The 57,671-nt window shown below is 73.4% G+C and carries 50 protein-coding genes and 1 riboswitch (2 of these 51 cut by a window edge); of the genes, 32 read left to right on the top strand and 18 right to left on the bottom strand.

Going from position 1 to position 57,671, the window contains the following annotated elements; genetic code table 11:
• On the bottom strand, positions 1-30 hold the start of the coding sequence (gene thiO / locus H299_RS0124430) for a glycine oxidase ThiO (protein WP_027750545.1). 1,140 nt of this gene lie to the left of the window's left edge; 30 of the gene's 1,170 nt are visible here — the first part of the coding sequence; it begins with the start codon at positions 28-30; its stop codon lies off the left edge, out of view.
• A riboswitch (TPP riboswitch) is annotated at positions 26-138 on the bottom strand. Its footprint overlaps the gene before it by 5 nt.
• Positions 139-215: 77 nt before the next feature.
• Between thiO and H299_RS36055 the strand changes: the two genes are divergently transcribed.
• The 6 genes from H299_RS36055 (at position 216) to H299_RS36050 (ending at position 5,147) form a co-directional block, all read left to right on the top strand.
• Positions 216-512, top strand: coding sequence for an avidin-fold protein (locus tag H299_RS36055; protein WP_051262805.1), 297 nt, complete (start codon positions 216-218; stop codon positions 510-512).
• Between the two features lie 129 nt (positions 513-641).
• The gene (locus H299_RS0124420) at positions 642-1,847 is read left to right on the top strand and encodes an oxidoreductase (protein WP_051262804.1); all 1,206 of its coding nucleotides are present in this window, start codon (positions 642-644) and stop codon (positions 1,845-1,847) included.
• Positions 1,848-1,880: 33 nt separating this feature from the next.
• Complete coding sequence (locus tag H299_RS0124415) at positions 1,881-2,246, top strand: Rv2175c family DNA-binding protein (RefSeq protein WP_027750543.1); 366 nt, start codon at positions 1,881-1,883, stop codon at positions 2,244-2,246.
• A 139-nt stretch (positions 2,247-2,385) separates the two neighbouring features.
• On the top strand, positions 2,386-3,078 hold the full coding sequence (gene thiE / locus H299_RS0124410) for a thiamine phosphate synthase (RefSeq protein WP_027750542.1): 693 nt from the start codon (positions 2,386-2,388) through the stop codon (positions 3,076-3,078).
• Positions 3,079-3,166: 88 nt separating this feature from the next.
• The gene (gene metF / locus H299_RS0124405) at positions 3,167-4,090 is read left to right on the top strand and encodes a methylenetetrahydrofolate reductase [NAD(P)H] (RefSeq protein ID WP_027750541.1); all 924 of its coding nucleotides are present in this window, start codon (positions 3,167-3,169) and stop codon (positions 4,088-4,090) included.
• A gap of 31 nt (positions 4,091-4,121) precedes the next feature.
• Entirely contained in the window at positions 4,122-5,147 is a 1,026-nt protein-coding gene (locus H299_RS36050; RefSeq protein WP_051262803.1) for a hypothetical protein, read from the top strand.
• Between the two features lie 18 nt (positions 5,148-5,165).
• Here H299_RS36050 and H299_RS0124395 read toward each other — a convergent pair whose 3' ends face one another.
• Entirely contained in the window at positions 5,166-6,602 is a 1,437-nt protein-coding gene (locus H299_RS0124395) for a phytoene desaturase family protein (RefSeq protein ID WP_037760485.1), read from the bottom strand.
• Positions 6,603-6,648: 46 nt separating this feature from the next.
• On the bottom strand, positions 6,649-7,263 hold the full coding sequence (locus H299_RS0124390; RefSeq protein WP_027750539.1) for a TetR/AcrR family transcriptional regulator: 615 nt from the start codon (positions 7,261-7,263) through the stop codon (positions 6,649-6,651).
• Positions 7,264-7,492: 229 nt separating this feature from the next.
• Between H299_RS0124390 and H299_RS36045 the strand changes: the two genes are divergently transcribed.
• The 3 genes from H299_RS36045 to H299_RS0124375 all read left to right on the top strand — a co-directional run bounded on the left by H299_RS36045 (position 7,493) and on the right by H299_RS0124375 (position 9,576).
• Positions 7,493-8,020, top strand: coding sequence for an SAV_6107 family HEPN domain-containing protein (locus H299_RS36045; RefSeq protein WP_051262802.1), 528 nt, complete (start codon positions 7,493-7,495; stop codon positions 8,018-8,020).
• Between the two features lie 142 nt (positions 8,021-8,162).
• Positions 8,163-8,912: a methyltransferase gene (locus H299_RS0124380; RefSeq protein ID WP_027750538.1), complete on the top strand. Its 750-nt coding sequence runs from the start codon at positions 8,163-8,165 to the stop codon at positions 8,910-8,912.
• Between the two features lie 232 nt (positions 8,913-9,144).
• Positions 9,145-9,576 carry a DUF3040 domain-containing protein gene (locus H299_RS0124375; protein ID WP_027750537.1) on the top strand — a complete coding sequence of 144 codons (432 nt, stop codon included), beginning with the start codon at positions 9,145-9,147 and terminating at the stop codon, positions 9,574-9,576.
• A gap of 217 nt (positions 9,577-9,793) precedes the next feature.
• Here H299_RS0124375 and H299_RS0124370 read toward each other — a convergent pair whose 3' ends face one another.
• Genes H299_RS0124370 through H299_RS0124355 form a run of 4 tightly spaced genes read right to left on the bottom strand, consistent with a single transcriptional unit; the run spans position 9,794 to position 15,209 of the window.
• Positions 9,794-12,184: a transglutaminase TgpA family protein gene (locus tag H299_RS0124370; protein ID WP_027750536.1), complete on the bottom strand. Its 2,391-nt coding sequence runs from the start codon at positions 12,182-12,184 to the stop codon at positions 9,794-9,796.
• Positions 12,181-13,536: a DUF58 domain-containing protein gene (locus H299_RS0124365; RefSeq protein WP_027750535.1), complete on the bottom strand. Its 1,356-nt coding sequence runs from the start codon at positions 13,534-13,536 to the stop codon at positions 12,181-12,183. Before H299_RS0124365 ends, H299_RS0124370 begins: the two co-directional genes overlap by 4 nt.
• Positions 13,536-14,645, bottom strand: coding sequence for an AAA family ATPase (locus tag H299_RS36040; protein WP_037760722.1), 1,110 nt, complete (start codon positions 14,643-14,645; stop codon positions 13,536-13,538). Before H299_RS36040 ends, H299_RS0124365 begins: the two co-directional genes overlap by 1 nt.
• Before the next feature lie 33 nt (positions 14,646-14,678).
• Positions 14,679-15,209, bottom strand: a complete 531-nt coding sequence (locus tag H299_RS0124355) for a beta-class carbonic anhydrase (RefSeq protein ID WP_027750534.1) — start codon at positions 15,207-15,209, stop codon at positions 14,679-14,681.
• 405 nt (positions 15,210-15,614) lie between these two features.
• Here H299_RS0124355 and rsmH point away from each other — a divergent pair, with 405 nt between their 5' ends.
• From rsmH to H299_RS0124275, 16 genes are all read left to right on the top strand, one after another.
• Positions 15,615-16,574, top strand: a complete 960-nt coding sequence (rsmH, locus tag H299_RS0124350) for a 16S rRNA (cytosine(1402)-N(4))-methyltransferase RsmH (protein ID WP_027750533.1) — start codon at positions 15,615-15,617, stop codon at positions 16,572-16,574.
• Positions 16,571-17,122, top strand: a complete 552-nt coding sequence (gene ftsL / locus H299_RS36035) for a cell division protein FtsL (RefSeq protein ID WP_037760482.1) — start codon at positions 16,571-16,573, stop codon at positions 17,120-17,122. The genes rsmH and ftsL overlap by 4 nt, the downstream gene beginning before the upstream one ends.
• Positions 17,119-19,182, top strand: a complete 2,064-nt coding sequence (locus tag H299_RS36030; protein WP_078513008.1) for a peptidoglycan D,D-transpeptidase FtsI family protein — start codon at positions 17,119-17,121, stop codon at positions 19,180-19,182. Before ftsL ends, H299_RS36030 begins: the two co-directional genes overlap by 4 nt.
• Entirely contained in the window at positions 19,166-20,935 is a 1,770-nt protein-coding gene (locus H299_RS0124335; RefSeq protein ID WP_027750532.1) for a UDP-N-acetylmuramoyl-L-alanyl-D-glutamate--2,6-diaminopimelate ligase, read from the top strand. Before H299_RS36030 ends, H299_RS0124335 begins: the two co-directional genes overlap by 17 nt.
• On the top strand, positions 20,932-22,335 hold the full coding sequence (locus tag H299_RS0124330; RefSeq protein WP_027750531.1) for a UDP-N-acetylmuramoyl-tripeptide--D-alanyl-D-alanine ligase: 1,404 nt from the start codon (positions 20,932-20,934) through the stop codon (positions 22,333-22,335). Before H299_RS0124335 ends, H299_RS0124330 begins: the two co-directional genes overlap by 4 nt.
• Positions 22,332-23,396, top strand: coding sequence for a phospho-N-acetylmuramoyl-pentapeptide-transferase (gene mraY / locus H299_RS0124325; RefSeq protein ID WP_027750530.1), 1,065 nt, complete (start codon positions 22,332-22,334; stop codon positions 23,394-23,396). The genes H299_RS0124330 and mraY overlap by 4 nt, the downstream gene beginning before the upstream one ends.
• Entirely contained in the window at positions 23,393-24,841 is a 1,449-nt protein-coding gene (gene murD, locus H299_RS0124320) for a UDP-N-acetylmuramoyl-L-alanine--D-glutamate ligase (protein ID WP_027750529.1), read from the top strand. The genes mraY and murD overlap by 4 nt, the downstream gene beginning before the upstream one ends.
• 586 nt (positions 24,842-25,427) lie before the next feature.
• The gene (gene ftsW / locus H299_RS36025) at positions 25,428-27,062 is read left to right on the top strand and encodes a putative lipid II flippase FtsW (RefSeq protein ID WP_486587407.1); all 1,635 of its coding nucleotides are present in this window, start codon (positions 25,428-25,430) and stop codon (positions 27,060-27,062) included.
• 6 nt (positions 27,063-27,068) lie between these two features.
• Positions 27,069-28,163, top strand: coding sequence for an undecaprenyldiphospho-muramoylpentapeptide beta-N-acetylglucosaminyltransferase (murG, locus tag H299_RS0124310; protein ID WP_027750528.1), 1,095 nt, complete (start codon positions 27,069-27,071; stop codon positions 28,161-28,163).
• 156 nt (positions 28,164-28,319) lie between these two features.
• Positions 28,320-29,024 (top strand): cell division protein FtsQ/DivIB, encoded by a 705-nt coding sequence (locus H299_RS0124305; RefSeq protein WP_486587406.1) that lies wholly within the window; start codon positions 28,320-28,322, stop codon positions 29,022-29,024.
• 239 nt (positions 29,025-29,263) lie between these two features.
• Positions 29,264-30,490: a cell division protein FtsZ gene (gene ftsZ, locus H299_RS0124300; protein WP_027750526.1), complete on the top strand. Its 1,227-nt coding sequence runs from the start codon at positions 29,264-29,266 to the stop codon at positions 30,488-30,490.
• A 12-nt stretch (positions 30,491-30,502) separates the two neighbouring features.
• Positions 30,503-31,312, top strand: a complete 810-nt coding sequence (pgeF, locus tag H299_RS36020; RefSeq protein WP_051262800.1) for a peptidoglycan editing factor PgeF — start codon at positions 30,503-30,505, stop codon at positions 31,310-31,312.
• Entirely contained in the window at positions 31,309-32,028 is a 720-nt protein-coding gene (locus tag H299_RS0124290) for a YggS family pyridoxal phosphate-dependent enzyme (protein ID WP_027750525.1), read from the top strand. Before pgeF ends, H299_RS0124290 begins: the two co-directional genes overlap by 4 nt.
• A gap of 157 nt (positions 32,029-32,185) precedes the next feature.
• Entirely contained in the window at positions 32,186-32,824 is a 639-nt protein-coding gene (locus tag H299_RS0124285) for a cell division protein SepF (RefSeq protein ID WP_027750524.1), read from the top strand.
• A 60-nt stretch (positions 32,825-32,884) separates the two neighbouring features.
• The gene (locus H299_RS0124280; RefSeq protein WP_027750523.1) at positions 32,885-33,169 is read left to right on the top strand and encodes a YggT family protein; all 285 of its coding nucleotides are present in this window, start codon (positions 32,885-32,887) and stop codon (positions 33,167-33,169) included.
• Between the two features lie 52 nt (positions 33,170-33,221).
• On the top strand, positions 33,222-34,472 hold the full coding sequence (locus H299_RS0124275; protein WP_027750522.1) for a DivIVA domain-containing protein: 1,251 nt from the start codon (positions 33,222-33,224) through the stop codon (positions 34,470-34,472).
• Positions 34,473-34,779: 307 nt separating this feature from the next.
• On the opposite strand, the gene ileS is transcribed toward H299_RS0124275, so the two are convergent.
• On the bottom strand, positions 34,780-37,917 hold the full coding sequence (ileS, locus tag H299_RS0124270) for an isoleucine--tRNA ligase (protein ID WP_027750521.1): 3,138 nt from the start codon (positions 37,915-37,917) through the stop codon (positions 34,780-34,782).
• Positions 37,918-38,461: 544 nt separating this feature from the next.
• Between ileS and H299_RS0124265 the strand changes: the two genes are divergently transcribed.
• A complete protein-coding gene (locus tag H299_RS0124265; protein WP_027750520.1) occupies positions 38,462-39,304 on the top strand; it encodes a TraR/DksA family transcriptional regulator in 843 nt (280 codons plus the stop codon).
• A 34-nt stretch (positions 39,305-39,338) separates the two neighbouring features.
• Positions 39,339-39,986, top strand: a complete 648-nt coding sequence (gene lspA / locus H299_RS0124260; RefSeq protein ID WP_027750519.1) for a signal peptidase II — start codon at positions 39,339-39,341, stop codon at positions 39,984-39,986.
• Positions 39,987-40,025: 39 nt separating this feature from the next.
• Here lspA and H299_RS0124255 read toward each other — a convergent pair whose 3' ends face one another.
• Entirely contained in the window at positions 40,026-41,255 is a 1,230-nt protein-coding gene (locus H299_RS0124255; protein ID WP_027750518.1) for a peptidase M6, read from the bottom strand.
• A 252-nt stretch (positions 41,256-41,507) separates the two neighbouring features.
• On the opposite strand from H299_RS0124255, the gene H299_RS0124250 reads away from it, so the two are divergent.
• Together H299_RS0124250 and H299_RS0124245 are read left to right on the top strand one after the other, a co-directional pair.
• Entirely contained in the window at positions 41,508-42,449 is a 942-nt protein-coding gene (locus H299_RS0124250; RefSeq protein ID WP_027750517.1) for an RluA family pseudouridine synthase, read from the top strand.
• A 2-nt stretch (positions 42,450-42,451) separates the two neighbouring features.
• Positions 42,452-44,047, top strand: coding sequence for a Na+/H+ antiporter (locus H299_RS0124245; RefSeq protein ID WP_027750516.1), 1,596 nt, complete (start codon positions 42,452-42,454; stop codon positions 44,045-44,047).
• Positions 44,048-44,085: 38 nt separating this feature from the next.
• Here the strand turns inward: H299_RS0124245 and H299_RS0124240 are convergent, their stop codons facing one another.
• On the bottom strand, positions 44,086-45,198 hold the full coding sequence (locus H299_RS0124240) for a mechanosensitive ion channel domain-containing protein (protein WP_027750515.1): 1,113 nt from the start codon (positions 45,196-45,198) through the stop codon (positions 44,086-44,088).
• Positions 45,199-45,341: 143 nt separating this feature from the next.
• On the opposite strand from H299_RS0124240, the gene H299_RS0124235 reads away from it, so the two are divergent.
• Positions 45,342-45,914, top strand: a complete 573-nt coding sequence (locus H299_RS0124235; protein ID WP_027750514.1) for a dienelactone hydrolase family protein — start codon at positions 45,342-45,344, stop codon at positions 45,912-45,914.
• A 79-nt stretch (positions 45,915-45,993) separates the two neighbouring features.
• Here the strand turns inward: H299_RS0124235 and H299_RS0124230 are convergent, their stop codons facing one another.
• From H299_RS0124230 to H299_RS0124205, 6 genes are all read right to left on the bottom strand, one after another.
• Complete coding sequence (locus H299_RS0124230; RefSeq protein ID WP_027750513.1) at positions 45,994-47,631, bottom strand: serine/threonine-protein kinase; 1,638 nt, start codon at positions 47,629-47,631, stop codon at positions 45,994-45,996.
• Between the two features lie 183 nt (positions 47,632-47,814).
• The gene (locus tag H299_RS0124225) at positions 47,815-48,714 is read right to left on the bottom strand and encodes a DsbA family protein (protein ID WP_027750512.1); all 900 of its coding nucleotides are present in this window, start codon (positions 48,712-48,714) and stop codon (positions 47,815-47,817) included.
• Between the two features lie 151 nt (positions 48,715-48,865).
• Entirely contained in the window at positions 48,866-49,540 is a 675-nt protein-coding gene (locus H299_RS0124220) for a hypothetical protein (protein ID WP_027750511.1), read from the bottom strand.
• A gap of 219 nt (positions 49,541-49,759) precedes the next feature.
• On the bottom strand, positions 49,760-50,569 hold the full coding sequence (locus H299_RS36015) for an ABC transporter permease (protein WP_051262893.1): 810 nt from the start codon (positions 50,567-50,569) through the stop codon (positions 49,760-49,762).
• 244 nt (positions 50,570-50,813) lie between these two features.
• Positions 50,814-51,839: an ABC transporter ATP-binding protein gene (locus H299_RS0124210; protein ID WP_486587405.1), complete on the bottom strand. Its 1,026-nt coding sequence runs from the start codon at positions 51,837-51,839 to the stop codon at positions 50,814-50,816.
• A 125-nt stretch (positions 51,840-51,964) separates the two neighbouring features.
• Positions 51,965-53,251 carry an NYN domain-containing protein gene (locus tag H299_RS0124205; protein ID WP_027750509.1) on the bottom strand — a complete coding sequence of 429 codons (1,287 nt, stop codon included), beginning with the start codon at positions 53,249-53,251 and terminating at the stop codon, positions 51,965-51,967.
• A gap of 196 nt (positions 53,252-53,447) precedes the next feature.
• Here H299_RS0124205 and H299_RS40015 point away from each other — a divergent pair, with 196 nt between their 5' ends.
• The gene (locus tag H299_RS40015; RefSeq protein ID WP_199782499.1) at positions 53,448-53,621 is read left to right on the top strand and encodes a hypothetical protein; all 174 of its coding nucleotides are present in this window, start codon (positions 53,448-53,450) and stop codon (positions 53,619-53,621) included.
• 137 nt (positions 53,622-53,758) lie between these two features.
• On the top strand, positions 53,759-54,697 hold the full coding sequence (locus H299_RS0124195) for an SAM-dependent methyltransferase (RefSeq protein WP_027750508.1): 939 nt from the start codon (positions 53,759-53,761) through the stop codon (positions 54,695-54,697).
• A gap of 10 nt (positions 54,698-54,707) precedes the next feature.
• Here the strand turns inward: H299_RS0124195 and H299_RS0124190 are convergent, their stop codons facing one another.
• Both H299_RS0124190 and dnaE read right to left on the bottom strand, forming a co-directional pair.
• Positions 54,708-55,463: a class I SAM-dependent methyltransferase gene (locus H299_RS0124190; RefSeq protein WP_027750507.1), complete on the bottom strand. Its 756-nt coding sequence runs from the start codon at positions 55,461-55,463 to the stop codon at positions 54,708-54,710.
• Positions 55,464-55,573: 110 nt separating this feature from the next.
• Positions 55,574-57,671, bottom strand: partial view of a DNA polymerase III subunit alpha gene (gene dnaE, locus H299_RS0124185; RefSeq protein WP_027750506.1) — the 3' portion only. It continues 1,445 nt past the right edge of the window; the window shows 2,098 of its 3,543 coding nt (coding positions 1,446-3,543); the start codon falls outside the window, past its right edge; the stop codon is at positions 55,574-55,576.

Below are 57,671 nucleotides of genomic sequence, written 5' to 3'. Positions count from 1 at the left end.
CACGTCCGTTCGGGGATGCGCGCCGCGCATGGGAAAGCAGTCCTCCCTTCGCCGGTATGACCCGGATCAGGTTCGTACGGTCGGAGGCCGTCAGCCTCCCTCTCAGCCCGGTACGTCCGGGCTCCCGCGTATGTCGTACGCTCGCCACCCTACTGCGCCCCTCCGGGCGCCGGGCAAGGAGCCGGTGCACTCCGCCGTCCGTACGGTCCCGGGGCGTGCGCCGAAGCCTCCGCACCCCCGGGAGCCCGACCGTGCACCCCTCGCTCGACGGCCAGGTGTGGGCCGCGTACGAGGGCGGTGACGTCGCGCGCGGCCAGCTGGTCGGGACGCGCACGGGCGACCGGCTCGACTTCCGCTACGTCCCATTGCGCTCGGACGGGACCACCGCCTCCGGGCACTGCGTCAGCCGCGTCACGGCGCTGCCCGACGGCCGGCTGCGGCTGGAGGAGGGCTGGCAGTGGGAGTCGCAGCCGGGCAGCGGCACCAGCGCGGTGGAGCAGGTGCCGGGCTGACGGCCGGGCGGCTCCATGCCCGGCCCTGGTGGGGCCGGCCCGCGCGCGCCTGGTCGTTAGAGTGACGGGGTGACTGACAGCCCTGAGCGGAATCCGGCACCCGAACACGTCGTCATCGTCGGAGCCGGGATGGCCGGGGTGCAGACCGCCGTCCAACTGCGCGAGCAGGGCTGGGCGGGCGCCGTCACGCTGATCGGCGCCGAACCGCACCGGCCGTACGACCGGCCGCCGCTGTCCAAGGCGGTGCTGCTCGGCAAGGTCGAGGGCTCGGAGTTCGACATCGACTACGACGACCTGGCCATCGGGCTGGAGCTGGGCCGCGTGGTCACCGGGCTGCGGCCCTCGGCGCACCGGCTGGACCTCGCCGCCGGCGGCACCCTCGCCTACGACCGGCTGGTCCTGGCGACCGGCGCCGAGCCCGTCGTGCCGCCCGGCTGGGAAGCGGGCATCGCGGCGGGTCCCGGCCCCGGGGTCCACCTGCTGCGCACGCTCGACGACGCCGCCCGGCTGCGCCCCGTGCTGCTGGGGCGCGGCTCCGTCGTGGTCGTCGGCGCGGGCTGGATCGGCGCCGAGTTCGCGACGGCCGCGCGCGAGGCGGGCTGCGAGGTGACGGTCGTGGAGGCCGCCGGACTGCCGCTGGCGGGCGTACTGCCGCCGGAGGTCACCGAGCACATGCGCGACTGGTACGCCGAGGGCGGGGTCCGGCTGCGCGTCGGCATCCCGGTGACCGCCGTCGCGGCGGACGGCGTGCTGCTCGCGGACGGCGAGCGGCTCGCCGCCGACGCGGTCGTCGTCGGCGTCGGGGCGCGGCCCGCGACCGGCTGGCTGGCCGGATCGGGCGTCGCGCTGTGCCCGGACGGCTCGGTCCGGGCGGACGCGGGGCTGCGCACCTCGCAGGCGCACGTGTACGCCGTCGGCGACTGCGCCTCCTTCCCCTCCGCCCGCTACGGCAGGCGGCTGCTGGTGCACCACTGGGACAACGCGCTCCAGGGCCCCCGGGTGGTCGCCGCGAATTTGGTGGCCGAGTGCCGCGCGGGGCGGGCCGAGGAGAGCGTGGAGTACGACCCCGTGCCGTACTTCTGGTCCGAGCAGTTCGGCCGCTTCGTGCAGTACGTCGGGCAGCACTCGGAGGGGGACGAGCTGGTGCGGCGCGGCGATCCGGGCGGTGCGGCCTGGTCGGTGTGCTGGCTGCGGGACGGCGCGCTGACCGCGCTGCTGGCTGTCGGGCGCCCGCGCGACCTGGCGCAGGGGCGCAAGCTCGTAGCGCAGGGCACGCGGCTGGACCCGGTGCTCGTCTCGGACCCGGCGCTCGCACTGAAGAAGGCACTGCGGTAGTGACTGTCAGTGCGAGGTGGCAGTCTTGTGCATGTGACCGAGATTGACGCAAAGACCGATGCTCTCGTCCCCGCCTGGCTCACCCTTCCCGACGTCGCGGAGCAGCTCGACGTCCCCGTGACCCGTATCCGGCAGCTGGTCAAGGAGGGCCAGCTGATCGCGGTGCGGCGGGGGGAGAACCGCGTACTCCAGGTGCCCGCCGACTTCGTCGGCGACGGCAGAGTGGTGAAGGGCCTGGTGGGCACCATCACGCTCCTCAAGGACGACGGCTTCAGCGACGAGGAGATGCTGGAGTGGCTGTTCACACCCGATGACAGCCTGCCCGGGACTCCGGCGCAGGCGCTGCGCGAGAACCGCGGGACAGAGGTGAAGCGCCGCGCCCAGGCTCTCGCGGTCTGAGCGGGCCGCGCGGCCCGGCCGGCGCCCCTGAACGACGGACCGGACCGCACCGGTCCGCACCGCACAACGACACGACACCACACCACACCGGTGCATGGGCCGCGCCAGGCCCATGCACCCCTTCTCGGGGGAACGCGCCATGTCCCGTACCGCCCATCCGCCCCTGCCCGGCACCGCCCGCGAGCGGCTGGCGGCCTCCCGGCTGTACCTGTGCACCGACGCCCGCAGGGAGCGGGGCGACCTGCCCGAGTTCCTCGACGCGGTGCTCGGCTCGGGGGTCGACATCGTGCAGCTGCGCGACAAGGGCATGGAGGCGGCGGAGGAGCTGGACCACCTGGCCGTGTTCGCGGCGGCCTGCCGTCGGCACGGCGCGCTGCTCGCGGTCAACGACCGGGCGGACGTGGCGCACGCCGTCGGCGCCGACGTGCTGCACCTGGGCCAGGGCGACCTGCCCGTCCCGGCCGCCCGCGCCATCCTGGGCGGCGGCCCCGAGGACGTGCTCGTCGGCCGGTCGACGCACGCGGAGCACGAGGTGGCGGCGGCCCTGGCCGAGCCGGGCGTGGACTACTTCTGCACCGGCCCGTGCTGGCCGACCCCCACCAAGCCCGGCCGCGCCGCCCCCGGCCTGCCGCTCGTGCGGCACACGGCCGCGCTCTCCCCGGCCCGCCCCTGGTTCGCGATCGGCGGCATCGACGCCGGGAACCTGGACGAGGTGCTGGACGCCGGAGCCCGGCGTGTCGTCGTCGTCCGCGCACTCACCGAGGCCGCCGACCCGGCCGGGGCCGCCGCCGACCTGGCCCGTCGGCTGCGCGAGCGTCCACTCAGCCGCTGAGGGACACCAGGCGGCCGAGGAGCGGACAGAAGGGGCATAGCGTACGGCGCTGGCGAGGCGGTCTTGTGCGGGCGGCTAACCTGCACTCATGGCCCTTGGTACCTCTTCCACCAGGACAGCTCGCACTCCGGCGGTTCGTGATCTGCTCGCCTCAGGCACCCGCTCGTACTCCTTCGAGTTCTTCGCGCCGAAGACGGAGAAGGGCGAGCGGACGCTCTGGGACGCCCTGCGGCGCATCGAGGCGGTCGCGCCGACCTTCGTCTCCGTGACGTACGGCGCGGGCGGTTCCTCCCGGGAGGGCACGGTCACCTCCACCGAGCGGATCGCCACCGAGACCACGCTCACCCCCGTCGCGCACCTGACGGCGGTCAACCACTCGCGTGCGGAGCTGCGCAACGTCATCGGCCAGTACGCGGGCGCGGGCATCCGCAACGTCCTGGCGGTGCGCGGCGACCCGCCCGGCGACCCGATGGGCGAGTGGGTGCGCCACCCGGAGGGCCTGGGGTACGCGGCGGAGCTGGTGGAGCTGATCAAGGAGTCCGGGGACTTCTGCGTCGGCGTGGCCGCCTTCCCCGAGATGCACCCGCGCTCGACGGACTGGGACACCGACGTGCGCCACTTCGTGGACAAGTGCCGCGCAGGGGCGGACTACGCGATCACGCAGATGTTCTTCAACGCCGAGGACTATCTGCGGCTGCGCGACAGCGTCTCCGCGGCGGGCTGCGAGACGCCCATCATCCCGGAGATCATGCCGGTCACCAACTGGCGGCAGATCGAGCGTTTCGCCAAACTGAGCAACGCCACCTTCCCGCCGGGCCTCGCCGAACGCATCCTCGCGGTCAAAGACGACCCGGCCGCTGTACGCTCAATCGGGATCGAGTACGCCACGGAGCTGTGCGCGAGGCTGATGGCCGAGGACATCCCCGGACTCCACTTCATTACGCTCAACCACTCCACGGCGACACTGGAGATCTACGAGAATCTGGGACTGCACGGGCAGTCCCCGAGCTGACAGAGCTGCACGGGCGGGAAGAGGGGCGTACATGGGCTGGGCGGTCCTCTATATCGCGTTCGGAGTGGTCGCGCTGTGGCTGCTGGGCGAGGTCCTGCTGCAGTACAAGGCGCGGCTGCGCTGGCGGCTGCTGGCCTTCGGCGGCTTCTCCACAGTGGTCGTCGGAGTGGCGGTGCTCTCCTCGATCGCCGTGATCGCCCTGGGCGCGATGGCCTTCGCGGTCGGCCAGACCTTCGTCACCCTCTCCTACCGCCGCGGCTTCTCCACCGGCTGGGCGCTCGGCGGTAAGCCCGGCTCCAGCCGCCGCAGGCGGGCGGGCGGCCCGGACGGGCAGGAGGCGGCGGACGTGGAGCCGGTGCTCCAGGTCTCCGGCCTGGAGACGTACGAGCCGCAGCCGCTGCCCGATGACACCGGCGGGTACGGCGTGTACGACCGCGGCGGTCAGCAGGAGCCGCAGCAGTCCGCCCAGATCCCCGGCCAGGCCCCCGACCAGGAGCCGCCGCTCCCGGGCCAGGCGCCCGGGTACGGCGGCTGGGACGAGCAGCACCGGTACGCCGCGGCGGAGACCGAGACCTACCCCGCCTACGACGGCGGGCAGTACGACGGCGCCGGCTACGACTCCGCCCAGTACGCCACCGCCGCCTTCGACGCGGTCAGCGGCGCGGGGACACCGCCACCGCCGCCCTCGTACGCGCCCGAGCAGCCCGGGTACGCCCCGGGCCAGTACGCCGCCCCGCAGCAGTCCTACGGCGGCGACGCGTACCAGCCGGACCCGTACCAGCCCGATCCCTACGCCGACGCCCCCTACCCGCAGCCGCCGTACGCGGGAAGCCCGCTCGGCGCACAGAGCCCGCAGAGCGCCTACCCGGAGACGCCGCCCGGCGGCGTGTGGATGCCGCAGCAGCGCGACGCGGGCACGCCGCCGCCGCCCGAGCAGCCGTACCCGTACCAGGAGGGCGCGCAGGGGCAGAGCCCGGACGGCGTGCCCTACGGCGCCGGTTACGACGCCTACGACCCCTCGGGCAACGGCTACTACGACGAGCCGCGAGGCTACTGAGCGGGCGGCGCCGGGCCGTCAGCTCGAACCGCGCCAGTCCGCGCCGCCCACGATCAGTCCGGCCACCAGCGCCCCCGACATCCCGGCGTGCGCGAGCCCGCCGCCGGGGTGTGCCCAGCCGCCCACCCGGTACAGGCCCTCGACCGGCGTCCGGTTGGGCGCTTGCAGGTACGTGCCCCCCGCACCCGCCAGCGCGGGCGGGGGCACCAGCCCGCCGGGGGCCGCGGTCTCGGCCTCGTTGTCCGCAGGGGTGCGCGGCACCCGCCACAGCACCCGCGCGCCGAGACCCAGACCGGCGGCGTCGACGGTGGCCAGCAGCTCGTCCGCCAGCCGTTCCGGGTCGCCCGCCCCGGCGGCGCCGGGCAGTACGGCCGACAGCACCGCCGTCTCGTGCGCGCCGTCGGGGCGCAGCGCCGGGTCGTCCGGGCGCAGCACCGTGACCGTGCGGTCCGTGCCGTGCACGACGGTGCGGTGCGCGGTGTCCTGGGGGCGCGCGCCGCGCAGCGCGAGCAGCACGGTGAAGCGCGCGCCGGCCCCGGTGTCCCCGGCGGCGGCAGCGGCCTCCTGCCCGGCGCCCGCACCGGGCACCACCGGGCCGCCACCCCAGACGACCGTGTCGGCCTCCACCGTCCCCCCGTCCCCGGCCAGTTCCACCCCGGCCGCCCGGCCGTCCCGCACCAGCACGCGCGCGGCCGGAGAGGTGAAGCGGAACTCCACCCGGCGCGCCAGGCACCGCTCGTACACCGCCGTCGCCAGCTCCCGCATGCCGCCTTGGACGTACCAGGTGCCGAAGGTCTGCTCCAGGTAGGGCAGTACCGCCGCGCTCGCCGGTGCCCGCCCGGGCAGCAGGCCGTACGCGAGCGCGCCGCTCTCCAGCAGGGCCGTCAGCCGCGCGTCGCGCAGTTCGGCGGCGCCGGCCTCGGCGAGCAGCGGGGCGCGGCGGCGCAGGAGTCCGCGTCTGCGCGGCGCCGGGTAGGGGTCGCGCTCCAGGGCCTCCCGGGCGGGCCCGAAGTCGAGCGGCTCCTCCAGCAGCGGGCGGCGGGTCGCCTCCCAGACCGTGCGGGCACGGGCCAGCAGTTCGTTCCAGCGGGCGCCCGCGCCCGCGCCGAGCGCCGCGTCCAGCGCCGCCGTGACTCCGGCGCGGGAGGCGTTCGGGAGGGTGACGGTGGTGCCGTCCGCGAAGTGGTGGCGCGCGGCCGGGTCGACCTGGGTCAGCCCGACGCACTCCTCCAGCGGCTCGCGGCCGGTCTTGACGAACAGGTCCCGGTAGACGGCGGGCAGCCGCAGCAGTCCGGGGCCGGTGTCGAAGGCGAAGCCGTCGCGCTCCCAGCGCCGTACGGCGCCGCCGTAGGTGCCGGTGCGCTCGAGGACGGTCACCTGGTTCCCGGCGACCGCCAGCCGTGCCGCCGCCGCCATGGCGCCCAGGCCGGCGCCGATCACCGCAATCCGTGCCATGACCAGGGACTCTAACCGCCGCGCGCCGGCCCGCCGCCCGGAGGGCCTACGCGACCGGGCCGCCCACCCGTCCCTGCACCAGCATGCTCAGCGCGCCGTGCACCTCGTCCAGCGAACGCTCCGGCTGGAAGGACTGCCAGTCCAGCGCGGACACCAGGACCATCCCCACCAGCGCGGCGGCGGTCAGCTGCACGTCGACCTCCTCGCTCAGCTCCTCCTTGGCCACCGCGTCGCGCAGCACGGTCTCGACCACGGCGATCACCTGCTGCCGCAGCACCGTCAGGGTGGGCCGCCAGGCGCGGTTGGTGCGCCACAGCTCGGCCACGTAGAGCTGGGTGAAGGCCGGGTAGCGGTCGATGAAGTGGAGCCCGGCGCGGATCATCGAGTCCAGCGCCTCCACCCGGCTGCCGCCTCTCTCGAGCGTGGCGTCGGCGGCCCGCTGGAGGTCGGTGGTGAGCAGCGAGACGCCGTGGCGCAGGAGTTCCTCGAAGAGTTCGGTCTTGCTTTTGAAGTTGTAGTAGACCGTGCCCTTGGCGACGCCCGCACGGTCGGCGATCTCGTCCACGGTGGTGGAGGAGAAGCCCTGCTCGGCGATGAGCGTGACCGCCGCCTCGTAGAGCTTCTGCCGGGTTGCCCTGCGACGCGTGCTGCTCGTGTCCATGGCGCAGATTCTCACAGACCGGGACGGGGCCGACGAACGGGCGGCGGGCGTGGGCGGCTTCCTGCGGGGCGGCCAGCCGCTCCACCGCGCCCCGCCCCGTGCCGATGGCTTCCGCAGCTCCCTGGAGGCGTGCGTCTGCGCAGGTCACAGCGATTGTCAGTGGCATGCGCAACGATATGTCCATACGGCCGAATCATCGGAACCGTCAGACGACTGCAGGAGGTTCGCCATGCACGGGCCCCCGAACGATGTCCACCCCGTCCTCCGCCGCGCCTCGGCGCCGCCCGCCGCGCTCGACCTGCTCGCCCAGGCGCAGCACGGGCTCGACGAGGCGATGGCCATGGAGACGGCCAACGAGCGCTACGCCACGGCGCACCTCGCCGCGCTGCGCACCGCGGCGGCGGTCCTCGCCGTCCGCGTCCGCCCCGAGGAGCCGAGCCCCCGCCGCCGAGGCGGCCCGCCCAGGCGGAGAGTCCGCCCGGGAGCGATACGCAGCGCCTGGGAGGTGCTGCCCGAGGTCGCACCCGAACTGACCGAGTGGAGCGCCCTGTTCGCCTCCGGCGCCGCGCGCCGGGCGCGCGCCGAGGCGGGTATCCCCGCCGCGGCCTGCTGGCGGGACGCCGACGACCTCGTCCGGGACGCCGGGGTCTTCCTGCGGCTCGTCGAGCGGATGCTGGTGTCCCAGCCCGCGCTGCCGCAGCCGCGGGTGGCCCCGGCGGACGAGGAGGGCTGGCGCGCGCGTTCGCGTGCGGGGTGACGCGCGGCGGCGGGTGGCGCGGCTCGGCAGGGAGTGCCGGACGGGGGGCCGCCCCCCCCGGGGCACGGCGCCCGCCGCCCGCCGCCCGGCCTGCGGTTACGCTGGGACTCGCCCGCACCACAGTTGCCGAGGAGCCACCGCCATGTCCCGCCCCAGCGCTTCCCTCCGTACCGCCGTGGTCTGGGAGGTGCTGAAGGACGCGCTCGACCAGCGGGTCAAGAGCACCGGCCGGGACGTCCTGGACGTCCTGGACACCGGCGGCGGCACCGGCAACTTCGCGGTGCCGGTCGCCCGCCTCGGCCACCGCGTCACTGTGGTCGACCCCAGCCCCGACGCGCTGTTCGCGCTGGAGCGCCGGGCGGCGGAGGCCGGGGTCGCCGAGCGGGTGCGCGGCGTGCAGGGGGACGTGCACGGGCTGTTCGACGTCGCCGAGCGCGCCGGCTCCGACGCGGTGCTGTGCCACGGGGTCCTGGAGTACGTGGACGATCCGGCGGAGGGGCTGCGGAACGCCGTGGCCGCGCTCCGCCCGTCCGGCGGGACGCTCAGCCTGCTCGCCGCCGGGCTGGGCGGCGCCGTGCTGGCCCGCGCCCTGGCGGGCCACTTCAGCGAGGCGCGGCAGGCACTCACCGCTCCGGCCGGCAGCTGGGGCGACGGCGACCCGGTGCCGCGCCGCTTCACCGCCGAGCAGCTGACCGGTCTGGTCACCGCCACCGGGCTGGAGGTGGCCTCCGTGCACGGCGTGCGGATCTTCGCGGATCTGGTGCCGGGGGCGACGGAGGAGTCGGAGGCCGACGCACAGGAGGCGCTGGGCCGACTGGAGGCCGCGGCCTCGGGGCTGCCCGCCTTCCACGCGGTGGCCGGCCAGCTGCACGTGCTGGCCGAGGTGCGGTAGAGCACAGCCCGCCCGATTGGCTGCTACTCGCCGTATGATCGAGGCACACCGTCCGGCATGACGGAAAGGCGGTGAGGGAATGCACGGAATGCACCGACCATCACCACTGCCCGGCATGCGGGCGTAAGTGCGAGGAATTGGCGTAGAGGGCGGGTTTCACGGGGGCGATTCCCTGCCTATCCTTGAAGGGTCGCATCCGGTCGCCCCCGCGACCGACGAGTAGGAGGACTCCGTGCCGCTCTCTGAGCACGAGCAGCGCATGCTCGAGCAGATGGAGCGAGCGCTGTACGCCGAAGATCCCAAGTTCGCGACAGCGCTCGAGGGAAGCGAGCTGCGCAAGTACACCCGCAAGCGGGTGTACCAGGCGGTCGCGGGCTTTCTGGTGGGCATCGCGCTCCTCATGGCCGGTATGGTCGCCCAGCAGATCTGGGTCAGTGTCGTTGGTTTCCTCGTCATGCTCGGCTGTGCCGTGCTCGCGGTGACCGGCTGGCGCAAGGCCCCCAAGCCGGGGGAGGAGCAGCAGGCCGCAGGCGATCCGGGCTCCGCGCCACCGGGCGGGGCCGGGGGCAGCGGTACGCGGCAGCGCCGCCAGCCACGGCAGCGCCGTTCCGTGATGAACCGCATCGAGGAGCGCTGGCAGCGCCGCCGGGACGAGCAGGGTTAGTTCCCTCCCGCCTTGCCGCCCGCTCTCTCGCCTGATGCACGACGTATCACGTGCGACGTACCACGTATGACCTTGACCTATGACGGTCAGGAAGGGTGGGGCCGCCTCTCCAGGCGGCCCCACCCTTCCTGCGTTTCCGCCGCGCGCCGCCGTGGCGTCGCCCGGCCGCAGGCCTCAGCCCGTGACCGCCCGGCGGCCACGGGCTGAGGCCGCTCCGCTACTCCGTGCCCTTCGCCGGCCTCTTGGCGAACGGCACCCGCACCACCCCGCGCCACCACCGGCCGAGCGCGGCCCGGCGCTCCGCGGCCGCCCAGGTCACCCGTACGGCCGAGCGGGGCAGCAGCAGTGCCCGCAGCCGCAGCCGCCGGGAGGCCCCGGAGCGCAGCGCGTCCCGTACCCGCAGTACGTCCGCCGCCAGGCCGGGTACCGGCTCGGGCGCCGGAGCGTAGAGCACCTGTTCGAGGGCGCGGGCGACCCGGTGTGCCGACTCGGCGGCCTCCTCCGGCAGCCCTCCCTCGCGGGCGAGCCGCTCCGCCGCCTTGCGCGGGGTCGCCGCCTCGTCCGGCGCGATGCCGTAGTCCCAGCCGCAGTCCAGGAGTTCGCGCCACGCCTCCAGCGGGCCGGCCCCGCGGGCCAGCCGTCTGGAGCGGGCCCGCACCCGCCACAGCAGGGGAAGGATCGGCAGGCCGAGCAGCAGCACGGCCGCTCCGGCCCCCAGCACCGTCATGCGCAGCGGGAACCCGCCGCCGGAGGAGCCGCTGTCCGGCAGCGCGGCTGCCTGGCCGCACTGCGGGTCGGCCCGCTTCTCCGCGGCGGTGCACTCCTCGGACTGGCTTGGCTCCGGGGCCGGCTGCGGCGACAGCTCCGGCCGCTCGGGGAGCTGGTCCTCCCGGTCCGCGTCGACCTCCGGCGCGTCCGGGATGGCGTAGGGCGGCGCCGTACCTCGGGTGGGGGTCGGCTCGAACCGCGTCCAGCCGACGCCCTCGAAGTACAGCTCCGGCCACGCGTGCGCGTCCTGGAGGCCCACCGCCATCGTGCCGTCACCCTGCGAGGTGCCCGGCGTGAAGCCGACGGCGACGCGCGCCGGGATGCCCAGCGTCCGCGCCATGGCGGCCATCGAGAACGCGAAGTGAATGCAGAAGCCCTCCTTCTGCTTCAGGAAGTTGACGATCGCCGCCGAGCCGGTGCCCGCCCGCACCTCGGTGTCGTAGGTGAAGCCGCCGTCCTCCCCGAACCACTGCTGGAGCTTCATGGCGCGCTCGTAGTTGTTGGCCGCGCCGCGGGTGACGTCCTGCGCCTGCTCGGCCACCACCTCGGGCAGCGAGTCGGGGACCTGTGTGTACTCCTCCGCCAGGGACTGCGGCGGGGCGCCCGCCTGCGCCAGCTGCTCGGGGGTGGGCTGCACCGACAGGCTCTCCACCCGGTAGTTCACCCCGCGGGTGGTCTGCCCCCGGTCGCCCACCAGCGTCCGGCCCTCCGGTTCGAAGCGCCAGCGGCCGTCGACCGACACCCGGCTGGCCGGGTAGGGCATCGGCAGCCAGTTCTGCGCGTACCAGTCGGCCGCCTTGACGGTGGTGGTGACCGGTTTCGTCTCCACCTCGGGGCTCAGCCCGCGCGGCGTCGGCAGCGGGTCGGGCAGCGAGCGGATGCGCCGCTCGGAGGGCTTCCACGCGGAGCCGTCGAACTGGTCCAGCGCGACGATCCGCAGGTACTTCTCGCGGTTCGGCGCGCCCTTGCTCCGGTAGGTCAGCACCGTGCGGTTCTCCGGCTGGTTGAGGCTGTCCTGGAGCGCCACGAGCGGATTCACCGCCGAGACCGCACCATCGCCGCCCCGCCCGCCGCCCGTGGTGCCCACCGAGTCGAGCAGCCCGCCGCTGAGCGAGGGCAGCAGAGCCGGCACCAGCAGCGCGATGCTCAGGGACACCGCGCCGATCCGCCGCCCCGTGCGCACCGGCGCGCGCACCGGTGCACCCACGCTGCCCGGCTGGTACGGGGGCGCGCCGGGGCGCGTCCGGTCGGTGAACAGCCGCCCCCACTGGGACAGCCGCTCCCGGCCCTCGGCCAGCAGGAGGAGCAGGTAGCCGCCCGCCGCGCACAGGAACCACAGCCAGCGCGCGCCGTCCTCGGACAGCCCGGCCGCCACCGAGTAGAGCGCCAGCAGCGGCAGTCCGGCGGGCGCGGCGCTGCGGAAGGTCACCGCGAGGGCGTCCACGAGCAGCGCGATCGACAGCACGCCGCCGATCAGCATCAGTCGTATGCCGTCGGTGACCGGGGCCGGCACGGCGTACTCGCTCACGTCCTGCGATCCGTCGGTCAGCAGCTGACCGAACTCCCGGAAGACCTCCGGCGACGGCAGCACGCCGCCGATCGCCTGGTCACCGGCGAAGAGCACGGTCAGCAGCAGCAGCGAGACGAGCGCCTGCGCCAGGATGATCAGCGGACGGGCCAGCGGCACCCTTCTGCCCACGACGCCCACCCCGGTCTGCACGCAGATCAGCATCGAGACCTGGAGCAGCCAGGTCGCCGGGCTCACCAGCGGCAGCAGCGCGCAGGCCGCCGCGATCGTCGCCACGGCCGCGCACAGCGCGAGCCTGCCCCGCCCACTCATCGCTCCAGCCCCTTCACCGTCGCACTGTCCGCGTCCCGCCACAGGGCGTCGAGCGGTACTCCCGGCCCGGCGGCCAGCACCGTCCAGCCCGCCTCCCGCAGCACCCGGGTGCCGGGGTCGGGCTCGTGTTCCTGCGGCTGCCCGGCAGGTCCGCCGGGCTGTCCCGTGAACGGCCCGACGAGCGGCGCGACGGGCTGCGTCAGGAAGGCCACAGCCCGGTTCGTACGCTGCCGCATCCGCCCGACCAGCTCCGCCTGCTCCTCGTCCAGCGTCCCGAGGAAGGCGATCAGCAGCCCCTCGCGGCCCGTGGTGTGGCCGCGCAGCACGTCGTGGGCGGCGGCCATGCCGTACTCGGCCGAGTGCTCGACCACGGCCAGGGTGTCCAGCAGCAGCCCCGCCGTGTCCGAGGAGTCGCCGCCGAAGCCACCGCCGTCCGGGCCGGGGGTCATCGCCCCGGTGTCGGTCAGCAGCCGCACCGCGTAGCCGCGCTCCAGCAGGTGGAGGCTGACCGAGGCCGCGCCCGCGACCGCCCATTCGAAGGGCGAACCGGGGCCGGAACCGGCGTACGCCGCGCGCCGGGTGTCCAGCAGGACGGTGCAGCGCGCCTTCTGCGGCTGCTCCTCGCGGCGCACCATCAGCTCGCCGTACCTGGCGGTGGACCGCCAGTGGACGCGGCGCAAGTCGTCACCGTGCCGGTAGGTGCGGGGGATCACGTCGTCGTCGCCGGCCAGCGCGAGCGCGCGCTGGCGGCCCTCGCCGTAGCCGCTGGTCTCCCCGGCCAGCCGCACCGGGGACAGCGGCTGCACCTGCGGGACGACGGTGAGCGTGTCGTAGGCGCTGAAGGAGCGGGTCAGCTCGCACATGCCGAACGGGTCGGACAGCCGCAGCTGGAGCGGTCCCAGCGGGTAGCGCCCGCGCAGGTCGGACCGGACCCGGTAGGAGACCTCGCGCCCTCCGCCGGGCTCCACCCGGTCCAGGACGAAGCGGGGGCGCGGCCCCAGCACGTACGGCACCCGGTCCTGCAGCATCAGCAGTCCGGTGGGCAGCCGGGAGACGTTGTCGACCCGCAGATGGACGCGCGACTCGCTGCCCGCGGGCACCCGGGCCGGGGCCAGCCGCCGCGAACCGGTCACCCGGTGCCGGGTGCGGTGCAGCACCAGCACGCACACCAGCGGCAGCGCGGCCAGGAGTATCCCTACCCGCAGCAGGTCGGACTGGCCCAGCACGTACGCGCATATCCCCGCCGCCACGCCGGCGGCCAGGAAGGAGCGCCCGCGGGTGGTGAGGCCGCCGAAGGCGCTGCGCAGCGAGCCCCTCGGCTGCTCCCTGTCGGCTTCGGGGCCCCAGGCCATCAGTAACCCCGGGGCTGCTGGCCGTACGGCGGCGGGACGGGCGGGGGCGGCGCCTGCGCGGCGGGCGGCGCGCCCGGGTGAAGCCCGCCCGGGTGCGGCGCGCCCGCGGGCGGTGCCGGAGTGCCGGGCGCCGGGTGCGGCGGCACGGCCGTGGGCACCGGGGTGCGCTGGAGGATCTCGGCCACCACCTGCTCGGCGGTACGCCGGTTCAGCTGGGCCTGCGCGGTGGGCAGCAGCCGGTGCGCCAGCACCGGCACGGCCAGCGCCTGCACGTCGTCGGGCAGGGTGAACTCACGGCCGCTCAGCGCCGCCGCCGCCTTCGCGGCCCGCACCAGGTGCAGCGTCGCCCGCGGCGAGGCGCCCAGCCGCAGGTCGGGGTGGTTGCGGGTGGCGGCGACCAGCTCCACCGCGTAACGGCGTACGGCGTCCGCGACGTGCACGCCGCGCACCGCCTCGACCAGCTTCACGATCTCGCTGGCGTGTGCCACCGGCTGGAGGTCGTCCAGCGGGGACGCGCCGCCGTGCACGTCGAGCATCTCCAGCTCGGCGGCCGGACTGGGGTAGCCGATGGACAGCCGGGCCATGAAGCGGTCGCGCTGGGCCTCGGGGAGGGGGTAGGTGCCCTCCATCTCGACCGGGTTCTGGGTGGCGACGACCATGAAGGGGTCGGGCAGGGTGTACGTCTGCCCGTCGATGGTCACCTGCCGCTCCGCCATCGACTCCAGCAGCGCCGACTGGGTCTTGGGCGAGGCGCGGTTGATCTCGTCGCCGATGACGATCTGGGCGAAGATCGCGCCGGGCTTGAACTCGAAGTCCTTCCGCTGCTGGTCGTAGACGCTCACGCCCGTGATGTCGGACGGCAGCAGGTCCGGGGTGAACTGGATACGTGCCACCGAGCAGTCGATCGACCTGGCGAGCGCCTTGGCGAGCATCGTCTTGCCGACGCCCGGCACATCCTCGATCAGGAGGTGTCCCTCGGCGAGCAGCACGGTCAGCGAGAGCCGCACCGCTTCCGGCTTGCCCTCGATCACGCGCTCCACCGAGCGGCGTACCTCGTCCGCGGTGGTCGTCAGATCGCTGAGGCTCACGTGTTCGTCATACGTTGTCACTTGGCCCATTCTTCACGTCGAGAAGCGGTTACGTCACTGTTCCTGGGCGATCTCCGAGGCGATCTCCCGCAGCAGGCCCGTCCGCACGTCGAAGACAAACCCGCGCACATCGTCGCGGTACGGGAGGAACGGCGAGGTGCGCACCCGCTGCATCGACTGCTGGACAGCGCTGTCCAGGTCGCGGAACGCCTCGACCGCCCAGGCAGGGCGCTGGCCGACCTCGGCCGCCAGCTCGTACCGGAAGTCCTCGGTGAGGTCGAGCAGGCCGCAGCCGGTGTGGTGGATGAGGGCGACCGAGCGGGTGCCCAGCGCGCGCTGGCTGATCGTCAGCGAGCGGATGATGTCGTCGGTGACCACGCCGCCCGCGTTGCGGATGGTGTGGCAGTCGCCCAGTTCGAGGCCGAGGGCCTCGTGGAGGTCGAGGCGTGCGTCCATGCAGGCGACGATGGCGACTTTCCGGACGGGGCGGGCGTCCATCCCGGGATCGGTGAAACCGGCGGCGTAGCGCTCGTTGGCGGCTACCAGTTCGTCGGTGACCGTGGCGTGGTGTTCGGAAGGCGGCATGTGTACGACGTTAAACCGTCCGGTGCCTGGCGACAGGCAAGGAGGCGGGGCAAAGCTGGTCAACAGAGCGTCCTGTGAGGTACCCCACAGGTGGTACTGGCTCGTTCGGGTGGTGTGACCCGTCCGGATGCGCCTTGCGGGCGCGCCTGACGGTTGGTTGACCGGGGGGAAGAGTGGACTAAAGTGACGCGAAGCGGGAACCGCGGCACACCGTGCGGCTCCCGAATCCCCCGTGTGCGCGGGGCGCGCGTGCGGCTCGGCCTCCTCCCGCTCCGGGCCCGCCGCCGTTCCTTCCCCGCGTCGGCCGACCGCGCCGCCGCGGTGCGGACGGAGACCAGGGAGCATGTGCGTGAGGGCACGAACGGCCGGAGGGGCCCGGATCGCCCGCCGGAGCTGAGAGGGCACATGAGTACGAACGAGCGCCACGTCCCCGTCATGCTGCGACGCTGCCTGGAGCTGCTGGCCCCCGCCCTCGCCGAGCCCGGCGCCACGGTCGTCGACTGCACGCTCGGTCTCGGCGGCCACGCGGAGGCCCTGCTCAGCACCTTCCCCGGCGTCCGGCTGATCGGCCTCGACCGGGACCCGGCGGCGCTGAGGCTGGCCGGTGAGCGGCTGGCCCCGTACGGCGGACGGGCGACGCTCGTGCACGCCGTCTACGACGAACTCCCCGCAGTCCTCAGCCGCCTCGGCACCCCGCGCGTCCAGGGCGTCCTGTTCGACCTCGGCGTCTCCTCCATGCAGCTGGACGAGGCCGAGCGCGGCTTCGCGTACGCCCAGGACGCCCCGCTGGACATGCGGATGGACCAGAGCACCGGCATCGGCGCCGCCGAGGTGCTCAACACCTACCCGCCCGGTGAACTGGTGCGCATCCTGCGCGCGTACGGCGAGGAGAAGCAGGCCAGACGCATCGTCGGCGCCGTGGTCCGCGAGCGTGAGCGGGAGCCCTTCGCCAGCAGTGCCCGGCTGGTCGAGGTGATCCGGGACGCGCTGCCGCAGGCCGCGAAGCGCACGGGAGGCAACCCCGCCAAGCGCACCTTCCAGGCCCTGCGCATCGAGGTCAACGGCGAGCTCGCGGTGCTGGAGCGCGCCGTGCCCGACGCCGTGGACGCGCTGGCCGTCGGCGGCCGGATCGCCGTCCTCTCGTACCACTCGCTGGAGGACCGGCTGGTCAAACGGGTCCTGACGGCCGGGGCGGGCAGCACCGCACCCGCCGGGCTGCCCGTCGTCCCGGAGCGCTACCAGCCGCGGCTGCGGCTGCTGACCAGGGGAGCCGAACTGCCTGCCGAGGACGAGATCGCCGAGAACCGCCGTGCCGCCCCCGCCCGGCTGCGCGGCGCCGAGCGGGTACGGGAGGTGCTGCCGTGACCGCCCAGCAGCGGCTGGCCCGGCTGCGCACCCTGGTGCCCGCGGGCGGCTCGCGGGCCGCCCGCGCCCCGTTCGTGCTGCTGGTCGTGGTGCTGCTCGGGTCCGGCCTGCTGGCGCTGCTGCTGCTCAACGCCTCGCTCAACAACGGCTCGTTCGAACTGGAGGAGCTGGAGCGGAAGAACAAGGAGCTGAGCGACGAGCAGCAGGCGCTGGAGCAGGAGGTGGGCTCCTACTCCGCCCCCGAGGCGCTGGAGCAGCGGGCCCGTGAGCTGGGCATGGTGCCCGGCGGTGTGCCCGCCTTCCTGACCCCCGAGGGCAAGGTGCGCGGCGAGGCGGAGCCCGCGCCGTCGCCCACCTCGGCGCCGCCGGACTCGCCGGGCGCGGCCGAGGCCGGTGCCGCGGAGCCCGGCGCGGCCGAGGAGAGTGCCGCGGAGCCGGGTGCCGAGCCGTCCGCGCCGGTCCCCGCACCCGCCTCCCAGATCCCCGCCGCCCCGCAGGACGCCGTGGCCGACCCCGCGGCACCCGGCCCGGGAGAGGGGGAGGGGTGAGCGAGCGCTCTCGCGGGGAACGCCGCGTGCCCCGGCCCGCGCGGGGCCGCGACGGGCAGGACCCCGGCCGCCCCCGCCCCCGGCCGGCCCCCGCCCGCGGCAGCGGCCGCGAGCGCCCCCGGGAGCGCGAGCGCGAGAAGGCGCGCGACAAGGACCGCGAGCGCGCGCGCCCCCGCCCCCGGAACGCCGGGCGCCCCCGTGGCACCGCCGGTGCGCTCCGGCTCGCGCGCCCCCGCCCCCGGCTGCGCCTCGTCGGGGTCACCGTCACCCTGGTCGTGCTCGTCTTCACCGCCCGCCTGCTCCAGGTGCAGGCGGTGGACGCCGGCGCGTTCGCCGACAAGGCGGCCGTCAACCGCCACATCACCGTCACGCTCGCCGCCGACCGGGGCACCATGACCGCACGCGACGGCACGCCGCTGGCCACCACCGTCGACGCCTACGACATCACCGCCGACCCCTACCTCCTCACCCCCGAGCAGGCCGGCGTCCGCGACGCGCCCGCCCGCGCCGCCGCGCTGCTCGCCCCGATCGTCGGCGAGGACCCCGCGGAGCTGACCGCGAAGCTGTCGCGGGACACCCGCTACGTCGTCCTGGCCCGCCAGCAGACCCCGCAGGCATGGCGGCAGATCCGGGACCTCAAGAGCGCGCTCGCCGACAAGGCCGCCGCCCGGACGGGGGCCAACGTGCTGGCCGGCGTCTACTCCGAGGAGCACGCGAAGCGCGTCTACCCCAACGACAAGCTCGCCGCGAGTGTCCTGGGCTTCGTCAACGCCGAGGGCAAGGGCGGCGGCGGCCTGGAGGCGCAGCTCAACGACGAGCTGGAGGGCGAGAACGGCAAGATCACCTACGCCCAGTCCGGCGGACGTCAGGTCCCCACCGCCGGGGTCGAGGAGCAGGCGGCCGTACCGGGCTCCGACGTCGAGCTGACCCTGGACCGCGACATCCAGTGGGCCGCGCAGCGCGCCATCACCGAGCAGGTCACCAAGTCCAAGGCGGACAGCGGCTACGTCGTCGTGCAGGACACCACCACCGGCGAGATCCTCGGCATGGCCAACGCGCCCACCTTCGACCCGAACCGCATCGGCGAGGCCGACGCCTCGACCCTGGGCAACGCCGCCCTCCAGGACACCTTCGAGCCCGGTTCCACCTCCAAGGTGATGTCGATGGCGGCCGTACTCGAAGAGGGCGCGGCCACCCCGCGTACCCACGTGACCGTGCCCAACCGGCTGCCCCGCGCCGACCGCTCCTTCGCGGACGACATGGACCATCCCACCTGGCAGCTCACCCTCAACGGCGTGCTGGCCAAGTCCAGCAACATCGGCACCATCCTGGCGGCCGAACAGCTGGGCGACACCCAGCGGGAGGCCAACAAGGTACTCCACTCCTACCTGCGGAAGTTCGGCCTGGGCCGGCAGACCGGCCTCGGCTTCCCCGGTGAGACCCCCGGCATCCTGGCCAAGCCGCAGGACTGGTCCGCCTCGCAGCAGTACACGATCCCCTTCGGCCAGGGGCTCTCGCTCAACGCCGTGCAGGCCGCCTCGATCTACTCGACCATCGCCAACGGCGGCGTACGGCAGGAGCCCACCCTCGTACGCGGCACCACCGGCCCCGACGGCCGCTTCTCCGCCGCCCCCAAGCCCGAGGAGCGCCGGGTCGTCAGCGAGAAGACCGCGGGCACCCTGGGCCGGATGATGGAATCCGTGGTCTCCAGCGACGAGGGCACCGGCACCGTCGCCCGCATCCCCGGCTACCAGGTCGCGGGCAAGACCGGCACGGCCAACCGGGTGGACCCCGAGACCGGCCGCTACCGGGGCTACACCTCCTCCTTCGCGGGCTTCGCCCCCGCCGACAAACCCAGGGTCACCGTCTACTGCGCCGTACAGAACCCGCGCAAGGGCAGCTACCACGGCAGTGACGTGTGCGGCCCGGTCTTCAAGCAGGTCATGGAGTTCTCCCTGAAGACACTCCAGGTCCCCCCGACCGGTGCCGAACCAGAGGCCCTGCCCGTCTTCCACAAGCAGGACGAACGACACGGAGCGGCACGTGAGAACGATCACTGACGGTGCACGGAACCGCGGGAAACCCCCGTTCTCCGCACGCCCCTCGCTTCGCGAGGGTGACGGTCTGCCCGGTACGCTCACCGCCGTGCCACACGCTGATCAGAATCCCACCGCGCCCCCACGCCCGGAACAGCTCCGCCCCGCACCCCTGTCGGTGCTCGCCGAAGCGCTGGGCATCGCCGCCCCCGCCGAGGACGCGGCGGCCACCGGCATCACCCATGACTCGCGCGCGGTGCGCCCCGGCGACATCTACGCCGCCCTCCCCGGCGCCCGGTTCCACGGCGCCGACTTCGCCACCCAGGCCGCCAGCCTCGGCGCCGTCGCGGTGCTCACCGACCCGACGGGTACCGAACGCGCCGCCGCCACCGGGCTGCCCGTGCTCACGGTCCAGGAGCCGCGCCGCCGGATGGGCGCCCTCGCCGCGCGGATCTACGGCGAGCCGGGCCAGGACCTGCTCCAGATCGGCATCACCGGCACCTCCGGCAAGACCACCACCGCCTACCTCATCGAGGGCGGGCTGCGTCGGGCTGCCGAGAAGGACGGCGCCCTGACGGGGCTGATCGGCACCGTCGAGTCCCGCATCGGCGACGAGCGCCTCAAGTCCGAGCGCACCACCCCGGAGGCGACGGAGCTGCAGGCGCTCTTCGCCGTGATGCGCGAACGCGGCGTCACCGCGGTGGCCATGGAGGTCTCCAGCCACGCGCTGGTGCTGGGCCGCGTCGACGGCTGCGTCTTCGACGTCGCCGTCTTCAACAACCTCAGCCCGGAGCACCTGGACTTCCATCCCGACATGGAGGACTACTTCCAGGCCAAGCGCCAGCTGTTCACCAAGGCCCGCTCCCGCGCCGCGGTCGTCAACTTCGACGACGAGTACGGCTTCCGGCTCATCCGCGAGTCCGAGGTCCCCGTCACCACCTTCTCCGCGGAGGGCCACCCGGACGCCGACTGGCGCGCCGAGGGCGTCGAGCTGGGCACGCTGGGCTCCACCTTCACCGCGGTGGGCCCGGAGGGCGTACGGGTGGACGCCGTCGCTCCGCTGCCCGGCCCGTTCAACGTCGCCAACGCGCTCGCCGCGCTCGCCGCCCTGGTCGCCGCCGGCATCGACCCGCACACCGCCGCCGAGGGCATCGGCGCGGTGCCCGGGGTCCCCGGGCGGCTGGAGCGGGTCGACGCGGGCCAGCCCTACCTGGCCGTCGTGGACTACGCGCACAAGCCCGACGCGGTCGAGTCCGTCCTCTACGCGATCCGCAAGGTCACCGAGGGCCGGGTGCACACCGTCCTCGGCTGCGGCGGCGACCGTGACCCGCACAAGCGCACCGCGATGGGAGCGGCGCTCGCCCGCCTCTCCGACACCGCCGTGCTCACCTCCGACAACCCCCGCACCGAGGACCCCCTGGCGATCCTGGCCACCATGCTCGCGGGCGCCGCCGAGGTGCCCGCCTACGAGCGCGGCACCGTCCTGGTCGAGGAGGACCGGGCCGCGGCCATCGAGGCGGCCGTGGCCCGCGCCGAGCCCGGGGACTCCGTGCTGGTGCTGGGCAAGGGCCACGAACTGGGCCAGGACATCGCCGGAGTGGTACGCCCCTTCGACGACCGGCAGGTGCTGCGCACGGTCATCGAAGCGGCCGCCGCCCCCGCCCCGCCGCCCGCACCTTCCGTCCCCACCGCCACGTCCATGTCCACTTCTATGTCCACTTCTACGTCTACGCCCGAAGCCGCCACCACCTCCAGGACAGACGACCAGAAACGATGATCCCCCTCTCCCTCGCCGAGATCGCCGCCACCGTCTCCGGGCAGTTGCGCGACATACCGGACCCGGACGTCCGGGTCACCGGCCCCGTCGTGATCGACTCACGGAAGGTCGGGCCGGGCGGCCTGTTCGCCGCGTTCGACGGTGAGCGCGTGGACGGCCACGACTTCGCCCGCCAGGCCGTCGCCGACGGCGCGGTCGCCGTCCTCGCCACCCGCCCCGTCGGTGTCCCCGCCGTCGTCGTCGACGACGTCACCGCCGCGCTCGGCGCGCTGGCCCGCCGTACGGTCGAAGGGCTGGGCACCCAGGTCGTCGCGCTCACCGGCTCGGCGGGCAAGACCAGCACCAAGGACCTCCTCGCCCAGCTGCTGGAGCGGCTCGGTCCCACCGTGTGGCCCGCCGGGTCGCTCAACAACGAGATCGGCCTGCCGGTCACCGCGCTGCGGGCCGACGCGGAAACCCGCTACCTCGTGCTGGAGATGGGAGCGCGCGGGATCGGCCACATCCGCTACCTCACCGAGCTGGTCCCGCCGAAGATCGGCGTGGTCCTCAACATCGGGGCCGCGCACATCGGCGAGTTCGGCAGCCGGGACGGCACCGCACGGGCCAAGGGCGAGCTGGTGGAGGCGCTGCCGCCGGCGGCGGAAGGCGGCGTCGCGGTGCTCAACGCCGACGATCCGCTCGTACGGGCGATGGCGGCCCGTACGGACGCCCGGGTCGTCCTCTTCGGCGAGGCGCCGGACGCGGAGGTGCGCGCCGGGAATGTCCGGCTCACCGACCAGGGACGGCCGACCTTCACCCTCCACACACCCACCGGGTACAGCGAGGTGACACTGCGCCTGTACGGTGAGCACCACGTGTCGAACGCGCTTGCCGCGGCGGCCGTCGCCTGCCAGTTGGGCATGCCCGTCGAAGAGATCGCAGCGGCGCTCTCCACCGCGGACACGCTCTCCCGCTGGCGCATGGAGGTCAGCGAGCGCGCCGACGGCGTCACGGTCGTCAACGACGCCTACAACGCCAATCCCGACTCGATGCGCGCCGCACTCCGTGCGCTCGCGGCCATGGGCAGGGGACGGCGGACGTGGGCGGTGCTCGGCGAGATGGCCGAGCTCGGCGACGAATCGCTCGTCGAGCACGACGCGGTCGGACGGCTCGCCGTCCGGCTCAACGTCCAGAAGCTCGTGGCGGTGGGCGGCCGGGAGGCCGCCTGGCTCGACATGGGCGCCAAGAACGAGGGTTCGTGGGGTGAGGAGTCGGTGCACGTGTCCGACGCTCAGGCGGCGGTCGACCTACTGCGCAGGGAACTGCGCACGGGGGATGTCGTACTGGTGAAGGCTTCCCGTTCGGTCGGTCTGGAGCGCGTCGCGCTCGACCTGCTCGAGGGCGAGGTCTCCGCCGGATGAGGCAGATCCTCTTCTCCGGAGTCATCGGACTCTTCCTGTCGCTGGTCGGCACCCCGCTGCTGATCAAGCTGCTCGCCCGCAAGGGCTACGGCCAGTTCATCCGGGACGACGGGCCGCGGAACCACCACAGCAAGCGCGGCACGCCCACGATGGGCGGCATCGCCTTCATCCTGGCGACGCTGATCGCGTACGCGCTCACCAAGCTGATCACCGGCAGCCAGCCGACCTTCTCCGGCATCCTCGTGCTCTTCCTCTTCGCGGGCATGGGCGTGGTCGGCTTCCTGGACGACTACATCAAGATCGTCAAGCAGCGCAGCCTCGGCCTCCGGGCCAAGGCCAAGATGGCCGGACAGCTGATCGTCGGTGTCGGCTTCGCGATCCTCTCGCTCAACTTCGCGGACGCCCGCAACCTCACCCCGGCCTCCACCAAGCTCTCCTTCACCCAGGACTTCGGCTGGTCCATCGGACCGGTGCTCTTCGTCCTGTGGGCGCTGTTCATGATCCTGGCCATGTCGAACGGCGTGAACCTCACCGACGGCCTCGACGGCCTCGCCACCGGCGCCTCGGTGATGGTCTTCGGCGCCTACACCTTCATCGGCATCTGGGAGCACCAGGAGTCCTGCGCCAACCCGCTCAGCGCGGGCCCCGGCTGCTACGAGGTACGAGATCCGCTCGACCTCGCCGTCGTCTCGGCGGCCCTGATGGGCGCCTGCTTCGGCTTCCTGTGGTGGAACACCTCGCCCGCAAAGATCTTCATGGGGGACACCGGCTCGCTCGCCCTCGGCGGCGCGCTCGCCGGCCTGGCGATCTGCTCCCGCACCGAGCTGCTCCTGGCCATCCTCGGCGGCCTCTTCGTCCTGATCACCATGTCCGTGGTCATCCAGGTCGGCTCCTTCCGGCTCACCGGAAAACGCGTCTTCAAGATGGCGCCGCTCCAGCACCACTTCGAACTCAAGGGGTGGTCCGAAGTCCTTGTCGTGGTCCGCTTCTGGATCATCCAGGGCATGTGCGCCATCGTCGGCATCGGCATCTTCTACGCGGGCTGGGCGGCGGCGAAGTGAGCAGCCCGGACTCCATCGGCTTCACGGGCCGCCGCGTCACCGTCGCCGGGCTGGGCGTGAGCGGCGCCAGCGCCGCCCGCGCGCTGGCCCGGTACGGGGCGGCCGTCACCGTCGTGGACGGCGGCGACAGCGAGCGGCACCGCGCCGACGCGGCGGCGCTGGCGGCCGACGGGGTGCACGTCCGGCTCGGCGACGGCGCAGGGCTGCCCGAGGGCACGGACCTCGTCGTCACCTCGCCCGGCTGGAAGCCGGACAGCCCGCTCTTCGCGGCGGCCGAGGCGGCCGGGGTGCCCGTATGGGGCGATGTGGAGCTGGCCTGGCGCCTGCGGGGACCGGAGGCGGCACCCTGGCTGGCCGTCACCGGCACCAACGGCAAGACCACCACGGTGCGGATGCTCGCCTCCATCCTCTCGGCGGCCGGGTTGCGCACCGCCGCGGTCGGCAACATCGGCACCCCGCTGGTCGACGTGGTCCTCGGCGCCGATGGGCAGGAGCCGTACGACGTGCTGGCGGTGGAGCTGTCCAGCTACCAGCTGCACTACGCGCCGAGCCTGCGGGCGCACTCCGCCGCCGTCCTCAACCTGGCCCCCGACCATCTCGACTGGCACGGTTCGATGGCGGCGTACGCGGCCGACAAGGGCCGCATCTACGAGGGCAACGAGGTCGCCTGTGTCTACAACGTGGCGGACCCGGCCACGGCCGCGCTGGTACGGGAGGCCGACGTCGTCGAGGGCTGCCGCGCCATCGGCTTCACGCCGGGCACCCCCGGGCCCTCCGAACTCGGCGTCGTGGACGGCCTGCTGGTCGACCGCGCCTTCACCGAGAACCGTCAGCAGCAGGCCCAGGAGCTGGCCGAGGTCTCCGACATCACCCCGGCGGCCCCGCACAACGTCGCCAACGCGCTGGCCGCCGCCGCCCTCGCCCGCGCCTACGGCGTCCCCGCGGCGGCCGTACGGGACGGCCTGCGCGCCTTCCGGCCGGACGCCCACCGCATCGAGCACGTCGCCGAGGTCGACGGCGTCGGCTACGTGGACGACTCCAAGGCCACCAACACGCACGCCACGGCCGCCTCCCTGGCCGCCTACGACCCCATCGTCTGGATCGCCGGCGGCCTCGCCAAGGGCGCCACCTTCGACGAACTGGTCACCGCGGCGGCCGGACGGCTGCGCGGCGCCGTCCTCATCGGCGCCGACCGGCACCTCATCCGCGAAGCGCTGGCGCGACACGCACCCGATGTTCCGGTGGTCGACCTGGAGCGGACGGACACTGGGGCGATGGCCGCGGCGGTCCAGGCGGCCGCCGGGCTGGCCCGCTCCGGCGACACGGTCCTGCTGGCCCCGGCGTGCGCGTCCATGGACATGTTCACGAACTACAACAGGCGCGGCGAGGCCTTCGCCGTCGCGGTCCACGCGCTGTCCTCCGGGCGGACCACCGCCGGAAAGTAGCCCACCGGTGCCGGCACCCGGTCCGGTTCCGGGCCGTCGGCGCGGGCGGCCGGGAGGAGAGACGGATATGAGAGCCGACCGGGCCGCCCCGCACGACGCCGCTGCGTCCTGCGCCCCGGCGGGGGCCCGCGCCGCCCTTCCGGACGCGGCGGGTCCCGGGGCTGACGGTGGTTCCGGGGCGGTGGCCGCCTCGGGCGGTGGCGCCCCCGCCGGTGCCGGGTTCGCTGCCGCGGGTGCCGCGTCACCCCCCGCCGTGCCCGCGGGTGTTGCGGGCGCGTGCTCCGGGAGCCCCGTGGCGGTGGCCGCCGCTCCGCCCGGCACCGGCCCGTTTGGACCCGCCGCCCCTCCGTCCGTCGCCGACGGCCCGGCTCCAGGCGCTGCGGCCTGCGAGGTCGCCCCCTCGGCTGAGAGGGGCTCAGCGCCCGTTGTGGCGCCCGTCCTGCCCGCCCCCGTCGTTGGACGTGCCGCTGACGGGGGCTCAGCGCCCCCCGCCCCGCCGGGCTCCGGTGCCCGGCGGAGGCCCGGAGCGCTGCCCGGCCGCCGCGGTACCGCCTCGTACGGCGGCCCGGGGGCGTACGGTCGCGGCATGCGTACGCTCCTGCGGGGCGCCCGGCTCGGCGCCACCGCGAAGGCCACCACCGCGAAGGCCGCCGCGACGGCGATCGCCGCGACCGCCGCCGTCGCGCGGTGCGCGGGCGCCCTGTCGGGCGGCCCGGTGCCCGCCGCCGCCGGGCTCCCCGGCGGCGCCGTCGCCCGCACCCGTGACGACGGCGACCGCCCCGCCCCCCGCGCCTCCCGGCGCCCGCGCCCGGAGCGCGCCCGGCCCGCTTCCCGCCCCGGCGCGGAGCCTGCCGCGGTACGCGCCCCCCGTGCGCGTACGAGCCGCCCCGCCGCCTCTCCCGCGCCCGCGCCCAGGCGCCCGCCCCGGCGCCCGGCGCGCCCGGAACGCGCCGGGGGCCCCTTCGGCCGGGCCCTGGACCGGGCACGGCGCGCCTGGGACCGCCCGCTGACGGCCTACTACGTGATCCTCGGCGGCAGCCTCCTGCTCACCGCGCTCGGCCTGGTGATGGTCTTCTCGGCCTCCCAGATCCAGGCCCTCCAGTCGGGACTCTCCTCCACCTACTTCTTCCAGAAGCAACTGGTCGCCGCCGTGCTGGGGGCCGTGCTGCTGCTGCTGGCCTCCCGGATGCCGGTCAAGCTGCACCGGGCGTGCGCGTATCCGCTGCTGGCCGGGTCGGTCTTCCTGCTCTGCCTGGTGCAGGTCCCAGGCATAGGGCGGGCGGTGAACGGCAACCAGAACTGGATTCACCTCGGCGGCCCCTTCCAGCTCCAGCCCAGCGAGTTCGCGAAGCTGGCGCTGGTGCTCTGGGGCGCCGACCTGCTGGCCCGCAAGGGCGACAAGCGGCTGCTGAGCCAGTGGAAGCACATGCTGGTGCCGCTGGTGCCCGTGGCGTTCCTGCTGCTCGGGCTCATCATGCTGGGCGGCGACATGGGCACCGCCATCATCCTCACCGCGATCCTGTTCGGCCTGCTGTGGCTGCTCGGCGCCCCCACCCGGCTGTTCGCGGGGGTGCTGGCGGTGGCCGTCGCCCTCGGCGCCCTGCTGGTCACCAGCAGCCCGAACAGGATGGCGCGGCTGGGCTGCCTGGGCGCGACCGATCCGGGGCCGGACGACCAGTGCTGGCAGGCCGTGCACGGCATCTACGCGCTGGCCTCCGGCGGCTGGTTCGGCTCCGGACTCGGGGCCAGTGTGGAGAAATGGGGTCAACTCCCCGAGCCGCACACCGACTTCATCTTCGCCGTCACGGGCGAGGAGCTGGGTCTGGCGGGGACGCTGTCGGTACTCGCCCTCTTCGCGGCTCTAGGCTATGCGGGTATCCGCGTGGCCGGACGCACGGAGGACCCCTTCGTCAGGTATGCCGCGGGAGGCGTGACGACCTGGATCACGGCACAGGCCGCGATCAACATCGGTGCGGTGCTCGGCCTGCTGCCGATCGCCGGAGTCCCGCTCCCGCTGTTCTCCTACGGAGGTTCCGCCCTGCTGCCGACGATGTTCGCCATCGGGTTGCTGATCGCCTTCGCGCGCAGCGACCCCGCTGCCCGAGCGGCACTGGCCAGGCGGCAGCCCGTACTCTTCGGCAAGTCCGGCGGAGGCCGGGCTGGGGTGAGAAGGATGACGATGAGACGGCGCGCCGGTCGGCGCCCGTCCGGAGAGCGGTGAATTTCGGTGCATGTCGTACTCGCCGGCGGGGGGACCGCCGGCCACATCGAGCCCGCGCTTGCCCTCGCGGACGCCCTGCGCAGGCAGGACCCGACCGTGGGTATCACGGCCCTGGGGACCGAGCGCGGGCTCGAGACCAGACTCGTCCCCGAGCGGGGCTACGAGCTGGGGCTCATTCCGGCCGTGCCGCTGCCGCGCAAACCCACCCCGGAGCTGATCACCGTCCCGGGACGGCTGCGCGGCACCATCAAGGCCGCCGAGCAGATCCTGGAGCGCACCAAGGCGGACTGCGTGGTGGGCTTCGGCGGTTACGTGTCGCTGCCCGGCTATCTCGCCGCCAAGCGGCTCGGTGTGCCGATCGTCGTGCACGAGGCCAACGCGCGCCCCGGCCTGGCCAACAAGATCGGCTCGCGCTACACCCGGCTCGTCGCCGTCTCCACCCCGGACAGCAAGCTGCGGCACGCCCGCTACATCGGCATCCCGCTGCGCCGCGCCATCGCGGTCCTGGACCGGGCGGCGGTGCGCGCCGAGGGGCGGGCGGCGTTCGGGCTCGACCTCAACCTGCCGACGCTGCTGGTCACCGGCGGCTCGCAGGGCGCACGCAGGCTGAACGAGGTCGTGCAGAGCGTCGTACCGCAGCTCCAGCGCTCCGGTATCCAGGTGCTGCACGCGGTGGGCCCGAAGAACGAACTGCCGCACCTCGACCATATGCCGGGAATGCCGCCGTACGTGCCGGTACCGTACGTGGACCGGATGGACCTCGCGTACGCCGCGGCCGACATGATGCTCTGCCGCGCGGGCGCGATGACCGTCGCGGAGCTGTCCGCCGTCGGGCTGCCCGCCGCCTACGTCCCGCTGCCGATCGGCAACGGCGAGCAGCGGCTCAACGCCCAGCCGGTCGTCAAGGCGGGCGGCGGGCTGCTCGTCGACGACGCGGAGCTGACGCCGGAGTGGATCAGGGGCAACGTGCTCCCGGTGCTCTCCGATCCGCACCGGCTGCACGACATGGCGCGGGCCGCCGCCGAGTTCGGCCGCCGGGACGCCGATGAACTGCTTGTCGGAATGGTGTACGAGGCGATCGCGGCACGCCGGCAGGGCTGACCGGCAGCCGCCGGGGAAAGAGGGCAGGCGAGCGTGGCCGGACCGACGAGGACCGCTGACCGGCCAGAACGCGCCGGCGGCCGGTCGGCGCGCCCGTCGGGCGGCGAGCCCGGCGGCGCCGCCTCCCCGGCGCGTAAGGCCAGGCTCCGCTTCCGGTTGCCGGGCCGCCGGGCGCTGCTGCTCGGGCTCGTCCTGGCGCTGCTGCTGGGCGGGTTCGGGGCCTGGGCGCTGTACGGCTCCGGCTGGCTGCGGGTCGAACGGGTCACCGTCAGCGGCGCCCGGGTGCTGACGGAGGACCAGATCCGGGACACCGCGGCCGTACCGCTGGAGATCCCGCTCGCCTCCGTCGACACGGACGCCGCCGCGCGCAGGCTGCGCGCGGGGCTGCCGCGGATCGGCGCGGTGCGGGTCGTACGCTCCTGGCCGCACACCGTGAAGCTGGAGGTGACGGAGCGGAAGACGGCGGCGGTAGAGGCGAAGGCGGGGGCGTACGTCGAAGTGGACCCGGGCGGGGTGCGCTTCGCCACCGTCGACGAGCGGCCGCGTGGCGTTCCGCTTCTCGCCGTGACGGCCGGTCCGGCGGCCGGCCGGAGCCACTTCGACGCGGCCCGGTTGCGCCGGGCGGCGGTCCGGGTGGCCGCATCCGTGCCAGAATCCGTAGCGCGGGACCTGAGGACCATCCGGGTTCGCTCCTACGACTCCATCACCCTGGAGTTGACGGAGGGCCGTACTGTGCGGTGGGGGAGCAGCGCGCGGGGCGCGGCGAAGGCGAAGTCGCTGACCGCGCTGATGAAAGCGGCCGGGGACGCCGGTCACTTCGATGTCAGTGTGCCCAGCGCCCCTGCGGCGGACGGGAGTTGACGGGCATACCCGCAGGCCAGCACCCTGGATGGCTACTGCCCGGTCTGATCACATAGGGTGAAAAGAAAAACGGGAGGTTCGGCGTGTTCGTTGAACACCCAGCACTTGTCGACTTAGTGTCCGTTGCGAAGACTCCAAGAAGTCCAGGCACTGGTAACCCTAAACTTCACCGTTAGGGTTCGGGTCGGCATACGGACCGCCCCACAGGGATACGTAACTCGAGGCGAGAGGCCTTCGACGTGGCAGCACCGCAGAACTACCTCGCAGTCATCAAGGTCGTCGGTATCGGCGGCGGTGGCGTGAATGCCATCAACCGGATGATCGAGGTCGGTCTCAAGGGCGTCGAGTTCATCGCGATCAACACCGATGCGCAGGCCCTGTTGATGAGCGACGCCGATGTCAAGCTCGACGTGGGCCGCGAGCTGACTCGCGGTCTCGGCGCGGGCGCCAACCCCGATGTCGGCCGCAAGGCCGCCGAAGACCACCGCGAGGAGATCGAGGAGGTCCTCAAGGGGGCCGACATGGTCTTCGTCACGGCGGGCGAGGGCGGCGGCACCGGCACCGGCGGCGCACCCGTCGTCGCGAACATCGCACGCTCGCTCGGCGCGCTGACGATCGGCGTCGTCACCCGGCCCTTCACCTTCGAGGGCCGGCGCCGTGCGAACCAGGCGGAGGACGGCATCGCCGGCCTGCGCGACGAGGTCGACACCCTCATCGTCATCCCCAACGACCGGCTGCTCTCCATCTCGGACCGCCAGGTGAGCGTGCTCGACGCGTTCAAGTCGGCGGATCAGGTGCTGCTCTCCGGCGTGCAGGGGATCACCGATCTCATCACCACCCCCGGCCTGATCAACCTCGACTTCGCGGACGTCAAGTCCGTGATGTCCGAGGCGGGCTCCGCGCTCATGGGCATCGGCTCCGCGCGCGGCGACGACCGGGCGGTGGCCGCGGCCGAGATGGCGATCTCCTCGCCGCTCCTGGAAGCGTCCATCGACGGCGCCAGAGGGGTGCTGCTGTCCATCTCGGGCGGTTCGGATCTCGGGCTCTTCGAGATCAACGAGGCCGCCCAGCTGGTCAGCGAGGCGGCCCACCCGGAGGCGAACATCATCTTCGGAGCCGTCATCGACGACGCCCTGGGGGACGAGGTCCGGGTCACCGTCATCGCGGCGGGCTTCGACGGCGGCCAGCCGCCGTCCAAGAACCGCGACAAGGTCCTCGGCGCGTACTCGAGCAAGGACGAGGGCGCCGCCGCTCCGGCCCGTCCCGCGCCCGACGCCGACCGCGAACGCGAGCGGCCCACCCTGGGCGTGCTCAGCCCGCGCGAGGACGAGGCCGTCCCGGCGCCCGAGCCCTCCCCGGTCAGCGGCGAGACCGGGCCGCCCCCGGCGCCGCCGCAGGTGCCGCCGGCCCGTCCGTACCAGGACAGCCAGGCGGAGGAGCTGGACGTACCGGACTTCCTGAAGTAGTCCGGACTTCACGTGATAGCACGGCACGACACAGCGAGCGGCGCGCACTTCGCCTTCACCGACCGGTGGGGCGGGGTGAGCGCCGCTCCTCGTGCGACCCTCAACCTCGGCGGCGCGGTCGGCGACGACCCGGCGGCCGTACGGGAGAACCGCGCGCGGGCGGCCGGGGCGCTGGGCCTCGATCCGGCCGGGGTGGTCTGGATGAACCAGGTGCACGGGCGGGAGGTGGCCGTCGTGCGGGAGCCGTGGAGCGGACCGGACACACCGGCCAGTTGCGTCGACGGAGTGGTCACCGAGCGGCGCGGCCTCGCGCTGGCGGTGCTCACGGCCGACTGCACGCCGGTGCTGCTGGCCGACCCGGCGGCCGGGGTGGTGGGCGCCGCGCACGCGGGCCGGCCCGGGCTGGCGGCCGGAGTGGTGCCGGAGACGCTCCGGGCGATGGTGGCGCTCGGTGCCGATCCGGCGCGCGTCGAGGCGCGCACCGGCCCCGCGGTCTGCGGGCGGTGCTACGAGGTGCCGGCCGCCTTGCGCGAAGAGGTCGCCGCCCTGGTGCCGGAGGCGTACGCCACCACGAGTTGGGGCACTCCGGCGCTCGACATCGCGGCGGGCGTGCGCGCCCAGCTCGCGGCGTGCGGTGTCACAACCCTGGAACAGTCCGGAGTCTGCACCCTGGAGTCGGCCGACCACTTCTCGTACCGCCGCGAGCGGGACACCGGGCGGCTCGCGAGTTATGTCTGGCTCGGCTCGCCCCCCGGCTCCGCACCCGCCGGCTCCGCGGTCCCCGGCCAGGCCGCCGACGACAGCGAAGAGGATGCCCCGTGACGGATCGAAAGGCCGAGCTGGCCGCCAACCTCGCCCGGGTGGAGGAGCGCATCGCCCGCGCGTGCAGCACGGTGGGGCGCAGACCCGAGGACGTCACACTGATCGTGGTCACCAAGACGTATCCGGCGAGCGATGTGCGGCTGCTCGCCGAACTGGGCGTCCGGCACGTCGCGGAGAACCGCGACCAGGACGCGGCGCCCAAGGCGGCTGCCTGCGCGGACCTGTCGTTGGACTGGCACTTCGTGGGCCAGTTGCAGAGCAACAAGGTCCGTTCGGTGACCGGTTACGCCAGTTTCGTGCACTCCGTCGACCGGCCCCGGCTGGTCACCGCTCTTTCGGGGGCGGCCGTCCGCGCAGGGCGTGAAATCGCATGTCTGATCCAGGTGTCCCTTGACGGGGAGTCAGGTGAGGCCGGTGTGCGGGGCGGTGCGCCACCCGGGCGGGTGGCCGCGCTGGCGGACGCGCTGGACTCCGCCGAAGGGCTGCGGCCGGCGGGCGTGATGACCGTCGCGCCGCTGGCCGGGCCGTACGAGGGGCAGCCGGAGAAGGCGTTCGGGGCGCTGTGGGAAATCTCAACCCGCCTGCGTGCGGACCATCCTGCTGCGAACATGGTCTCGGCAGGGATGAGCGCGGATCTCGAGGAGGCGGTGGCGGCGGGTGCGACACATGTACGCGTCGGCAGCGCGGTACTCGGAGTCCGACCGAGGCTCGGGTAACGTCGCCAAGCAAGTCGGACCACAGCAGAATATATGGTCATTCCCGTCAAATTGGACAGATGGGAAGATCATGTGGATCGATGGCCCCCGGTGACGGGGCCTGGGGTCTCTCCGTCGCAGAGGCAGGGGACCCACCACAGAGCGGAGGACGCAGAGAATGGCCGGCGCGATGCGCAAGATGGCGGTCTACCTCGGCCTCGTGGAGGACGATGGTTACGACGGCCGGGGGTTCGACCCCGACGACGAGTTCGAGCCCGAACCAGAGCCCGAGCGCGAGCGTCGGAGGCATCACCAGCCCCAGTCCCACCACTCCTTGGAGAAGCCCGAACCCGAGGAGCAGGTACGGGTGATGCATCCGCCGGCCCAACGGGAGCGTGAACCCTCCCCGGCGCCGGCCGCTGTTGCAGAAAGCGGACGAGTGGGGAGAATTGCCCCCGTGTCATCCATCACACCTGAACGTCAGAACCTGGAGAAGAGCGCGCCGGTGATCATGCCCAAGGTGGTGTCCGAGCGGGAGCCGTATCGGATCACCACACTGCACCCCCGGACCTACAACGAGGCCCGTACCATCGGGGAACACTTCCGCGAGGGCACCCCGGTGATCATGAACTTGACCGAGATGGATGACACGGATGCGAAGCGACTTGTCGACTTTGCGGCTGGTCTCGTGTTTGGTTTGCACGGAAGTATTGAACGGGTGACACAGAAGGTCTTCCTGCTGTCTCCTGCTAACGTCGACGTCACGGCGGAGGACAAGGCCCGCATCGCAGAGGGCGGGTTCTTCAACCAGAGCTGAGACGCAGGATCAGGGAAGCGGGCCGCAAGGCCACATGAGCCAGGGGAGAGGCACACCGGGATGGAGACCGCGCTACAGGTGATCCAGATCGTGTTGTACTGCTTCCTACTCGTGTTGATCTTCCGGCTGGTGATGGACTACGTCTTCCAGTTCGCCCGCTCATGGCAGCCCGGCAAGGCGATGGTGGTCGTTCTGGAGGCCACCTACACTGTCACCGATCCGCCCCTCAAGCTGCTCCGGCGGTTCATTCCGCCGCTGCGCTTCGGGGGCGTGGCGCTCGATCTGTCCTTCTTCGTGCTCATGATCATCGTCTACATCCTGATCAGCGTCGTGGCCAGGCTGTGAACGAGCGAGACGGTCTTGCCGATATGCCGACGACATACGTTGAGGTGAAGAGATGCCACTGACTCCCGAGGACGTGCGGAACAAACAGTTCACGACCGTCCGGCTCCGAGAAGGCTACGACGAGGACGAGGTCGATGCCTTCCTCGACGAGGTCGAGGGTGAGTTGACCCGGCTGCTCAGGGAGAACGAGGACCTGCGCGCCAAGCTGGCGGCGGCGACTCGTGCTGCTGCCCAGAACCAGCAGCAGGGCGGCATGCGCAAGCCCGAGCCGCAGGACCGCCCTGGCGGTCCCCCCGTACCCGCCGCCATATCAGGTCCGCAGCCGGTGCCGCCGCAGCAGCACCCGGGGCAGCAGCATCCGGGTCAGCAGCACCCGGGACAGCAGGGGATGGGTGGACCTCCCCAGCTTCCCGGCGGCCAGCCGCAGCTGCCCCCAGGTCCCGGTGGCCCGCAGGGCGGTCCGGGAGGACCCGGCGGACCGCAGGGCGGTCCGATGGGCGGACCGGGTGGTCCCGGTGTGCCGCAGCAGATGCAGGGCGGCCAGATGCAGGGCCAGATGCCCGGTCAGCAGATGCAGCCTCAGATGGGCGGGCAGATGCCCGGTCAGCAGATGCAGCAGCAGGGCGGTCAGAACAACGACAGCGCCGCGCGGGTACTCTCGCTGGCCCAGCAGACCGCCGACCAGGCGATCGCGGAGGCCCGTTCGGAGGCCAACAAGATCGTCGGTGAGGCGCGCAGCCGTGCCGAGGGCCTGGAGCGGGACGCCCGTGCCAAGGCGGACGCCCTGGAGCGGGACGCGCAGGAGAAGCACCGCGTCGCGATGGGCTCGCTGGAGTCCGCCCGCGCCACGCTGGAGCGCAAGGTCGAGGACCTGCGCGGCTTCGAGCGCGAGTACCGTACGCGCCTGAAGTCGTACCTGGAGAGCCAGCTGCGTCAGCTGGAGAACCAGGCGGACGACTCGCTGGCCCCGCCGCGGACCCCGGCGACGGCATCGCTGCCGCCGTCCCCGTCGATGGCCACGGCGGGTGCTCCCGCCGGTGGCGCCTCGATGGGCGGTCACCAGTCGATGGGTGGCAACCAGTCCATGGGCGGCAACCAGTCGATGGGCGGCCACGGCGGTCCCGGTGGCGGCCACGGCGGCCACCAGCAGGGCGGCGGGCAGACCTACGGCGGCGGGCAGCAGCAGATGTCGCCCGCGATGACCCAGCCGATGGCCCCGGTGCGACCGCAGGGCGGTCCGCAGCCGGTCCAGCAGGCACCGTCACCGATGCGGGGCTTCCTGATCGACGAGGACGACAACTGATCGGCAACTGAGTCGTCGGCACCCACGGGCGGGCCGGGTACCGGAGCACATGCTCCGGCCCGGCCCGCCGTGCGTTGTGCGGACCGCCACCGCGACCTGAGCGGCCGTCAAGCGGGCCCGCACCCCGCCGCGTCGTCGCCCCCGAGCGCGCTCCCGCGCGGGCGGCCCCGCGGCAGACCGGGCCGCGGCCCGGTGCTCGCCCGGGACGGGGGGAGGAGCGCACCGCCCGGAACGACCGCCGGCCGGGGGACCGGTGCCCGCGCGGGGCACCGGCCCCCCGGCCGGGTACGGGGTGCTGCTGCCGGGGTTACGCCTTGCGCAGCCGGAAGCCGAGGTCCAGCGACTCGTCCGTGAACGCGGCACCGTAGGAGTCGTCCGCCTCCCCCTCCGCGAAGTCCGTCGCCAGGACCTCCTCCGCGATCAGCGCCGCGTGGTCCGCGAGCGCCTGGACGACCTCCGGGTCGGCCGACGTCCAGCGCAGCGCGATCCGGTCCGCGACGTCCAGGCCGGAGTTCTTCCGGGCCTCCTGGACGAGCCGGATCGCGTCCCGCGCAAGCCCGGCCCGGCGCAGCTCCGGGCTGATCTCCAGGTCCAGGGCGACCGTGGCGCCGGAGTCGGAGGCCACCGACCAGCCCTCGCGCGGGGTCTCGGTGATGATGACCTCCTCGGGCACCAGCGCTACCTGCTCGCCGTCGACGGTCACCGCCGCGCGGCCCTCCCGCAGCGCCAGCGCGAGCGCGGCGGCGTCCGCGTCCGCGATCGCCTTCGCCACCGCCTGGGTGCCCTTGCCGAAACGGCGGCCCAGCGCCCGGAAGTTCGCCTTCGCGGAGGTGTCGACCAGCGAGCCGCCGACGTCCGAGAGAGAGGCGAGCTCGCTGACGTTCAGCTCCTCGGCGACCTGGCGGCGCAGGTCGGGGGAGAGGGTCGGGAAGCCTTGCGCGGCCACGAGCGCGCGGGAGAGCGGCTGGCGGGTCTTGACCCCGGACTCGGCGCGGGTGGCCCGGCCCAGCTCCACCAGCCGCCGGACCAGCAGCATGTCCCCGGACAGCTCCGGGTCGACGGCCTCCAGGTCCGGCACCGGCCAGCTCGAGAGGTGGACCGACTCGGGGGCGTCGGGGGTCACCGGCACCACCAGGTCCTGCCAGACCCGCTCGGAGATGAACGGCACCAGCGGCGCCATCAGTTGGGTGACCGTCCGGATCGTGTCGTGCAGCGTGCGCAGCGCGGCCGGGTCGCCCTGCCAGAAGCGGCGCCGCGAGCGGCGGACGTACCAGTTGGACAGGTCGTCCACGAAGGTGGACAGCAGCTTGCCCGCCCGCTGCGTGTCGTAGTTCTCCATCGCCACGGTGACCAGGTCGGTCAGCGCGTGCAGTTCGCTCAGCAGCCAGCGGTCCAGCAGCGGGCGCTCGCGCGGCGCCGGGTCCGACCCGGTGGGCGCCCACCCGGACGTACGGGCGTACAGCGCCTGGAACGCCACGGTGTTCCAGTACGTCAGCAGGGTCTTGCGGACGACCTCCTGGATCGTGCCGTGCCCCACCCGGCGCGCCGCCCAGGGCGAGCCGCCCGCGGCCATGAACCAGCGCACCGCGTCCGCGCCGTGCTGGTCCATCAGCGGGATGGGGTCCAGGGTGTTGCCCAGGTGCTTGGACATCTTGCGTCCGTCCTCGGCCAGGATGTGGCCCAGACAGACGACGTTCTCGTAGCTCGACCTGTCGAAGACCAGCGTCCCGATGGCCATCAGGGTGTAGAACCAGCCGCGCGTCTGGTCGATGGCCTCGGAGATGAACTGCGCCGGATACCGCTTCTCGAACAGCTCCTTGTTGCGGTGGGGGTATCCCCACTGGGCGAAGGGCATCGACCCCGAGTCGTACCAGGCGTCGATCACCTCCGGGACGCGCGTCGCCGTGCCGCCGCAGGTGGGGCAGGGGAAGGTGACCGCGTCGAGGTAGGGCCGGTGCGGGTCGAGCCCGGACTGGTCCGTGCCGGTCAGCTCGGTCAGCTCGGCCAGCGAGCCCACGCAGGTCAGGTGCTCCTCGGCGCAGCGCCAGATGGGCAGCGGGGTGCCCCAGTAGCGGTTGCGGGAGAGCGCCCAGTCGATGTTGTTCTCCAGCCAGTCGCCGTAGCGGCCGTGCTTGACGGACTCCGGGTACCAGTTGGTGCGCTCGTTCTCCCGGAGCAGGGCGTCCTTGACCTGGGTGGTGCGGATGTACCAGGAGGGCTGCGCGTAGTAGAGCAGCGCGGTGTGGCAGCGCCAGCAGTGCGGGTAGCTGTGCTCGTAGGCGATGTGGCGGAAGAGCAGGCCGCGCTCCTGGAGGTCCGCGACGAGCAGCTCGTCGGCCTTCTTGAAGAACTGGCCGCCGACCAGCTCCAGTTCCGGGTCGAAGGTGCCGTCCGGGCGCACCGGGTTCACCACCGGCAGGCCGTACGCCCGGCACGTGCGCAGGTCGTCCTCGCCGAAGGCGGGGGCCTGGTGCACCAGGCCGGTGCCGTCCTCGGTGGTGACGTACTCGGCGTTGACGACGAAGTTGGCGCCTTCCAGCTCCAGCAGGGTGAAGGGGCGCCGGTAGGCCCAGCGCTCCATCTCGGCGCCGGTGAAGGACTGCCCGGTGGCCGTCCAGCCCTCGCCGAGTGCCTTCTCCAGCAGCGGTTCGGCGACGACCAGGCGCTCCTGCCCGTCGGTGGCGACCACGTAGGTGACCTCGGGGTGGGCGGCGACCGCGGTGTTGGAGACCAGCGTCCACGGCGTCGTCGTCCAGACCAGCAGCGCGGCCTCGCCCGCGAGGGGCCCGGAGGTCAGCGGGAGGCGGACGAACACCGACGGGTCGACGACCGTCTCGTAGCCCTGCGCCAGCTCGTGGTCGGACAGGCCGGTGCCGCAGCGGGGGCACCAGGGGGCGACCCGGTGGTCCTGGACGAGGAGGCCCTTGCCGAAGATCTCCTTCAGCGACCACCACACGGACTCGACGTACTCCGGGTCCATGGTGCGGTAGGCGTCCTCCATGTCGACCCAGTAGCCCATGCGGGTGGTGAGCTGGGTGAAGGCGTCGGTGTGCCGGGTCACGGACTCGCGGCAGCGGGCGTTGAACTCGGCGATGCCGTAGTTCTCGATGTCCTGCTTGCCGTTGAAGCCCAGTTCCTTCTCGACGGCCAGCTCGACCGGCAGGCCGTGGCAGTCCCAGCCCGCCTTGCGGGCGACGTGGTACCCGCGCATGGTGCGGAAGCGAGGGAAGACGTCCTTGAAGACGCGGGCCTCGATGTGGTGTGCGCCGGGCATGCCGTTGGCGGTGGGCGGCCCCTCGTAGAACACCCACTCAGGGCGGCCCTCGGACTGCTCCAGGCTGCGGGCGAAGATCTTCTGCTCCTGCCAGAACTCGAGCACGGCGTGCTCGAGCGCGGGCAGGTCGATCTGCGGGGGCACCTGGCGGTACTGCGGCTGCGAACTCATCGGGGCGTCTTCCTCCGGCGGACATGTGCACTTCCGTCGGAGGGACGAGGCCACCCGCCGCTCCCGGCGCGTATCCCCGCGGTACCACCCTCCTTGGCGGCGGTCTCCCGTCGCCCCCTCATTGGGGCAGCGCTGCCGGGTCTACTCGCTCCGGGGAGCTTTCTTCCGGCGGCTCCGGGGTGATCTTCACGTCGCGCCGGCCCCCGGGCTCACACCGTCCCCGGGTCGCTCTGGGCTGCGCACTGACGCTACTCGTCCCCATCCTCACCTGTCGCTGCGACCAGTGTACGGGCCGCCACCGGCCGGAAGGAACGGTTTTCGGACCGCCGGGCTGGGCACAACGCTTTCGCGAGGAGTGCGGCGTGGTCAGGGGGAGGAGTGCGCCAGGGGCGAGCGGGCGGGGGTGTGCGGGGCTCCGGGCCGCCCGCGTGCGCCGCGAAGATCGCAATTGATTCGGCGTGCCCCGTTGCCGTGCGCGCGAAGTCGATTTATCGTTCCGGTCACGATTCGCGAGCAAGATCACAAAATGTGAAGGGGTCGCGGCATGGTGGCGAGACGAAGTGCCGCGCGGAAGCCGGCGGAGCAGGAGGCCGCTGGGGACGAGGCCCCCGGGCACGAGGGCGCCGCCGCGGGGACGGCTGCCGAGAAGGCGGTGAAGAAGACCGCGAAGAAGGCGGCTGCCAAGAAGACCGTCGCGAAGAAGGCGGCAGCCAAGAAGGCGGTGCCCGAGAAGACCGCCGCGAAGAAGACCGCCGGCAAGAAGAGCGCCGTGAAGGGGACGGCGAAGGAGACTCCTGCGGCCAAGGCCGCCGACGACAGCACCACCGTGCACGAGGCGCCCCCCGGCAGGAAGAGCGCCGCCAAGAAATCCGCCGCGAAGAAGACTGTCGCGAAGAAGACGGGAGCCCAGAGGGTGGCTGCGAAGAAGACTCCGGCGGCGAAGGCCGCGGCGGTGCCCACCGCCCGTGCGGCTCAGAAGCCCGCCGCGACACCCGGCGAACTCGCGGTCCGGCCCGGCGAGGACCCGTGGACGCCGCAGGAGGTGGCGGACGCGCGGACCGAGCTGGAGAGCGAGGCGGCCAGGCTGCACGCGGAGATCCGGGCCTCGGAGGAGGCGCTGGTCGGGCTGATGCGGGATTCGGGGGACGGCGCGGGTGACGACGACGCCGACACCGGCACCAAGAACATCACGCGGGAACACGAGATGGCGCTCGCGGCCAACGCCCGCGAGATGGTCTACCAGACCGAGCGCGCGCTCGAACGGCTGGAGGCCGGGACGTACGGGCTGTGCGAGAACTGCGGCAATCCGATCGGCAAGGCCCGCATGCAGGCGTTCCCGCGCGCGACGCTGTGTGTGGAGTGCAAGCAGAAGCAGGAGCGCCGTTGAGGGGGGCGCACCTGGCGTGTCGTACGCTGCACATGTGACAGAGGCGGAGCGGGCGATCGAAACCCCGGACGAACAAGCCCCGGACGAGCACCAGGCCCCGGAGGGTCAGGCTGCGGATGACCGAGCTGCGGACGACCCGAACGCGGACGAGCAGGAGTCCGCGGGCCGGGGCGATGGGGCCCGTGCGGACCGCGGCCGTCGGCGGATTCCGCTTCTCCTGGGTGTCGCGGCTTTCGCCTACGCGCTGGATCTGATCACCAAGCTGATCGTCGTCGCCGAACTGGAGCCCGACCACACCGTGATCGAGGTGTTCGGCACGGTGCTCCAGTTCGAGGTCGTCCGGAACAAGGGCGCGGCCTTCGGCATGGGCGAGGCGCTCACCATCCTGCTCACCGCGATCGCCACCTTGGTGATCGCGGTGATCGCCCGGCTGGCGCGGAAGCTCTACAGCACGCCCTGGGCGATCGCGCTCGGGCTGGTGCTGGGCGGCGCCTTCGGCAACCTCACGGACCGGATCTTCCGCTCGCCCGGCGTCTTCGAGGGCGCGGTGGTGGACTTCATCGCGCCGACCTACTTCGCGGTCTTCAACCTCGCGGACTCGGCGATCGTGTGCGGCGGCGTCCTGATCGTGGTGCTCTCCTTCCGCGGCCTCGACCCGGACGGCACGGTCCACCGCGACTGAGGGCCGCCCCGGCCGCCCCGCCTCGAGGCGGCCGGCCGCTCAGGGCCGGCTGATCCGTACCGCGTAACCGCCCTCGTCCCGGCGCTCGTCGACCGCCACGCGCACTCCGTCCGCGAAGGTGTGGGCGCCGCCGGCGGAGAACGGCGCGTCGCCCAGTTCGGCGAGCGCCTCCGGCGAGCGGTCCGCGCAGGCCCGGCCGCCGTCGCTGTCCGGCCGGGCGTCCACGACCCGCACCGGGCCGCGTCCGGTCTCCACGCCGGAGTCGACGGTGTACAGCAGCACCCCCTCGCCGCAGATCCCGCTGTCCAGCCCCGTCCTGGTCCGCGCCTCGGCGACGACGGCGGTGTCGGCGCCCGTCTTTACCACCGCGATGTTCGCCCCGTCCGGCGAACCGATGGGCTTGAGCGTGTGGGTGCTGGTGCCCGGGTCCTGGACGCAGGCCACCTGCCCGTCCCCCAGCCAGCCGAACTTCCACTTGTGCCAGCCGATCAGGTCCGAGATCCCGGCCATGCTCATGGTGTCCCAGCCGCCCGCGAACTCCACCGAGGCGCCGTTCTCCACGTTGTAGAGGTCCGGCAGGCCGTAGAGGTGGTTCGCCTCGTGGACGAAGTTGCCGCGCTGCCAGGTGGGGGAGTCGGCCCGGCGGCCGAAGACGAGCGCCGCGCCGCGTATCGGCCGGTCGCCCGCGCGGAGCGTGTCGAGGATGTTGGCCTGCGACACGGTGGGCTGTGCGGGCACGTTGTCGTCGGCGACGACGTAAACGAAGTCCGTGCCGCCGAAGTCGGTCCCCTCCGCCCGCGCCGCGTCGATGGCGTCCTGGACGTACGCCTGCATGACCTCGGACCTGTTGCCGCGCGCGATGCCGTACGAGGACCAGGCGGCGGGCATCCGGACCCAGCTGGAGGTGGGCTCCAGGGCGAGCCGGTAGCCGCCGTACGAGGCGCGGTCCAGGTAGTCGCGGCCGTAGTCGGCGAAGAAGGCGGAGCGGTCGCCGACGGGGCTGGCGGCCGGGATGTCCGGGAAGTCGACCATGATCATGATCGCCTTCCTGCGGCCCTCCGGGCGGATGTACTCGGGACTCGTCGGCCCTTCACCGAACCCCGGCGTCCGGGTGAGCGCGCAGGCGCCCGAGACGTCCAGGGCGGTGGCGGTGGCGTCGGCGGCGGGGTCCGGCGCCAGCGCCATGCCCAGGGTGGACAGCGCGGTCGCGAGGGCGACCGCGAGGAGGCGACGGCCGGGTATCAGGCGGCGGGCGTGCGCTGCGGACATGCGAGGCTCCCTCCGAACGGGCTCGGACCGTAGTCACACGGTCACGGCGCGCGGAGGCCCGCGCATGCGGGGCTGCGCCGCGCGGGTGAGACTCCCGGCGCGCCTTCCGGCCGCCCGGCACCCGGTGTGCCGGTGGTGCGCCGCCTCCGGTGGCGCGGGCGGTGCTACGGGCGGTCGTGCGGCCGGCGCTGCGGCCGGTGCGGGGCGGACGGTGTGGCGGGTGGCGCGGCGCTGGTCCGGCATACTCGACAGGTGAGCACCCTTCCCGAAGTCCGAACCCTGCACGTGCCCGACGGCCTGGAGGGTGAGCGCGTCGACGCCGCCCTCGCCCGGCTGTTCGGCTTCTCCCGTACGAAGGCGGCCGAGCTGGCCGCGGGCGGGAAGGTCCGGCTGGACGGGGCGGAGGCGGGGAAGTCCGACCGGGTGCACGGTGGCGCCTGGATCGAGGTGGAGATGCCCGAGCCCCCGGCGCCGGTGCGGGTGGTCGCCGAGCCCGTGGAGGGCATGGAGATCGTGCACGACGACCCGGACCTCGTGGTCGTCGTCAAGCCCGTCGGCGTGGCCGCGCACCCCAGCCCCGGCTGGAGCGGCACGACCGTGATCGGCGGCCTGGCCGCGGCCGGGTTCACGATCACCACCTCGGGCGCGGCCGAGCGCAAGGGCATCGTCCACCGGCTCGACGTGGGCACCTCCGGGCTGATGGTCGTCGCCAAGTCGGAGCGCGCCTACACGCTGCTCAAGCAGCAGTTCCGGGAGCGTACGGTCGACAAGCGCTACCACGCGCTCGTGCAGGGCCACCCGGACCCGCTCAGCGGCACCATCGACGCACCGGTCGGGCGCCACCCGCAGCACGACTACAAGTGGGCCGTCACCGCCGAGGGCAAGCCCTCGGTCACCCACTACGACCTCATCGAGGCGTTCCGCGCCGCGAGTCTGCTGGACATCAAGCTGGAGACCGGGCGCACCCACCAGATCCGGGTGCACATGTCCGCACACCGCCACCCGTGCGTCGGCGACCTCACCTACGGGGCCGACCCGACCCTCGCCAAGCGGCTCAAGCTGGAGCGGCAGTGGCTGCACGCGGTGCGCCTGGGCTTCACGCATCCGGCGGACGGCAGCTGGGTGGAGTACGAGAGCGGGTACCCCGACGACCTGCGGCGGGCGTTGGACACGGTGCGTACCGAGAGCGGCTGAGCGTGGATCAGCTCGCCCTGCTGTTCGCGCTGTTGCTCGCCGCGGTGGTGATGGTGCCGCTGGGCGAACGGCTCGGACTGCCCTCCCCGGTGCTGATGACGCTCTTCGGCGGGGTCCTCGCACTGCTGCCGATGGTGCCGAACGTGCAGGTGCCGCCCGACCTGATCCTGCCGCTCGTGCTGCCGCCCCTGCTGTACGCGGCCGTGCAGCGCACCTCTTGGCGGCAGTTCACGGCGAACAAACGGCCGATCTTCCTGCTCGCGGTCGCCCTGGTCTTCGTGACCACCGCGGTGGTCGCCTTCGCCGCCTCCGCGGCCGTGCCCGGCATGCCGCTCGCCGCGGCGGTGGCGCTCGGCGCGCTGGTCGCGCCGCCCGACCCCGTCGCGGCGACCCAGGTGGCGGCCCGGCTGGGACTGCCCAGGCGGCTCGTCTCCATCCTGGAGGGGGAGGGGCTGTTCAACGACGTCACGGCGATCACGCTGTACCACGTCGCGATCGCCGCAACGGTCACCGGCAGTTTCTCCTGGCCGCACGCGGCCGGCGAGCTGGTGCTGGCAGCCGTCGTCGCCGTCGCCGTCGGACTGGTCCTGGGCTGGGCCACCAACAAGCTGATGACCTTCCTGGGCGACGCCACCCTCCAGACCGGACTCAGCCTCCTGGTGCCCTTCGTGGCGTACGTGCTGGCCGAGGAGCTGCGCGGCTCGGGAGTCCTGGCGGTCCTGGTCACGGCCCTCTACCTGGCCTCCGGGCGCGCGGTGGACGCCGACGACGTCAGCGGGCGGCTGGCCGGGCAGACCTTCTGGTCCATCATCGACACGCTGGTCACCGGCGTCGCCTTCGGCCTGATCGGCCTCGAGCTGCAGCCGGTGCTGAGCGCGGTCGGCGGGCGCTGGGACGAGCTGCTCCCGGCCGCCGCCCTGGTGGTCACCGCCGTGGTGGTCGTACGGCTGCTGTGGCTGCTGCCCGCGGCCTGGCTCGCGCGGCGGCTGCACCAGCGCAAGGACCTGGACGAGGACATCCCGCTCAGCTGGCGGGAGACCACGGTCGTGTGGTGGGCCGGGATGCGCGGCGTCGCCTCCGTCGCGCTGGCCCTGGCGGTGCCGCTCACCGTGGACGGCGGCGGCGACTTCCCGGAGCGGGACGCGATCCTCTTCCTCGCCTTCGCGGTGGTCCTGGTCACCCTCGTCCTCCAGGGCCTCACCCTGCCCTGGCTGGTGCGCAAGCTGCACGTACGGGCGGACACCGCGGCCGAACGCGACCTCGAACGCCGGCTCGCCCTCCGCTGCGCCAAGGCGGCCAAGCGGCGGCTGCGCGAGATCGAGCAGGAGGAGGACCTGCCGGAGGAGGTCTTCGAGGCGCTGGCCAAACGCGCCTACGAGGTGGGTGTCCGCATCTCGCCGGACATCGTCGACGACGAACGGCGGGAGGCGCACGTACGGCGAATCCGGCGGCTGAAGAAGATCCACCGGCTCCAGGGCGAACTGCTCTCGGCTGCCCGGCACGAGGTCCTCTCGGCGCGGAGCGAGCCGGGGGTCGACCCGGAGGTCGTGGACCGCGTCCTGCACCAGCTGGACGTCCGCAGCTTCCGCGGGCACTGACGCCCGCGGCGCGTTCCCGACCCGGCCGAGGGCGGCGGCTAGGAGCCGCCCGGGCCCTCCGCGGGGGTCTCGCCCGGCCGCGGGGCCGGCAGGCCCTCCACCGGCTCCCGGGGCGGCGGCACCGCGGCCGGCCCCGTGGCGACCCGCGGCAGCGCGTACGGGTGCTCGCGCTGGAGCCAGGTGATCAGCTCCTCGCGCACCGCGCACTGGAGGGTCCACCAGTCGTCCGTGTCCTTGGCGGACATCGCCGCGCGCACCTGGATCGTCGTCGGCGTGGTGTCCGTGACGACCAGGTTCCAGCTGCGCCGGTCCCAGTCCTCCCGGGTCTCCAGCACGGTGTGCAGCTGCTCGCGCAGGGCCTGTACGGGGGTGGAGTGGTCGAGGTGGAGATAGACGGTGCCGGTGATCTGGGGGCCGCCGCGGGACCAGTTCTCGTAGGGCTTGCTGTTGAAGTACGAGACCGGCATCGTCAGCCGCCGGTCGTCCCAGATGCGTACGGTCAAGAAGGCCAGGGACATCTCCTCGACGGTGCCCCACTCCCCGTCGACCACCACGGTGTCGCCTATCCGGACGGAGTCGCCGAAGGCGATCTGCATCCCGGCGAACAGGTTGCCCAGCATGGACTGGGCCGCCACACCGGCGACGATGCCGATCACGCCCGCCGAGGCGAGCAGCGAGGCCCCCAGCGTCCGCAGGCCGGGGAAGAGCAGCAGCATGGCCAGCGCGGCGGCGATCGTCGCCAGCACGAAGGTGACCACCCGCTGAAGCATGGTCAGCTGGGTGCGGAAGCGGCGGACCCGTGCCGGGTCGCGGGTCCGGGATGCGAACCGGGCCAGCGACGTCTCGGCCACGGCGGTGGCGCCGCGTACGGCCAGCCAGACCAGGGCCCCGACGGTCACCAGGGCCAGCAGGTTGGTGATCAGCTTGTCGTTCGAGGTGTCGATGCCCGTCCAGCCGTAGGACGCCTGGAGCGCCGCGGAGGCGAGCACCACTTGCAGGGGAAGCTGGCAGTTCCGCAGCAGGCCCCACAGCGGGGTCTCCGGATGCTTGCGGTCGGCCGCGCTGAGCAGCCGGTCGGCCAGCCAGCCGACGACGACGGTGAGCGCGATCGTGCCGCCGATCACCACGAGCGGGCGCAGTACCTGCTCCATCGGGTCTCAGCTCCTCTCGCCGGGCGGTCATGTGCGGTTCTGGGGCGCGGGTCCCGGTGCCCCGGGACCGTACGGCCGTCGGAAACGCTAACTGGCAGGATGGGCAGGTACGAAATCACGTCCTTGTGGGAAGAGACACCAACGTGGCCACTGTCGTGCTGTTCCACTCCGCCTACGGCCTCCGCCCCGCCGTGCACAGCGGCGCCGAAAGGCTGCGGGCCGCGGGCCACGAGGTGCTCGTGCCCGACCTCTACGAGGGGCGGCGGGCGGGCACCGTCGAGGAGGGCAGGGAGATCAAGGACGACATCGGCCGGGACGAACTGCTGCGCCGCGCGATCGCGGCCACCGCCTCCCGCTCGGCGGACGGCCTCGTCTACGCCGGGTTCTCGCTCGGCGGTTCTATCGCGCAGAACCTGGCGCTGGGCGACGAGAAGGCCCGCGCGCTGCTGCTCCTGCACGGCACCTCGGACATCGCGGACGACGCGGCCGTGGACGACCTGCCCGTCCAGCTCCACGTCGCCGACCCGGACCCGTTCGAGCCGCACGACTGGCTGAACGCCTGGTACCTGCGGATGGGCCGGGCGGGCGCGGACGTGGAGGTCTACCGTTACCCGGGAGCCGGGCACCTCTACACCGACCCCGAGCTGCCCGACCACGACGAGGCGGCGGCGGCGCAGACCTGGCGGACGGCGCTGGGCTTCCTCGCGGAGCTGTAGCGGGGTTTCCGGGGTTTCCGGGGTTTTGGGTTTCCGGGCAGGAGCCGGAGGTCCGGTCCGGCGTGCGGCGGTGGGCCGGTCAGGGCCGGGTGCAGCGGCCGGTGCCGTTGCTCCTGTCCGCCGAGCAGAGGTACACGTGATCCGAGCCGTCGTCGCTCAGGTAGCGGCCGAAGCACTGGTTCGCCGAGGCCATGCCCTGCTCCGTGCACCAGGCGGCCACCTCGTTGCCGTCCTGGAAGCGCCCGCCGCCGTCCGCGTCCGGTCCGGCCACGTAGAACATCCAGTAGCCCGCCCGCAGCGAGGCGTGCGTGTCGCTGTCGACGTAGCGCACCCCCGGCAGCTTGCGGCTGAGCGTCCCCCGCCGCTGCTCCGCGTCGGCGGCGGCCCCGTCCCTCTTGGGTACGGAGGAGACCTGGGCGACCCAGCCCTCGGCCCCCGACACGCCGGGCACCGGCAGCTCGGGCGGGCTCACGGTGGGCGAGCCGGGGCCGGAGGCCGGCGGCGACTCCAGCGGTGTCGTCGGCGGTCCGGAGGCGTCGGGGGAGTCCGAGGCGCGCGGGTCCTTCGGGGACGGGTCGGCGGCGGCCGTCCGTCCGGTGTCGCCGCCGCCCTTGCCGCTGTCCGCGCTCTCGCCGCCCCGCGAGAGCATGAACACGCTTCCGGCGACGAGCGCCGCCACCACGACCGCCGCGCCCGCGATCACCGCCCCCCGGCCCCGACGGCGCCCCCGCGCCCGCGCCCGCCGCGCGGGCGAGGCGTGGGCGGCGGGCGGACGGGCCGACCGCAGCGTCCCGCTCTGCGGTCCCGCCCCGGTGCCCCCCGCGGGTACGGGCGGTGGCGGTGCGGGGCTCGCGGACCAGCCCGCCGGGTACGGCGCGGCCGTACGCCCGGCCGCCACGTCGGCCAGCATGTCCGCCAGCCGCGCGGCGTCCGGTCGCGCGGCGGCGTCCCGTACGAGCAGCGCGTCGAGCACCGGTGCCAGTCCCCCGCTGCGCGCCGGCGGCGGCACGGGTTCGTCCAGTACGGCCGCCAGCGTGGCCAGGCTGTTGGCCCGGCGCAGCGGGCTGTGCCCCTCGGTGCAGACGTAGAGCGTCATCCCGAGCGACCACAGGTCGCTGGCCGGGTCGTCGTCCGCGCCGCGGATGCGCTCGGGGGCGATGTACTCGGGGGAGCCGACGAGTTCGCCCGTGACGGTGAGCGAGGAGGAGCCCTGGAGCGCGGCTATCCCGAAGTCCGTGAGGACGGCGCTGCCGTCCGCGCGGAAGAGGACGTTCGCCGGTTTGACGTCCCGGTGCTGGATTCCCGCGGTGTGCGCGGCGCGCAGCGCGCCCAGCACCTGGAGGCCGACGGCCGCCGCCTCGGCCGGCTCCAGCGGCCCCTGCGCCAGCCGGTCGTGCAGGCCGGTGCCCGGCAGCAGCTCCATCACGATCCACGGGTACGGCCCCTGGTCCACGATGTGATGGACCGTCACCACATGCCGGTGGCTGAGCCGGGCCAGCGCCTGCGCCTCGCGCAGCACTCGCTCGCGCAGCATCCGCGACGCCTCCGAGCCCTCCGGCATCATGGCCGGGTCGGTGGGCCGCACCTCCTTGAGCGCCACCTCACGGTGCAGCGCGGTGTCCCGGGCCCGCCACACCGTCCCCATGCCGCCGCTGCCCAGCTGCTCCAGCAGCTCGAAGCGGCCGTCGATGATCTGTCCCCGTGTTCCCCCAGCCATGGGGGTCAGCGTACGGGCTGCCCCGTCCGCGCGGCGCCACGGCCCCGAACTGGCGCACACCGCAAGGGAGATCGGCGACCGGGGAGGCAAACGCGGGGGCGGGCGGCGGGAGAACGCGAGGACGGGCGGGCGCGCCCCCGCCAGGGGTGCGCCCGCCCGTCACCGGGTGGCCGGACGGAGCAGCTAGTCCTTCGCGCCGCCCTTGGCGATCTCCTGGTCCACCAGGGTGTTCAGCTGCTCAGGCGTCATGGGCGGGCTGCCCTCGGCGTTGGCCTTCAGGTGCGTCCCGTCCAGCTTGACCGTCGGGGTGCCGCTGACCCCTGACTTGTCGAACTTCTTGGACATCTTCAGCGCCCACGCGTCGTACGTGCCGTCGGTGACGGCCTTCTTGAACTTCGCGTTGCCCTTCAGCTCCTTGACCTCCTGCGCCAGCTCGACCAGGTGCTCGTCGTCGGCGAAGGCGTCGTCCGTCTCCGCGGGGTGCTTGTCCTTGGAGTACAGCAGTTCCTTGTACTCCAGGAACGCCTCCGGGCTCACGTTGAGCGCGGCGCCGAGCGCGCTCAGCGCGTTCTTGGAGCCGGTGCCCTCGCCCGCCGGGTTGTTGTCGAGGAAGGTGCCGAAGGTGAAGTCGGCCTTGTACTTGCCCTTGTCGATGTCCTCCAGGATCACCTTGCCGTTGGCCTGCTCGAAGCTGGAGCAGATCGGGCAGCGCATGTCCTCGTAGACACCGAGCGTGTGCTTGGCCTTCTTGTCACCGATGATGATGCTGGTGCCGTGCTTGCCGGAGGCGTTGGCCGGGATGGCGTACTCCTGGGGCTTGCCGTCGATCTGGACGCTGCCGCCCTCGCCCTTGGCGGCGAGCTTCTTGGCCGCGCCCCAGTCGCTGTTGTCGCCCTCGCCGCCGTTGCCGCCCATGCTGGAGACGGCCACGCCGATGCCGGCGGCGATGGCGAGGACACCGACGATCGAACCGGCGACCACCAGCTGGCGGCGCACCTTCTCCTTCTTCGCCTGCTGCTCGCGCTCGATCCGCAGCCGCTCGCGGGCGGCGCGCTTGGCTTCCTGGCTGTTCCGCTTGCTCATTCTGGTCTTCTCCGTGTGTACGTATGCGGGGACGTGGGGTGGTGCCGGGGTCTGGGCGGGCGGCCCTCGGGGGAGGGTGCCAGGCGCGCGGGCCCGGGAAGGAGGCCCCGGACAGACCCGGTCTGCCTGCGGCCCCGTCTGCGGACGTGTCTCAGACGGCGGCCGGGGCGGCGGGCGGCCCGCGGCGCAGCACCGAGTGATCGAGCGGAGCGTGCGAGCGTGCGGTCAGCACGGGCAGCGTGCGCGCCGTACCGGCGGGCGGTCCGGCGACGGGGCGGCAGCCCGCCACGGCCAGCAGCAGCGGCCGGAAGGCGGTCGCGCCCGCGGCGCGCAGCAGCCGGGCGACCGCGGCCTCGCCCCGGCGCAGCCACGCCGCGGCGACCAGGCCCACCGCGAGGTGGGCGGTCAGCAGCAGCCACGGCGAGCCGGACTGGGTGGTGGCGGGCAGCGCGGACCCGCCGTGCGCCATCTGGGCCAGCGGGGTGCCGACCTCGCCCCCGGTGCACAGGAAGTCGATGCCGACCGAACGCAGTGGCCCGGTCACCGGACCGCCCGCCTGCCCGTAACAGGTGTGCTGCCCGCTGGTGAAGACGGTGTCGGCGAACAGCTCCAGCGGAATCAGCAGGGCCGCGATCCGGCCGTAACCGCGCTCGCGGTCGGCGAGCGCGAAGGCGATCAGGAAGACGGCGAGGCTGACGACGGCCAGGGTGACCGGCGGCACGGGGGCGCCGGAGAGCAGTACGTGGGCGCCTGCGGACAGCACGACGCACAGCGCGGTGAACACACCCGCCCGCGCTGCCCGGATACCTGCCGCTGCCATGCCCATCGACGCCCGAGTGTGCCACGTGAGGGGTTAAGGGAGGACTAAAGGAGCCGGAACCCGGGGCAGCCCGGTATCCGAATGTTACGTACGGGGCCCCGGGGTGGCCGTGCGTGCACGCGTGTGCGCTGCGGGGCGCCGCGCGAAAGGTCGGGGCGGCGAGGGACAGGGCGGTGAGGGACAGGGCAGCGAGAGGCGGCGGGGCGGGGCCGGGCCCCGCCCCGGTCAGCGGACGGCGGCGCGGCGGTAGGCCCAGGTCGCCGCGGCGAGCGAGAGCACGCCGACGGCCGCGCACACACCCAGGTCGAGGACCACGTGTCCCCAGTCGGGGCCCGTCTCGAACGTACGGGCCAGCGCCTCGACGCCGTACGTCGAGGGCAGCAGGTCGCGCAGCCACTGCACCGGCTCGGGCAGCCGGCTCCCCGGCAGGACGCCCAGCAGCAGCGCGGCCGACATGCCCAGCTGCCCGCACAGCGTGGCCAGCTCCGCGCGCGGCGCGAGCAGCCCGAGCGCGGCGCCCAGGCCCGCCAGCGCGGCCCCGGCCAGCGGAATGACCGCCACCAGCACCCACAGGCCGCCCAGGGGCAGCGAGAAGAGCACGCTTCCGGCCACCGCCGTGAAGACGACGCCGGGCACGGTGAAGGAGGCGTACGCCCCCGCCGCGCCCAGCACCACCGCCGCGGCGGGGACCGGGAGCGTGGCGTAGTGGTCGAGTCCGCCGCTCGCCCGGAGCTGCCCGAAGTACTGCGCCAGCAGGTTCAGCGCGACGAAGGCGACCACGAGCACGCTGGAACCGGCGACGACCGCGCGCGCCTCCGCCCCGCCGTCGACCACACCGCGCATCAGGACCATGATCCCGAGCGACTGGAAGGTGGCCACGAACAGCAGCGGAATCCGGGCCACGCGGGCGCGGGAGAGCTGGGCGCGGTAGACCGCGCCCAGCGCCGGCCACAGCCGGGCGCGCACGGCCAGCGGTGCGGGGGCCTCGGCGGCGCGCGGGGCCGTACCGGCGGCGGTGTCCGGGGTGTCGGGAATATCCGGGGTGCCCGGGAATCTGCCGCGTCCGCCGTCCGCCGAGGCGACGGCCGGAGCGCGGCCCCGGGCCGCGGCGGTGCTCACCGCACCCCGCTTCCGCACCGGGCGCGCGCGGCGTGCCCGCCCGCGCTGCCCGGGCGCCGCGCACGGGCGTGCGACAGGCCGGGGTTCTCCGTACGGGCGTTCCGCGCACGGGGGTGCCGCGCCGCCGGGATCTTCCACGACGGTCGGAGGGCAAACGTACTCACGCCTTCACCAAGCCTTCCGTACGTCCCCCGAGTGCCAGATAGACATCTTCCAGGCTCGGCGTGGCGAGCGTGAAATCGTCGAGCGCCGCGAACGCGGGGCCGCCGGTCACCGCCGTGACCGCCGCGCGGGCGGCGTCCGGGGTGAGGCGCAGCGTCCAGCGGCGGCCCGAGACGGCCGCCTCGGCGGCCAGCGCGGCGACCTCCGGGACCTCCAGGGGCGCGCGCTCGCGCCACACCAGGTCCAGCCGCACGTCCTCGCCGACCAGCGCCTTCAGACCGCCCGGCGTGTCACAGGCGATCACCCGGCCGCGGTCCAGCACCGCCACCCGGTCCAGCACGGTCTCGGCCTCGATGACGTTGTGCGTGACCAGCACCACGCTCGCGCCCCGCTCCGCGCGCCGCCGGTCCACCGCCGCCCAGACCGCCCGCCGGGCGAGCGGGTCCATGCCGGTGGTCGGCTCGTCCAGGACGAGCAGCGGGCGCTCGCCCACCAGGGCGGTGGCCACGCAGGCGAGGCGCCGCTGTCCGCCGGAGAGCTTCTTGAGCGGCCGTCCGGCGATCGCGCCCAGGTCCAGTTCGTCGAGCACGGCGTCGCGCTCGCGCCGCGCGCCGCGCAGTTCCAGGCCGCGCAGCCGGGCCGTGGTCTCCACGGCCAGCGACACGGTCAGCTCGTCCAGGGCGGTGGACTCCTGCCCCAGGTAGGCCAGCAGCCGGGCGGCCCGGTCGGGGTGGCGTACGACGTCGTGACCGAGCACCTCGACGCCGCCGGAGTCGGGCCGCAGCAGGCCGGTGAGCTGGCGTACGAGGGTGGACTTGCCGGCGCCGTTCGGGCCGAGCAGACCGAAGATCTCGCCGTGCCGGACGGTGAGGCTGATCCCGTCGCTGGCGCGTACGGCGGGGGCCGCCGGCGCACCGCGCCGCGTCCTGCCCGCCGGATAGGTCTTGACCAGATCGACTGTCCGCACGACGGCTCGTGTCGGCCGCTCCACGCTCCCCACCGCCTGCCCCGTGCCCGTACCCACGAGCTACGAGGGTACGCGGCCCGTCGGCGTCTCCGCCGCAGGGGGCGGGCGAAGGGGCTCGGGAGGTGTCCGCACCGCGGCGCCGTCCGCCCGCCGGAGGTGCGGCGCCGTGGTGCGGACACCTCCTACTCCTGTGCCGCGGCCCGCTCGGTGTTGGTCAGGGCGTCGACCTCGCGCCAGAAGCCCGCCCGGATCGCGTAGCGGTCGTGCTCGTCGATCTGGTCGTCCTTGTGCGCCAGCAGGCCGAACCGGGCGGCGTAGCGCAGCAGTTCGCCGTCGATCCGGTGCGGGATGCGCGGGTACTCGCCGGAGAGGTGCTGGAGGTGGGCGGGCGTGGCCAGCCGGTCGATCCAGCGGCGGGCGAAGACCTGGCCGACCTCGAACGGGTCGCCGCTGACGGCGGTGATGTCCTCCTCGCGGTCCGCCCAGCGCTGCTCCGCCGTGGTCAGCTGCGCCAGCATCGGCAGCGCGGCGATCTCCGGCGACTCGCCGGTGGACCCGGCCCGCTCCACCCAGCCCCGGTCGGAGGACCAGCGCAGCGTGGCCGCGGGCTGCGGGGCGGGGGTCGGTGAGGCGGCCGGGCGGCCGAGCCCGGCGAGGTCCTTCGGGGTGGGCACCGCCGCCAGGCCTTCACCTCGCCCGGGCTGCGACTGCCCGGAGGCGGCCTCGCCGGGCTCGGTGCCGGCCGCCGGGCCGCCGTCGCGCTCGCGGTCGTGCTCGTCCTCGGCGGTGTGCTCACCCTGCGCCCCGGTGCCGGAGGCGGGCGGCCCGGCGCCGTTCTTGGCGGCCTCCGGCAGCGGTGCGGAGAGGATCGCCGCGATCTCCGGCCGGGGCGCGGGCTGCGGGGCGCACTGCCCGCCCGGCTCCTTCGCGCGTACGGCGCGGGTGATCCACGCGCGGTCGAGCACCCGCCGCTCGTCCGCCTCGGCGACCAGGTCCTCGGACTGGTTGTAGTCGCCGTCGGCGGCCTGCACCGCCCACAGGTGGACCGCGACGCCGTGCTCCTTGGCGGACATCAGCCCCGGCAGCAGGTCCCCGTCGCCGGTGACGAGCACGATGTCCGAACAGGCGCGGTTGCGGGCCAGCTCGGTCAGCTCCGCGTGCATCGCGGCGTCGACGCCCTTCTGCGCCCAGCGGCCCTCGCTGCGGGTGAGGGCGCCCAGGCGTACGGTGACCCGCGGCATGACGCGCAGCCTGCGGTGCTCCGGCTGCGGCACGCGGTCCGGGGCGCCGTCGAACCAGTAGATGCGCAGCAGCGCGCACTCCGTGTCGCCTTCGGCGCGCTCGCGCAGCGCCTGGATCAGCGCCGCGTGATCCACGCTGATCCGGGAACGCGTCGGCTCCCCGGCCAGCAGACTCGCAGCGGCGCCCAGTAGATATCCGGCGTCCACCAGGACGACGCAGCGGTCCACGTTCCACCTTCTCTCGCAGGACGTTTCCCGAGAGTCTGCCCGACCGTACGAGTGTTAACTGTGCGGACTCGATCATCGGCGTGGCGGGCTCGGGAGAATGCTCTTACTCATGGTAATTGCCCGACATGCGCTGTTTATCCCCTTGTGCAAGGCTGAATTCGGCCTCACCGTTCACAGCCCCCGCAGGAGGATGACCATGGCCAAGAACAAGAACCGCGAACGCAAACCGCACCAGCGCTCCTCGGCCGAGCGCGACGCGCAGCAGTCCCGGAGCGCGGCCGCCGAAGGCCAGACCGAGGAGATGAAGTCGGAGGTCGGCCCGTCGAGCGTGGCGCACAAGGGCAAGAAGAAGAGCTTCGGTCACAACTGACCGCCGCCCGCCCCCGTGCCCCTCGCCGGTACCCGTCGGCCGCGCGGGGGCGGAGCGGGTCGGTTCACCCGCCAACACCCGCGCCCAGCGGCTAAGTTGGGGCTCCGTCCGGACAATCGAGCCTCAGGGACCGCCCGATGAGCGACGACGCTCCGCACCTCCAGACGCCGAGCCACGACACCGCCGAGCGGCTGGGCAGACGGATCGACACCAGCAGACCCCACCCGGCCCGGGTCTACGACGTCTTCCTCGGCGGCAAGGACCACTATCCGGCCGACGCCGAGGCAGCCAGGGCCGGGCTCGCCCTGAACCCGCGCGGCTACCTGGACATCCGGCACAACCGCGCCTTCCTGCGCCGGGCCGTGGCCTACCTGGCCAAGGAGGCGGGCCTCCGGCAGTTCCTCGACATCGGCACCGGTCTGCCCACCCAGGAGAACGTGCACCAGATCGCGCAGCGGATCGCACCCGAGGCGCGCATCGTCTACGTCGACAACGACCCGGTGGTCCTCACCCACGCACGCGTCCTGCTCGCCGGTGACCCCGCGGGCCGGACCGACTACATCGAGGCCGACCTGCGCGACCCGGCCACCATCCTGCGCGAGGCGGCACGGACGCTGGACTTCGACCGGCCGGTGGGACTGGTGATGGCCGCGATCCTGCACTTCGTCGAGGACGAGGTGGCGTACGACGTGGTGGCCGAGCTGCTGGCCGCCCTGCCGTCCGGGAGCCACCTGGTGCTGAGCCACCTCACGGCCGACCTGAACCCCGAGGGCATCACCCGGATGGGGAAGTCGATGCGCGAGCGCGGGCTCGTCTTCGTCTTCCGCCCGGCCGCCAGGGTCGTGGAGTTCCACGCGGCCAACGGCATGGAGCTGATCGAGCCCGGCCTCGTCCCGGTGCACCTGTGGCGGCCCGACCACTCCGCGGACACGGAGCGGCGGATCGCCGCGGGGGGCGGCATCGACGCGGCGGCCCTCGCCCGTATGGACGACCTCGACCGGACCCGCTACCAGGACATCCACGACGTCACGGACGCCGACATCAGCATCTACGCGAGCGTCTCGCGCAAGCCGTGACCCGGGCGCGTCAGTGCGCCACGAGGGTGAGGAAGGCGAAGCCGAACAGGCCGCGGCAGCCCAGCGCGACGGCCCGGTGCGCGTCCACCTCGGCCCGTACGGCGTCCGCCTCCGGATGGTCCCGGTGCGCGGCGAGCCACTCCTCGCGGGCGGCGAGGTAGCCGGACTCGAACCGTTCCCACTCGTCGAGACCGGCCGTCTCGATCCACAGCGGCCGGAAGCCCGCGGCGCCGGCGCGCTCGACCAGGCCGGTCAGCCCGGTGAACTCGTCGGCGGTCGTGCCCGGCCACATCGCCGCGAGATCGGCCGGGGTGGGCGGGCGCTGCCAGATGCCGTCGCCGAAGAGCACCCGGCCGCCGGTGGGCACCAGCTCGCGCAGGGTGTGCAGCGCCACGGCCGTCTGCTCGGCGGGCGCGGCGTCCCCGAAGACGTGGCTCGACCCCACGCAGAGAGCGAGATCGGCGGGGCCGCGCGCCACGTCGGCGACCCGCCCCTGGACGAAGTCGGCCCGGTCGGCGAGGCCGCGCGCAGCGGCGTTGCCCCGCGCGCGGGCGAGGTGGTCCGCGTCCGCCTCGATGCCGGTGCCCCTGGCCCGGGGGAGTGCGGCCAGCACGCGCAGCAGCAGCTCACCCCAGCCGCAGCCGAGATCGAGCACGGTGGCGGGCGAGGCGCGGGCGAGCCGCGCGACGATGCTGTCCGCCCGGGCGTCGGAGAGCGGTGAGTTGAAGTCGAGCCAGGAGTAGCGGTACGGCAGGGGCGTGGTCATGGCCGGGAGGCTATGCGGCGCGGCCCGGCCGGCGACACCGGATTACCGCCGTGCCGTGCCGTGCCGCCGTGCCGCCGTACCCGCCGTGCCGCCGCAGTCCGGCGCCGGGCTCAGCCGGTGAGGCAGGCCGGGCCGAGCAGCTGCTTCAGGTCGCCGAAGAGCGCGGGGTCGACGGTCACCCGGTGCCGGTCCAGCCGCAGCAATGTGGTGCTGCGGCTGCCCTGGAGGCGCACCCGGACCTCGGTGGCCCCCCGGTGGTGGGTGAGCACCTCGCCCAGCTTCTCCACCAGGGGCGGGGTGACCTTCACCGTCGGGATGGTGATCGTCACCGGGGCGTTGGCCGAGGCCTCGCTCAGGTCGGGGACCATGAGTTCCATGGCGACGAGGCGGGGGATGTCCTCGCGTTTGTCGAGGCGTCCCTTGACGAAGACGACGGTGTCCTCGACGAGCTGGGTGGAGACGAGCTGGTAGGTGGCGGGGAAGAACATGCAGTCGATGGACCCGGCGAGGTCCTCGACGGTGGCGATGGCCCAGGCGTTGCCCTGTTTGGTCATCTTGCGCTGGAGACCGGAGATGATGCCGCCGATGGTGACGATCGAGCCGTCGGAGTAGTCGCCCCCGGTCAGCGCCGAGATCGCCGCGTCCGCCTTGTCGTTGAGCACGTGCTCCAGGCCGAAGAGCGGGTGGTCGGAGACGTAGAGGCCGAGCATCTCCCGCTCCTGCGCGAGCAGGTAGGTCTTCTCCCACTCGATGTCGGAGAACTCGACGTCCAGTCCGAAGGCGGGCTTGTCCTCCTCGGTCTCGTCGCCCATGCCGCCGAAGAGGTCGAACTGGCCCTCGGCCTCCTTGCGCTTGACCGCGACGACGTTGTCGATCATCGGCTCGAAGTGCGCGGTGAGCCCCTTGCGGGTGTGCCCCAGTTCGTCGAAGGCGCCGGCCTTGATGAGGGACTCCACCGTGCGCTTGTTGCACACGACGGCCTCGACCTTGTCGAGGAAGTCGGGGAAGGAGGCGTACGCGCCCTTGGCCTTGCGGGACCGCACGATCGAGTCCACGACGTTCTGCCCGACGTTGCGCACGGCGGTGAGGCCGAAGACGATGGTGTCGTCACCGCGCGGCGTGAAGTTGGCGTCGGACTCGTTGACGTCCGGCGGCAGCACCTTGATGCCCATCTTGCGGCACTCGTTGAGGTAGACCGCCGACTTGTCCTTGTCGTCCCGCACGGAGGTCAGCAGGGCGGCCATGTACTCGGCCGGGTAGTTCGCCTTGAGGTAGGCCGTCCAGTAGGTGACCAGCCCGTACGCCGAGGAGTGCGCCTTGTTGAACGCGTACCCGGCGAACGGCACCAGCACGTCCCAGACCGCCTGGATCGCCTCGTCCGAGTAGCTCTTGTCGCGGGCGCCCTTCTGGAAGTTGACGAACTCCGCGTCCAGGACTTCTTTCTTCTTCTTGCCCATCGCCCGCCGCAGCAGGTCGGCCTGGCCCAGCGTGTACCCGGCGAGCACCTGGGCGGCCTTCTGCACCTGCTCCTGGTACACGATCAGGCCGTAGGTGATCCCCAGAACCTCCTTGAGCGGCTCCTCCAGCTCCGGGTGGATCGGGGTGATCTCCTGCTGGCCGTTCTTGCGGAGCGCGTAGTTGATGTGCGAGTTCATGCCCATCGGGCCCGGCCGGTAGAGGGCCGAGACGGCGGAGATGTCCTCGAAGTTGTCCGGCTTCATCAGGCGCAGCAGGGAGCGCATCGGGCCGCCGTCGAACTGGAAGACGCCCAGCGTGTCGCCCCGGCACAGCAGCTCGAAGGTCTTCGGGTCGTCCAGCGTGAGGTCCAGGAGGGTCAGCTCCACGCCCTTGTTCTTCTTGATGAGCTTGACCGCGTCATCCATGATCGTGAGGTTGCGCAGACCCAGGAAGTCCATCTTCAGCAGGCCGAGCGCCTCACAGCTCGGGTAGTCCCACTGGGTGACGACGACGCCGTCGTTCTTCGGGGAGAAGACGGGCACGTGGTCGATCAGCTTCTCGCTGGACATGATCACGCCTGCCGCGTGCACGCCCATCTGCCGCACCAGGCCCTCGATGCCCATGGCGGCGTCGATCACCTTGGTGACGTCCGGCTCGTTCTCGTACATCCCCCGGACCTCGCCCGCCTCGCTGTAGCGCGGGTGGTTCTTGTCGGTGATGCCGGAGAGCGGGATGCCCTTGCCCAGGACG

It is taken from the genome of Streptomyces sp. CNH287 (assembly GCF_000424825.1).
This window is presented reverse-complemented; position numbering and strand designations above follow the sequence as displayed.

Excerpts from the sequence above, each read along its gene's own strand:
- H299_RS0124420 (WP_051262804.1), top strand. The coding sequence starts at position 642 with ATGGCCGGGGTGCAGACCGCCGTCCAACTGCGCGAGCAGGGCTGGGCG.
- thiE (WP_027750542.1), top strand. The coding sequence starts at position 2,386 with ATGTCCCGTACCGCCCATCCGCCCCTGCCCGGCACCGCCCGCGAGCGG.
- metF (WP_027750541.1), top strand. The coding sequence starts at position 3,167 with ATGGCCCTTGGTACCTCTTCCACCAGGACAGCTCGCACTCCGGCGGTT.
- H299_RS36050 (WP_051262803.1), top strand. The coding sequence starts at position 4,122 with ATGGGCTGGGCGGTCCTCTATATCGCGTTCGGAGTGGTCGCGCTGTGG.
- H299_RS0124395 (WP_037760485.1), bottom strand. The coding sequence starts at position 6,602 with ATGGCACGGATTGCGGTGATCGGCGCCGGCCTGGGCGCCATGGCGGCG.
- H299_RS0124390 (WP_027750539.1), bottom strand. The coding sequence starts at position 7,263 with ATGGACACGAGCAGCACGCGTCGCAGGGCAACCCGGCAGAAGCTCTAC.
- H299_RS36045 (WP_051262802.1), top strand. The coding sequence starts at position 7,493 with ATGCACGGGCCCCCGAACGATGTCCACCCCGTCCTCCGCCGCGCCTCG.
- H299_RS0124380 (WP_027750538.1), top strand. The coding sequence starts at position 8,163 with ATGTCCCGCCCCAGCGCTTCCCTCCGTACCGCCGTGGTCTGGGAGGTG.
- H299_RS0124370 (WP_027750536.1), bottom strand. The coding sequence starts at position 12,184 with ATGAGTGGGCGGGGCAGGCTCGCGCTGTGCGCGGCCGTGGCGACGATC.
- H299_RS0124365 (WP_027750535.1), bottom strand. The coding sequence starts at position 13,536 with ATGGCCTGGGGCCCCGAAGCCGACAGGGAGCAGCCGAGGGGCTCGCTG.
- H299_RS0124355 (WP_027750534.1), bottom strand. The coding sequence starts at position 15,209 with ATGCCGCCTTCCGAACACCACGCCACGGTCACCGACGAACTGGTAGCC.
- rsmH (WP_027750533.1), top strand. The coding sequence starts at position 15,615 with ATGAGTACGAACGAGCGCCACGTCCCCGTCATGCTGCGACGCTGCCTG.
- H299_RS0124330 (WP_027750531.1), top strand. The coding sequence starts at position 20,932 with ATGATCCCCCTCTCCCTCGCCGAGATCGCCGCCACCGTCTCCGGGCAG.
- mraY (WP_027750530.1), top strand. The coding sequence starts at position 22,332 with ATGAGGCAGATCCTCTTCTCCGGAGTCATCGGACTCTTCCTGTCGCTG.
- ftsW (WP_486587407.1), top strand. The coding sequence starts at position 25,428 with ATGCGTACGCTCCTGCGGGGCGCCCGGCTCGGCGCCACCGCGAAGGCC.
- H299_RS0124285 (WP_027750524.1), top strand. The coding sequence starts at position 32,186 with ATGGCCGGCGCGATGCGCAAGATGGCGGTCTACCTCGGCCTCGTGGAG.
- H299_RS0124280 (WP_027750523.1), top strand. The coding sequence starts at position 32,885 with ATGGAGACCGCGCTACAGGTGATCCAGATCGTGTTGTACTGCTTCCTA.
- H299_RS0124275 (WP_027750522.1), top strand. The coding sequence starts at position 33,222 with ATGCCACTGACTCCCGAGGACGTGCGGAACAAACAGTTCACGACCGTC.
- ileS (WP_027750521.1), bottom strand. The coding sequence starts at position 37,917 with ATGAGTTCGCAGCCGCAGTACCGCCAGGTGCCCCCGCAGATCGACCTG.
- H299_RS0124265 (WP_027750520.1), top strand. The coding sequence starts at position 38,462 with ATGGTGGCGAGACGAAGTGCCGCGCGGAAGCCGGCGGAGCAGGAGGCC.
- H299_RS0124255 (WP_027750518.1), bottom strand. The coding sequence starts at position 41,255 with ATGTCCGCAGCGCACGCCCGCCGCCTGATACCCGGCCGTCGCCTCCTC.
- H299_RS0124240 (WP_027750515.1), bottom strand. The coding sequence starts at position 45,198 with ATGGAGCAGGTACTGCGCCCGCTCGTGGTGATCGGCGGCACGATCGCG.
- H299_RS0124230 (WP_027750513.1), bottom strand. The coding sequence starts at position 47,631 with ATGGCTGGGGGAACACGGGGACAGATCATCGACGGCCGCTTCGAGCTG.
- H299_RS0124225 (WP_027750512.1), bottom strand. The coding sequence starts at position 48,714 with ATGAGCAAGCGGAACAGCCAGGAAGCCAAGCGCGCCGCCCGCGAGCGG.
- H299_RS0124220 (WP_027750511.1), bottom strand. The coding sequence starts at position 49,540 with ATGGGCATGGCAGCGGCAGGTATCCGGGCAGCGCGGGCGGGTGTGTTC.
- H299_RS40015 (WP_199782499.1), top strand. The coding sequence starts at position 53,448 with ATGGCCAAGAACAAGAACCGCGAACGCAAACCGCACCAGCGCTCCTCG.
- H299_RS0124195 (WP_027750508.1), top strand. The coding sequence starts at position 53,759 with ATGAGCGACGACGCTCCGCACCTCCAGACGCCGAGCCACGACACCGCC.
- H299_RS0124190 (WP_027750507.1), bottom strand. The coding sequence starts at position 55,463 with ATGACCACGCCCCTGCCGTACCGCTACTCCTGGCTCGACTTCAACTCA.